Annotated in this window: 51 protein-coding genes, 6 tRNA genes and 1 riboswitch (1 of these 58 running past the window's edge); of the genes, 31 read left to right on the top strand and 26 right to left on the bottom strand. The window is 60.7% G+C overall.

The window, feature by feature from the left end; translation table 11 throughout:
• The 5 genes from AB5Y86_RS20855 to dmeF form a co-directional block, all read right to left on the bottom strand.
• Window positions 1-445: the beginning of a Dyp-type peroxidase gene (locus AB5Y86_RS20855; protein WP_335842160.1), read on the bottom strand. It extends 461 nt beyond the left edge of the window; 445 of the gene's 906 nt are visible here — the first part of the coding sequence; it begins with the start codon at window positions 443-445; its stop codon lies beyond the left edge, outside the window.
• A gap of 103 nt (window positions 446-548) precedes the next feature.
• Window positions 549-1,583 carry an ABC transporter ATP-binding protein gene (locus AB5Y86_RS20850; protein ID WP_368193968.1) on the bottom strand — a complete coding sequence of 345 codons (1,035 nt, stop codon included), beginning with the start codon at window positions 1,581-1,583 and terminating at the stop codon, window positions 549-551.
• A gap of 79 nt (window positions 1,584-1,662) precedes the next feature.
• The gene (locus AB5Y86_RS20845; protein WP_368193967.1) at window positions 1,663-3,288 is read right to left on the bottom strand and encodes an ABC transporter permease; all 1,626 of its coding nucleotides are present in this window, start codon (window positions 3,286-3,288) and stop codon (window positions 1,663-1,665) included.
• A gap of 39 nt (window positions 3,289-3,327) precedes the next feature.
• On the bottom strand, window positions 3,328-4,335 hold the full coding sequence (locus AB5Y86_RS20840; RefSeq protein WP_005357960.1) for a Fe(3+) ABC transporter substrate-binding protein: 1,008 nt from the start codon (window positions 4,333-4,335) through the stop codon (window positions 3,328-3,330).
• Window positions 4,336-4,522: 187 nt separating this feature from the next.
• Entirely contained in the window at window positions 4,523-5,494 is a 972-nt protein-coding gene (gene dmeF, locus AB5Y86_RS20835; RefSeq protein WP_368193966.1) for a CDF family Co(II)/Ni(II) efflux transporter DmeF, read from the bottom strand.
• 71 nt (window positions 5,495-5,565) lie between these two features.
• Here dmeF and AB5Y86_RS20830 point away from each other — a divergent pair, with 71 nt between their 5' ends.
• The 3 genes from AB5Y86_RS20830 to AB5Y86_RS20820 all read left to right on the top strand — a co-directional run bounded on the left by AB5Y86_RS20830 (window position 5,566) and on the right by AB5Y86_RS20820 (window position 8,261).
• A complete protein-coding gene (locus AB5Y86_RS20830) occupies window positions 5,566-5,841 on the top strand; it encodes a metal/formaldehyde-sensitive transcriptional repressor (RefSeq protein WP_005340299.1) in 276 nt (91 codons plus the stop codon).
• Window positions 5,842-5,968: 127 nt separating this feature from the next.
• Window positions 5,969-7,165, top strand: a complete 1,197-nt coding sequence (locus tag AB5Y86_RS20825) for an aromatic amino acid transaminase (RefSeq protein WP_368193965.1) — start codon at window positions 5,969-5,971, stop codon at window positions 7,163-7,165.
• 163 nt (window positions 7,166-7,328) lie between these two features.
• The gene (locus AB5Y86_RS20820) at window positions 7,329-8,261 is read left to right on the top strand and encodes a LysR family transcriptional regulator (protein ID WP_047434445.1); all 933 of its coding nucleotides are present in this window, start codon (window positions 7,329-7,331) and stop codon (window positions 8,259-8,261) included.
• Window positions 8,262-8,324: 63 nt separating this feature from the next.
• Here AB5Y86_RS20820 and AB5Y86_RS20815 read toward each other — a convergent pair whose 3' ends face one another.
• From AB5Y86_RS20815 to AB5Y86_RS20790, 6 genes are all read right to left on the bottom strand, one after another.
• Window positions 8,325-8,648, bottom strand: coding sequence for a DUF1820 family protein (locus tag AB5Y86_RS20815; protein ID WP_005340296.1), 324 nt, complete (start codon window positions 8,646-8,648; stop codon window positions 8,325-8,327).
• A 139-nt stretch (window positions 8,649-8,787) separates the two neighbouring features.
• Window positions 8,788-9,675 carry a YjjW family glycine radical enzyme activase gene (locus tag AB5Y86_RS20810; RefSeq protein ID WP_368193964.1) on the bottom strand — a complete coding sequence of 296 codons (888 nt, stop codon included), beginning with the start codon at window positions 9,673-9,675 and terminating at the stop codon, window positions 8,788-8,790.
• Window positions 9,676-9,686: 11 nt separating this feature from the next.
• The gene (locus AB5Y86_RS20805) at window positions 9,687-11,213 is read right to left on the bottom strand and encodes a YjjI family glycine radical enzyme (protein ID WP_368193963.1); all 1,527 of its coding nucleotides are present in this window, start codon (window positions 11,211-11,213) and stop codon (window positions 9,687-9,689) included.
• A gap of 122 nt (window positions 11,214-11,335) precedes the next feature.
• A complete protein-coding gene (locus AB5Y86_RS20800; protein ID WP_139735258.1) occupies window positions 11,336-11,671 on the bottom strand; it encodes an AzlD domain-containing protein in 336 nt (111 codons plus the stop codon).
• Window position 11,672: 1 nt separating this feature from the next.
• Entirely contained in the window at window positions 11,673-12,380 is a 708-nt protein-coding gene (locus AB5Y86_RS20795) for an AzlC family ABC transporter permease (RefSeq protein WP_021230918.1), read from the bottom strand.
• Window positions 12,381-12,500: 120 nt separating this feature from the next.
• Entirely contained in the window at window positions 12,501-12,980 is a 480-nt protein-coding gene (locus AB5Y86_RS20790; RefSeq protein WP_042084254.1) for a murein L,D-transpeptidase family protein, read from the bottom strand.
• A gap of 279 nt (window positions 12,981-13,259) precedes the next feature.
• Between AB5Y86_RS20790 and AB5Y86_RS20785 the strand changes: the two genes are divergently transcribed.
• Window positions 13,260-16,427, top strand: a complete 3,168-nt coding sequence (locus tag AB5Y86_RS20785) for a S41 family peptidase (RefSeq protein ID WP_368193962.1) — start codon at window positions 13,260-13,262, stop codon at window positions 16,425-16,427.
• Between the two features lie 15 nt (window positions 16,428-16,442).
• On the opposite strand, the gene AB5Y86_RS20780 is transcribed toward AB5Y86_RS20785, so the two are convergent.
• On the bottom strand, window positions 16,443-17,735 hold the full coding sequence (locus tag AB5Y86_RS20780) for a ferric reductase-like transmembrane domain-containing protein (RefSeq protein WP_368193961.1): 1,293 nt from the start codon (window positions 17,733-17,735) through the stop codon (window positions 16,443-16,445).
• A 308-nt stretch (window positions 17,736-18,043) separates the two neighbouring features.
• Here AB5Y86_RS20780 and AB5Y86_RS20775 point away from each other — a divergent pair, with 308 nt between their 5' ends.
• Window positions 18,044-18,280 carry a hypothetical protein gene (locus tag AB5Y86_RS20775; RefSeq protein WP_368193960.1) on the top strand — a complete coding sequence of 79 codons (237 nt, stop codon included), beginning with the start codon at window positions 18,044-18,046 and terminating at the stop codon, window positions 18,278-18,280.
• 80 nt (window positions 18,281-18,360) lie between these two features.
• Here AB5Y86_RS20775 and AB5Y86_RS20770 read toward each other — a convergent pair whose 3' ends face one another.
• Window positions 18,361-20,226, bottom strand: a complete 1,866-nt coding sequence (locus AB5Y86_RS20770; RefSeq protein WP_368193959.1) for a M3 family metallopeptidase — start codon at window positions 20,224-20,226, stop codon at window positions 18,361-18,363.
• Window positions 20,227-20,502: 276 nt separating this feature from the next.
• On the opposite strand from AB5Y86_RS20770, the gene AB5Y86_RS20765 reads away from it, so the two are divergent.
• From AB5Y86_RS20765 to AB5Y86_RS20740, 6 genes are all read left to right on the top strand, one after another.
• Complete coding sequence (locus AB5Y86_RS20765) at window positions 20,503-22,185, top strand: methyl-accepting chemotaxis protein (protein ID WP_368193958.1); 1,683 nt, start codon at window positions 20,503-20,505, stop codon at window positions 22,183-22,185.
• Window positions 22,186-22,449: 264 nt separating this feature from the next.
• Window positions 22,450-22,535, top strand: a riboswitch (cyclic di-GMP riboswitch).
• 65 nt (window positions 22,536-22,600) lie between these two features.
• On the top strand, window positions 22,601-24,022 hold the full coding sequence (gene gbpA / locus AB5Y86_RS20760) for an N-acetylglucosamine-binding protein GbpA (protein WP_368193957.1): 1,422 nt from the start codon (window positions 22,601-22,603) through the stop codon (window positions 24,020-24,022).
• Window positions 24,023-24,305: 283 nt separating this feature from the next.
• A complete protein-coding gene (locus AB5Y86_RS20755) occupies window positions 24,306-25,568 on the top strand; it encodes an MgtC/SapB family protein (protein WP_368193956.1) in 1,263 nt (420 codons plus the stop codon).
• 86 nt (window positions 25,569-25,654) lie between these two features.
• Entirely contained in the window at window positions 25,655-26,245 is a 591-nt protein-coding gene (locus tag AB5Y86_RS20750) for a sugar O-acetyltransferase (RefSeq protein WP_058058571.1), read from the top strand.
• Window positions 26,242-26,580: a DUF1294 domain-containing protein gene (locus AB5Y86_RS20745; protein ID WP_159157701.1), complete on the top strand. Its 339-nt coding sequence runs from the start codon at window positions 26,242-26,244 to the stop codon at window positions 26,578-26,580. Before AB5Y86_RS20750 ends, AB5Y86_RS20745 begins: the two co-directional genes overlap by 4 nt.
• Before the next feature lie 164 nt (window positions 26,581-26,744).
• A complete protein-coding gene (locus AB5Y86_RS20740) occupies window positions 26,745-26,957 on the top strand; it encodes a hypothetical protein (protein WP_005340264.1) in 213 nt (70 codons plus the stop codon).
• Window positions 26,958-27,025: 68 nt separating this feature from the next.
• On the opposite strand, the gene yrfG is transcribed toward AB5Y86_RS20740, so the two are convergent.
• Window positions 27,026-27,706 carry a GMP/IMP nucleotidase gene (yrfG, locus tag AB5Y86_RS20735; RefSeq protein WP_368193955.1) on the bottom strand — a complete coding sequence of 227 codons (681 nt, stop codon included), beginning with the start codon at window positions 27,704-27,706 and terminating at the stop codon, window positions 27,026-27,028.
• Between the two features lie 144 nt (window positions 27,707-27,850).
• Between yrfG and nudE the strand changes: the two genes are divergently transcribed.
• From nudE to AB5Y86_RS20720, 3 genes are all read left to right on the top strand, one after another.
• Window positions 27,851-28,459 (top strand): ADP compounds hydrolase NudE, encoded by a 609-nt coding sequence (gene nudE / locus AB5Y86_RS20730; RefSeq protein ID WP_368193954.1) that lies wholly within the window; start codon window positions 27,851-27,853, stop codon window positions 28,457-28,459.
• A 37-nt stretch (window positions 28,460-28,496) separates the two neighbouring features.
• Window positions 28,497-29,309, top strand: a complete 813-nt coding sequence (gene cysQ / locus AB5Y86_RS20725; RefSeq protein WP_005357849.1) for a 3'(2'),5'-bisphosphate nucleotidase CysQ — start codon at window positions 28,497-28,499, stop codon at window positions 29,307-29,309.
• A gap of 437 nt (window positions 29,310-29,746) precedes the next feature.
• The gene (locus AB5Y86_RS20720) at window positions 29,747-31,018 is read left to right on the top strand and encodes an aromatic amino acid transport family protein (protein ID WP_368193953.1); all 1,272 of its coding nucleotides are present in this window, start codon (window positions 29,747-29,749) and stop codon (window positions 31,016-31,018) included.
• 71 nt (window positions 31,019-31,089) lie between these two features.
• On the opposite strand, the gene AB5Y86_RS20715 is transcribed toward AB5Y86_RS20720, so the two are convergent.
• The 3 genes from AB5Y86_RS20715 to metJ all read right to left on the bottom strand — a co-directional run bounded on the left by AB5Y86_RS20715 (window position 31,090) and on the right by metJ (window position 32,600).
• Window positions 31,090-31,428 carry a tRNA-binding protein gene (locus AB5Y86_RS20715; RefSeq protein WP_033113988.1) on the bottom strand — a complete coding sequence of 113 codons (339 nt, stop codon included), beginning with the start codon at window positions 31,426-31,428 and terminating at the stop codon, window positions 31,090-31,092.
• Between the two features lie 72 nt (window positions 31,429-31,500).
• Complete coding sequence (locus AB5Y86_RS20710; protein ID WP_368193952.1) at window positions 31,501-32,235, bottom strand: helix-turn-helix domain-containing protein; 735 nt, start codon at window positions 32,233-32,235, stop codon at window positions 31,501-31,503.
• 41 nt (window positions 32,236-32,276) lie between these two features.
• The gene (gene metJ / locus AB5Y86_RS20705; RefSeq protein ID WP_005340251.1) at window positions 32,277-32,600 is read right to left on the bottom strand and encodes a met regulon transcriptional regulator MetJ; all 324 of its coding nucleotides are present in this window, start codon (window positions 32,598-32,600) and stop codon (window positions 32,277-32,279) included.
• A gap of 205 nt (window positions 32,601-32,805) precedes the next feature.
• Here metJ and metB point away from each other — a divergent pair, with 205 nt between their 5' ends.
• Together metB and AB5Y86_RS20695 are read left to right on the top strand one after the other, a co-directional pair.
• Window positions 32,806-33,978, top strand: a complete 1,173-nt coding sequence (gene metB, locus AB5Y86_RS20700) for a cystathionine gamma-synthase (protein ID WP_368193951.1) — start codon at window positions 32,806-32,808, stop codon at window positions 33,976-33,978.
• Window positions 33,978-36,434, top strand: a complete 2,457-nt coding sequence (locus tag AB5Y86_RS20695) for a bifunctional aspartate kinase/homoserine dehydrogenase II (protein WP_368193950.1) — start codon at window positions 33,978-33,980, stop codon at window positions 36,432-36,434. Before metB ends, AB5Y86_RS20695 begins: the two co-directional genes overlap by 1 nt.
• Before the next feature lie 89 nt (window positions 36,435-36,523).
• On the opposite strand, the gene AB5Y86_RS20690 is transcribed toward AB5Y86_RS20695, so the two are convergent.
• Window positions 36,524-37,789 carry an inorganic phosphate transporter gene (locus tag AB5Y86_RS20690; RefSeq protein WP_005343043.1) on the bottom strand — a complete coding sequence of 422 codons (1,266 nt, stop codon included), beginning with the start codon at window positions 37,787-37,789 and terminating at the stop codon, window positions 36,524-36,526.
• A 25-nt stretch (window positions 37,790-37,814) separates the two neighbouring features.
• Window positions 37,815-38,495, bottom strand: a complete 681-nt coding sequence (locus tag AB5Y86_RS20685) for a TIGR00153 family protein (protein WP_005340244.1) — start codon at window positions 38,493-38,495, stop codon at window positions 37,815-37,817.
• 169 nt (window positions 38,496-38,664) lie between these two features.
• On the opposite strand from AB5Y86_RS20685, the gene AB5Y86_RS20680 reads away from it, so the two are divergent.
• Window positions 38,665-39,633 (top strand): inorganic triphosphatase, encoded by a 969-nt coding sequence (locus AB5Y86_RS20680; protein WP_368193949.1) that lies wholly within the window; start codon window positions 38,665-38,667, stop codon window positions 39,631-39,633.
• A gap of 80 nt (window positions 39,634-39,713) precedes the next feature.
• Here the strand turns inward: AB5Y86_RS20680 and dapA are convergent, their stop codons facing one another.
• Entirely contained in the window at window positions 39,714-40,586 is an 873-nt protein-coding gene (gene dapA, locus AB5Y86_RS20675; RefSeq protein ID WP_043820620.1) for a 4-hydroxy-tetrahydrodipicolinate synthase, read from the bottom strand.
• 280 nt (window positions 40,587-40,866) lie between these two features.
• Here dapA and rsmC point away from each other — a divergent pair, with 280 nt between their 5' ends.
• From rsmC to AB5Y86_RS20630, 9 genes are all read left to right on the top strand, one after another.
• Window positions 40,867-41,895: a 16S rRNA (guanine(1207)-N(2))-methyltransferase RsmC gene (gene rsmC / locus AB5Y86_RS20670; protein WP_368193948.1), complete on the top strand. Its 1,029-nt coding sequence runs from the start codon at window positions 40,867-40,869 to the stop codon at window positions 41,893-41,895.
• A gap of 151 nt (window positions 41,896-42,046) precedes the next feature.
• The gene (gene glgC, locus AB5Y86_RS20665; RefSeq protein ID WP_005340236.1) at window positions 42,047-43,264 is read left to right on the top strand and encodes a glucose-1-phosphate adenylyltransferase; all 1,218 of its coding nucleotides are present in this window, start codon (window positions 42,047-42,049) and stop codon (window positions 43,262-43,264) included.
• On the top strand, window positions 43,254-44,714 hold the full coding sequence (gene glgA / locus AB5Y86_RS20660) for a glycogen synthase GlgA (protein ID WP_005343039.1): 1,461 nt from the start codon (window positions 43,254-43,256) through the stop codon (window positions 44,712-44,714). The genes glgC and glgA overlap by 11 nt, the downstream gene beginning before the upstream one ends.
• 128 nt (window positions 44,715-44,842) lie before the next feature.
• A tRNA-Leu gene (locus tag AB5Y86_RS20655) sits at window positions 44,843-44,928 on the top strand.
• Between the two features lie 53 nt (window positions 44,929-44,981).
• Window positions 44,982-45,067 (top strand) — tRNA-Leu (locus tag AB5Y86_RS20650).
• A gap of 44 nt (window positions 45,068-45,111) precedes the next feature.
• Window positions 45,112-45,197 (top strand) — tRNA-Leu (locus tag AB5Y86_RS20645).
• Window positions 45,198-45,243: 46 nt separating this feature from the next.
• Window positions 45,244-45,329 (top strand) — tRNA-Leu (locus AB5Y86_RS20640).
• 71 nt (window positions 45,330-45,400) lie between these two features.
• Window positions 45,401-45,486 (top strand) — tRNA-Leu (locus tag AB5Y86_RS20635).
• Window positions 45,487-45,595: 109 nt separating this feature from the next.
• Window positions 45,596-45,868, top strand: coding sequence for a late competence development ComFB family protein (locus AB5Y86_RS20630; protein WP_005343036.1), 273 nt, complete (start codon window positions 45,596-45,598; stop codon window positions 45,866-45,868).
• On the opposite strand, the gene AB5Y86_RS20625 is transcribed toward AB5Y86_RS20630, so the two are convergent.
• Window positions 45,863-46,072: a hypothetical protein gene (locus tag AB5Y86_RS20625; protein WP_005357820.1), complete on the bottom strand. Its 210-nt coding sequence runs from the start codon at window positions 46,070-46,072 to the stop codon at window positions 45,863-45,865. The two genes, AB5Y86_RS20630 and AB5Y86_RS20625, sit on opposite strands and share 6 nt — an antisense overlap.
• A gap of 301 nt (window positions 46,073-46,373) precedes the next feature.
• Between AB5Y86_RS20625 and nhaC the strand changes: the two genes are divergently transcribed.
• Entirely contained in the window at window positions 46,374-47,783 is a 1,410-nt protein-coding gene (gene nhaC, locus AB5Y86_RS20620; RefSeq protein WP_047438574.1) for a Na+/H+ antiporter NhaC, read from the top strand.
• A gap of 139 nt (window positions 47,784-47,922) precedes the next feature.
• Here the strand turns inward: nhaC and erpA are convergent, their stop codons facing one another.
• The 3 genes from erpA to clcA form a co-directional block, all read right to left on the bottom strand.
• On the bottom strand, window positions 47,923-48,273 hold the full coding sequence (erpA, locus tag AB5Y86_RS20615; RefSeq protein WP_005340225.1) for an iron-sulfur cluster insertion protein ErpA: 351 nt from the start codon (window positions 48,271-48,273) through the stop codon (window positions 47,923-47,925).
• 87 nt (window positions 48,274-48,360) lie between these two features.
• Window positions 48,361-49,056, bottom strand: coding sequence for a DUF6776 family protein (locus AB5Y86_RS20610; RefSeq protein ID WP_252657422.1), 696 nt, complete (start codon window positions 49,054-49,056; stop codon window positions 48,361-48,363).
• Window positions 49,057-49,147: 91 nt separating this feature from the next.
• A complete protein-coding gene (gene clcA / locus AB5Y86_RS20605; RefSeq protein ID WP_335828081.1) occupies window positions 49,148-50,536 on the bottom strand; it encodes a H(+)/Cl(-) exchange transporter ClcA in 1,389 nt (462 codons plus the stop codon).
• A gap of 244 nt (window positions 50,537-50,780) precedes the next feature.
• On the opposite strand from clcA, the gene hemL reads away from it, so the two are divergent.
• Both hemL and AB5Y86_RS20595 read left to right on the top strand, forming a co-directional pair.
• Window positions 50,781-52,067, top strand: a complete 1,287-nt coding sequence (hemL, locus tag AB5Y86_RS20600; protein WP_368193947.1) for a glutamate-1-semialdehyde 2,1-aminomutase — start codon at window positions 50,781-50,783, stop codon at window positions 52,065-52,067.
• A gap of 217 nt (window positions 52,068-52,284) precedes the next feature.
• On the top strand, window positions 52,285-53,100 hold the full coding sequence (locus AB5Y86_RS20595) for a hypothetical protein (protein ID WP_368193946.1): 816 nt from the start codon (window positions 52,285-52,287) through the stop codon (window positions 53,098-53,100).
• Here AB5Y86_RS20595 and AB5Y86_RS20590 read toward each other — a convergent pair.
• Both AB5Y86_RS20590 and AB5Y86_RS20585 read right to left on the bottom strand, forming a co-directional pair.
• Window positions 53,015-53,917 (bottom strand): sulfite exporter TauE/SafE family protein, encoded by a 903-nt coding sequence (locus AB5Y86_RS20590; protein ID WP_227341477.1) that lies wholly within the window; start codon window positions 53,915-53,917, stop codon window positions 53,015-53,017. The genes AB5Y86_RS20595 and AB5Y86_RS20590 overlap by 86 nt on opposite strands.
• Window positions 53,918-54,213: 296 nt before the next feature.
• Window positions 54,214-54,963 (bottom strand): DsbA family protein, encoded by a 750-nt coding sequence (locus tag AB5Y86_RS20585; RefSeq protein ID WP_368193945.1) that lies wholly within the window; start codon window positions 54,961-54,963, stop codon window positions 54,214-54,216.
• A 197-nt stretch (window positions 54,964-55,160) separates the two neighbouring features.
• Between AB5Y86_RS20585 and AB5Y86_RS20580 the strand changes: the two genes are divergently transcribed.
• Together AB5Y86_RS20580 and AB5Y86_RS20575 are read left to right on the top strand one after the other, a co-directional pair.
• Window positions 55,161-55,248 (top strand) — tRNA-Ser (locus AB5Y86_RS20580).
• 303 nt (window positions 55,249-55,551) lie between these two features.
• On the top strand, window positions 55,552-55,772 hold a 221-nt coding region (locus AB5Y86_RS20575; RefSeq protein WP_368193944.1), incomplete at its 3' end, for a transposase.

Genomic DNA, 55,772 nt, shown 5'->3' with positions numbered 1-55,772 from the left:
GGTTCTCGGTGCCATCAACGAAACCAGTCAAGTCACGGCAATCCAGATTGCGGAAACCGCGCACCTCTTCGGCCAGCTCGACCAGTCCGGCCAGCAGCGCCATCACACGGTGACCGGCGTGGTGCAGCACATCCACCCGATCGGCGCGCAGCTGAATAAAGAGATCAAACGGGGTGTTGGGGGCTTCCTGACCGTTGGCGGATTGCGCCATAAAGCTGCGGAACTGGGGCGGACGGGCGGCAGGGTAGAGACCATCCCAGGCATCGGCGCCAACGGCAACCAGACCGCTGAAACCGGCATCGGGGAAATCGGCGGCGACCGCATGCCACAGGGCGGGCAGTTTGGCCAGACGGCCGACCAGTTCGGCGGCATCGCCGGTACGATTGAACATCAGATAGAGGGCGTGCAGATTCGGCTCTGCGCAGATCCCGGCTTGGGCTTTCATATATCTCTCCCCTGAGTAGGCGTTAGCGTTACGGGCTATTTGCGTTGCGCGATTATAAACCAGAGTGGATCCAGTTCTTTGATTTCACGACGATATCACGCGTTCAGGGTAAAGGGTCAAACAACACCAGCGTATGAGGCGCCACCCGGATGCGGGCCCGCATCCCCTCAAGAGGCTCGCCAATGCTCGCCTCCAGCTGCAGATCGCCACACTCGAACAGCACCCGGCAGTGATGGCCGAGGAACTGCTGCTCCACCACCTTGAGCTCCCCATCTGCGGCGCTCTCCAGCAGCAGTTGCTGGGGTCTGAGCATCAGCTGCAACTGCTCACCCACCGCCCGGCCATGGGGCTCGCTGCCACAGATAACCCCGAGCGCCGTCTGCACGCAGTGGCTGTCCACCACCTCGGCAGCCAGATAGTTGACCCCGCCGAGAAACTCCGCCACAAAGCGGTTTTGCGGGCGACGATAGAGCTGTTCCGGCTGGCCCACCTGTTCGATATGACCTGCGCGAAACAGCGCCAGTCGGTCGGCGAAGGCGAACGCCTCCTCCTTGCTGTGGCTGACGAAGATGGCGCCGATCCCCTGCTGCTTGAGCAGGGCGCGGATCTCGAGGATCAACTTCATCCGCACCTGGGTATCGATGTTGGAGAAGGGCTCATCCAGCAGCATCAGCCGCGGCTTGCACACCAGCGCCCGGGCGATGGCCACCCGCTGCTGCTGGCCACCGGAGAGCTGGTGCGGATAACGATCCCCCAGCCCCTGCAGATTGACCAGCGCCAGCGCCTCGTCCACCTGCTGCTGGCGGGCACGGCGGTCGAGTTTGGTCAGACCGAAGCCGACGTTGTCAGCCACCGTCAGGTGGGGGAAGAGGGCGTAATCCTGAAAGATCATCCCGATGTTGCGCACCTCGGGCGGCACGCTGGCGCCGGGCCCGTCGAGCAGGGTATCGCCGAGGCGGATCGAGCCCTCTGCCAGCGGCAGCAGGCCGGCGATGGCCTTGAGCAGCGTGGTTTTGCCGCAGCCGCTCGCCCCCAGCAGGCAGACGATCTCGTTGTCTGCCACCGTCAGGGACAATCGTTCCAGCACATTGCGGCCGTTGTAACGGCAGCTGACATTTTCAACCTGCAAACAGGACAAGGCTGACTTCCTCTCGTTTCTGGCGGCGCACTGCCTTTTTCAGCACACCGCATGCAATTTCATTGGTCGACGTGGCGACTCAGTGGCCCGGAGTGTCCAGAGTGCGGTTGACCCAGATCAGCGGCAACAGCCCCACCAGCACGATGACGATGGCCCCCAGCGCGCCGCGCTCCAGCATCTCGTCCGAGACGAACTGGTAGACGTGGGTCGCCAAAGTATCGAAGTTGAACGGCCGCAGCAGCAGGGCGGCGGGCAGCTCCTTCATGGATTCGATAAACACCAGCATGGCACCGGCAAACAGACCGCGGCGCACCAGCGGCAGATGGACCCGCCGCAGCATGGCCCCATCCCCCTGCCCCAGAGAGCGGGCCGCCATATCGAGACTGGGGGAGATCTTGCCCATGCTGCTCTCCACCGAGCCGATGGCGATAGCCACGAAGCGCACCAGATAGCCGAACACGATCGCGGTGATGGTGCCGGTCAGCAGCAGCCCCGGCCCCTGACGCCCGAGCCACTCGGCCAGATCGTTGATGGCAAAGTCGAGGGCGGTGAGCGGTACCAGCACCCCGATGGCGAGCACGGTACCCGGCATGGCGTAACCCATGGCGGCGATGCGCAGGGGCAACAAACTCTTTATCCCGCCATCGAGGCGACGGAAGAAACCGAGCAGCAGGGCAATCCCCATGGCCAGCAGGGCGGTCAGCGCCGAGATGAGCAGACTGTTGCCGGCGAAGCGAACAAACTCCGGCGTCCACGACAACTCGAAGTAGCGCACACCGTAGTCAAGCAGGATGACGAACGGCAGGCCGAAACCGGCCAGCACCAACCCCCAGCACCAGAGACCGGCGAGAGCGCGGCGAATCCCCTTGAGCGGATAGCGCAGCGGCTGCTCATGGCCCATGGACTTCTGGAACACCTGCTGCCGACTGCGCGAGCGGCGCTCCAGCGCGATCAACAGCACCACAGCCAGCAACATCAGGCAGGAGAGTTTCGCCGCGGTGGCCAGACTGCCATAGCCGAGCCAGGTGTCATAGACCGCCGTGGTCAGGGTGTTGATGGCAAAGAAGTGGACGGTGGCGAAATCAGCCAGCGTCTCCATCGCCACCAGCGACACCGCCACCATGATAGCGGGACGCGCCAACGGCAGACTGAGACGACAAAAGCTCTGCCACGGGGTACAGCCGAGCAGGCGGCTGGAGTGGATCAGGCTGACCGACTGCTCGAGAAAGGAGGCTCGAGTCAGCAGATAGACATAGGGGAACAGCACCAGCGCCAGCACCCAGGCGGCGCCGCCAAGGGAGCGAATGGCCGGAAACCAGTAATCGGCCGGACTGTTCCAGCCAAAGAGTGCTCGCAACCCGGCCTGCAGCGGACCCGAGTAGTCGAGCAGGTCGGTATAGACGTAGGCGACAATATAGGAGGGCATGGCCATCGGCAGCATCAAGGCCCACTGCAGAGCACGGCGCCCCGGCACCTGGCACATGGCCACCAGCCAGGCGGTAGGCACCCCGAACAGCAGGCTGAGCAGTACCACACCGACCACCAGCCCCAGGGTATTGCCCAGATAGTCGAACAGCACGGTATCGGCGAGGTGGCGAAACAGCTCCCCCTCAGCCGAGAAGGCAGAGAAAAGCAGGGCTATAACCGGTAAACCCAGCAGCAGGGCGGTGGCCCAGCTGCCGGTCATCCATCCAAAATTTTTCATGAGACCACAGAGGTTGATGGGGCCGTTGGCCCCATCTGATTACAAGTCGAACTTCACTTCATCCAGCAACTGCAAGGCGTCCTTGCGGTGCTTGGCGTAATCGCTGACCGGTAGTGCGTCAGACTTGAAACTGCCCCAGGACTTGACCATGGCGGAAGGCTCGACTCCGGCCTTGACCGGATATTCGGCGTTCACGTCCGCATACATGTGCTGGGCGGTGTCGCCAGCCAGAAACTCCATCAGCTTCTGGGCCTCGGCCTTGTTCTTGGCATACTTGGTCATGGCCACGCCACTCACGTTGACGTGGGCACCGCGGTCAGCCTGGTTCGGGAAGTTGATATAGACCGCATCCGCCCAGGACTTCTGCGCCGGATCTTTCAACATGGCGCCCAGATAGTAGCTGTTGCCGAGTGACACGTCACAGATACCATCCTTGATCGCCTTGACCTGATCCCGGTCGTTGCCCTGCGGCTTACGCGCCAGGTTGGCCTTGACCCCTTCCAGCCAGGTTTTGGTCTCGGCCATGCCGTGATGGGCAATCATGGAGGAGACCAGCGCCACATTGTACTCATGCTTGCCGCTGCGGGTGCAGATTTTCCCTTTGAATTCCGGTTTGGCCAGATCTTCGTAGCTGATGGTGTCGAGCTTGCCGAGGCGCTCCTTGCTGGAGTAGATGGCGCGAACCCGGGTGGTCAGGGCGAACCAGCGATTCTCCGGATCACGATAGATGGCGGGGATGTTCTCCTGCAGGATCTTGCTGTCTACCGGCTGCACCAGCCCCTTGTCCACCAGATCGGTCAGACGGCTGATATCGACGGTCAGCATCAGGTCGGCCGGAGAGAGCTTGCCTTCCCGCTCCAGACGCTCGTTCAATCCCTCTTTGGCGAACACCACGTTCACCTTGATGCCAGATTCCTTCTCGAACTGCTGGATGATGGGCTTGATCAGCTCATCCTGCCGGTTGGAGTAGACATTCACTTCCCCGGCCGCCAATGCCGACTGAGCTGCCAACGCAGAGAAAGCCAGTGCCAACATCTTCATTTTCATCATCCATTCCTTGATTAGCCATACAGAGTGATAACGATTTCTGTTTGCATTCTGCATACATCTTATAAGCGGATCAAGAAAGCTCGCCGTCGCCACATCACATATTTAATCCGAATAGATTCAAAAAAATCTCGCCCAAGCAACAAGGGACTCAAAGAAGGCATTGCCACCTCAGTGGCGTCTCTCGTTACATTCTCCATACCTGTTCGCTGGCGATCTCGATGGTCACATGCACCAACTCTTCATGGATCGCCAACCGTTCGCGGATCTGCTGCGCCGGTAGCGGATTGACCATCAGCAAAGAGAGCACGCAGGCATACTGCTGCTGCCCTACCCGCCAGACATGCAGATCGCGAATATCAGTGCCCGGCAGTTCGGCGATGACCTCGCGGATCTCCGCCACCAGCGGGGTATCCATCTCGGCATCCAGTAGCACCCGACCAGAGTCGCGCAACAGCCCCCAGGCCCACACCGCGACCAGCCCGGCACCCACAATGCCCATCAGCGGATCCAGCCAGTCGGCCCCCCACAACATACCCCCAGTCAGCGCCAGAATCGCCAGCACGGAAGTGGCCGCATCCGCCAGCACGTGGATATAGGCGGCACGCAGGTTGAGATCCTGATGGCCGTGGTGATCGTCATGGTCATGATGATGATCGTGGTCGTGATGCTCATGATGGTGGTCATGGCCGTGGTGATGGTGGCCGTGATCATCCTTGAGCAGCCAGGCACAGGCGAGGTTCACCAGCAGCCCCACCAGCGCGATAGCGATCGCCTGTTGATAGTGGATCGGGCTGGGATCGAGCAGCCGGAACACCGACTCGAACAGCATCAACCCGGCCACTCCCACCAGCAACAGGGCGCTGGTGAAGCCACCCAGCACCTCGATCTTCCAGGTGCCGAAGCTGAATCTGTGGTCACGGGCGAAGTGGCGGGCGGCGCGGTAGGCCAGCACCGAGAGGCCGAGAGCCAGCGCGTGGGAGCTCATGTGCCAGCCATCGGCCAGCAGCGCCATGGAGTTGTAGAACCAGCCGCCGCCGATCTCCGCCACCATCATGATGACGGTCAGCAATACGGCCCAGCGGGTCTTCTGTTCGGCCAGCGGATTGCCCTCGTGGATGACGGGTTGATGGCAGTGTGATTGAGCGAGGGATGACATGGATTTCTCCTGAGAGCGATGATGCAATATACTATACCCCAGTATAGTTTTATTGATCGAGAGGATCCATCATGTCCCACACCATTCACGACAAAAAGAAGTTGCTGGCACGGGTGCGCCGCATCAAGGGACAGGCCGGTGCGCTGGAGAGCGCGCTGGAGCAGGAGAGCGACTGCACCGCCATTTTGCAGCAGATCGCCGCCATCCGCGGCGCCGTCAACGGCTTGATGCTGGAGGTACTGGAGGGACACATGCGCGAGCATCTCGGCGCCCCCGATGCCACCCCGGCCGAGCGATTAGAGGATCTGGATCAGGTGGTCAGCGTCCTGAGATCCTATTTGAAGTAAGCAGGATGGCGGCACCATCCCTTCAGGCTCGACCAGCGTCGGGCTTGAGCCACCGCCAGCTTTGCGCCATGATGTCCAGCCCGGCTGACCGCCGGTTTTACTGGACAGTCAATTTCAAGGATCCCCCATGTTTGAACACGTCGATGCCTACGCTGGCGACCCCATCCTGACGCTAGTCGAGACCTTCCACAAAGACACCCGCGAGCAGAAGGTGAACCTGGGGATCGGCCTCTATTACGACGAGCAGGGGCGCATTCCGCTGCTGCCGTCGGTGCAGCAAGCCGAAGCCCAGCGCGCCGCCGCCCCGGCCCCGCGCCCCTACCAGCCGATGGAAGGCGCCGCCAACTACCGCACCGCAGTGCAACACCTGCTGTTTGGTGCCGACCATGAAGCGGTCAAGGCGGGACGTATCGCCACCATCCAGACCATCGGCGGCTCAGGCGCGCTGAAGATCGGGGCAGATCTGCTCAATCGCTACTTCCCGACCTCCGAGGTGTGGGTCAGCAACCCGACCTGGGACAACCACAAGGCGATGTTCGAGGGAGCCGGCATCAAGGTGCACGACTACCCCTACTACGATGTGGCCACCGGTGGTGTGCAGTTCGATGCCATGATCGACTGCCTGAGCAGCCTGCCAGTCAAGAGCATCGTGCTACTGCACCCCTGCTGCCACAACCCGACCGGGGTGGATCTCTCCCGCGCCCAGTGGGATCGGGTGATCGCACTGGTGGTCGAGAAGAACCTGATCCCCTTTATGGACATCGCCTATCAGGGCTTCGGCGACGGGCTGGAAGAGGATGCCTACGCCATTCGCGCCATGGTGGCCGCCGGTGTCAGCTTCTTCGTCAGCAACTCGTTTTCCAAGAACCTCTCCTTCTACGGCGAGCGCTGCGGCGGCCTGTCGGTCATCTGTCAGGATGCCGAAGAGGCCAGCCGTGTACTGGGCCAGATGAAGGCCACCGTGCGCCGCAACTACTCAAGCCCTCCCACCCACGGTGGCCAGATCACTGCGGCGGTGATGAACCAGCCCGAGCTGCACGCCATGTGGGTCGATGAAGTGACCGAGATGCGCACCCGCATCAAAGCGATGCGCCAGAAGCTGTTCGAGGTGCTGAGCACCAAGGTACCCGGCCGTGATTTCAGCTACTTCATCAACCAGCGCGGCATGTTCAGCTACACCGGCTTCACCCCGGAGCAGGTTGACAGACTGCGCGAAGAGTTCGCCGTCTATCTGGTGCGATCCGGTCGCATGTGCGTGGCGGGCCTCAACAGCCGCAACGTCGACTACGTAGCCGACGCCATGGCGGCGGTGCTCAAGGGCTAATCCGCACCAGCCCCGCTTTGGCGGGGCTTTTTTGTCTGTTGCGTTCGCAGCCACCTCTTGAGGTGTCTGCTCACCCTCCCCCAGCTGTGAGAGAATGCCAGCAGGTCACGCTGAATCTCCCTGATTCCAAGCCTGTTTATCTTCATCAATTTCAGGAGCCACTATGGATCTGATCGCTCTCTCTAGGCTGGGAGGTCGCCATCTGGTCACCCTGCACCTGCTGCTAGACAACCAGAGCGTCACCCGCACCGCCGAGCGGCTCTGCACCACGCCTTCCACCGTCAGCAAAACCCTCAACCAGCTGCGGGATCTGCTGGGGGATCAACTGCTCTACCGCCAGGGCAACCAGCTGCTGCTCACCCCCATGGCCGAGCGACTGGCTCCCACCCTGCATCGACTACTGGGGGAGCTGAACGGCCTCACTCGCCAGAATGCCTTCAACCCGCAGCAGTGGCAGGGCAGCTTGCGGCTAGGATTGCGCGAGAGCGTGATGACCTGGCCGGTGGGCCCCATTCTCGGTCAGCTGATGAAAGAGGTACCGGGCATGGTGCCGGAGATCTGGAACAAGGATGAGCAGGGGCTGGAGGCGCTGGCAGCGGGTAAACTCGACTTCGTGATCCTGCCCCATGACCAGAGCCAGCCGTTGCCGCGACAGCCCGGGCTGGTGTGGGAGACCCTGCGGGAAGAAAAACTGGTCTGCCTGCTGCGCAAAGACCACCCCGCGCTGGCCAAACCCTGGGATCTCGATGCCTACCTGAGCTGGCGCCATATCGCCATCCGGGATCAGGAGCTGGCCAACCCCTTCTTCGAGCAGAGCCTGGCCCAGCAGCAGGTGCGTCGCCAGATTGGCGCCACCCTGCCCGATTTTGCCAGCGCGGCGGCCCTGCTACCCCAGACCGACCTGATCCTCACCGCCATCGGTGGCTGGGCGGCCTGCATGGCCAGTCAGCCGGATCTGGTGATGCGTCCGGCACCGTTCGATTACGGCAAGGTGAGTCACAGTCTGGTCTGGTATGGCCCGGCCGGTGATGGCTCGGCCCGCCACTGGTTCCGCCAGCGGATCCTGCAACTGGGTCGCGAATTGATTGAGCCCTGAGCCGGATGACAGCGAGCAATGATTGATGTTTCACCGCGGCGAAACATCAACGGCAAGTAGGGACTAGGGACGTTTGGTATAGATGGGGCTGGGGAAGGAGGCGACGTTGCTGCCCAGATCCGTGATGCGGGCAGCCCCCTGCTTTTTCACCTGATCGATGCGCAGCACCTGATGCATGGGAATAAGGGTCTGGCGCACATCGGCAAATTCGCTCTTGAGCTTCTCGTGACTGGGATCGACGATAAGCGCCGTATGGTTATCCCAGACAAAATCGGCAATCTCGATAAAACCGAACAGCTGGCCCTGATTGACTTCGCGCACATACACTTCGTAGCGCTCGCTGTGGCAAATAAACTGAACCCGATATAACGCCTTGCTTTCACTCATGATTATCTGTCATTGAGGGGGTAAGAAGATGGCCATTATTCTAGCCGCCGTTCTCGCCCCCTCCAATAGACAGATATCACAGTTGCGGCCTTTCCATGCCGCACCTCACGCCATGACGGTCACCGGATGACGCAACCACTCAGCCCATCAAGGCAGGCAGTGAGACCGGCCCCAATCCCGCTGCACGCAAACGGCTGGCCAGCTGTTCCAGCTCGGTTTGGTGAGCCTCTGGCCATTGCGCCGCCTCTCCCCGTACCCCATGGTGGCGAAAGCCGTTGAGGCGAATGGGCACAGGCCCAAGCTGCTGCAAGAAGGCGGCAAGATCCTCGTCCAGCTCACCACTCGCATCCAGAAAATCGCTCTTGCCCGGCACATGGAGCAGCCGCAGTTCGGTCAGCTTGCCGTGGCGTGCCAGCAGTTGCAGCGATGCCAGCACCCGCTCGCGACCATAGCCGGTCAGAGTGTGATGCACCGAGTCACGCCACCCCTTGAGATCGAGCATGGCGCCGTCGAGCACCGGCAGCAGCCGCTGCCAGCCGGTTTCGGCCAGCGAACCGTTGCTGTCGAGCAGGCAAGTGAGATGGGTCAGATCCGGCGCGCCCTTGATGGCGGCAAACAGCGCAACCACAAAGGGGAGCTGGGTGGTCGCCTCACCACCGGAGACGGTAATCCCGCTCAGCAGTGGGCCGTAGCGGCGCAGCAGGGCCAACACGTCGTCCACCGTCATGGTTGTGGTCTTGGGATTGGCACTGCGCGGGCAGACATCCAGACAGGCGTCGCAATCGGTACAGAGCGCCGCCTGCCATTGTATCTTGCCTTCGCTCAAGGTGAGGGCACCGCTTGGGCAGACCGCAAGGCAGTCACCGCAATCGTCACACAGCCCTATGGTGTGCGGATTGTGGCAGCCGGGGCAACGAAAGTTGCACCCTTGCAGAAACAGCACCAGCCGGTTGCCCGGCCCGTCGACACAAGAGAACGGCAGCACCCTGCTCACCAGGGCGCTGCGTGTTGGCAAGGCGTCAGCCATCAGGTTCGAGCTCAATACTCGCAGATGGTCGATTCGTGGGCGACCACCCGCGGTGCCCGCTGACGAATGGCGGTCACTTCACTCGCCTCGGCACCGAGACAGGTGGTCTGCAAGCGCGAGCCTTCTTCTGCGAAGCGGGCCACGTCGCTCTTGCGGATCATGTAGCCGGTCACCCGCACCAGATCGCTGTCGGCCACGTTGGCGGTGAACTCGCGCATACCGATGGCGAGCGCCCCTTTGCAGAGCTGCAACAGCGCCTGCGGGTTCTGGCGGATGGTGGGATCCAGCGTCAGGATCTCGCTGATCCCCGAATGGTAATAGGTGTGGTGCGGTGCCAGTGCCAGCACATGGCTTGCCGGATCCGGCTCCTGCCCGTAGGGGATGCGCACCCCGGGGGTCACAGCCACATCGATGCTGAGGCCCCCCTGTGAGTGCAGCAGGGCGCGACCACCCCAGGCATGGGTCTGCGGGGTCGTAGTCACATAGGCGGAGAGCTGGGCCGAGATGCGATAGCCAAGCTGGTTCGCCTCCTCGCCATGGCCGTAGCGATCCGGCAGATTCTCTTTATCCATCAGGATATTGACCGCTTCCGCCATGCCGTAGATGCCAAACATGGGGACAAAGCGATCCTCATCCAGCAGCCCCTCTTTCACCAGGAAGCTGTCGAAGAAACCGGACTCATCGTGGAGGAAGGCGGTCCGCGCGTCGATCAGCTGAGAGGCCAAGCGGCAGTAATGGGGCAGCAGGCAACCGAGGAAATCATCGATCCCCTGACACTGCTCGGCGACCCGCTTGAGGGAGATGCGCACCAGGGTATTGGCGCCACCCGCCTGCGGCAGGGCGTTGTAGCAGCTGACGATACCAAAACCACGAGCGTCGAAGGTATCGCGGTGGATCGGGTAGTTGGCGATGTGCGGCTTGCTGCACTCGGCGATGTTCTTCACCGCCTGCAGCAGCAGGCTGTCCGGGGTCTGCTCCGGATCGTGGAAGAAAGTGAGGTTCGGCGCCACCTGCTTAAGCTCGTTGTCGATACGCAGGATCAGGCGGCAGATGCGGTTGTCATCCGGCCCGATGTTGACGTGCATGAAGGCGTCCGGCAGCACCCTGTCCAGATAGACCCAGAACCCCTTCAGCTTGTGATAGAGGGTCTCGTCATCCAGTTCGCCGACGAAGGGCAGCAGCAGGTGGTCGAGCCGCCCCAGCCAGACCGGCATGCCGGTAACGGAGGGGACATGGTGATAGAGGATGCGCAGGGCGTTGAGCGCCTCGTCGAAATCCTGCGGCGCCGCCAGCTCCAGCCAGGCAGAGCCCTGAGTCAGGAATTTTTCATAGTCCGGCAGCACATAACGTGGCTTGTAGGGGGCGTGCCCTTCGAACATGTCGCAGATAAATCCCTGCTCCATCGCCTCGGCGACTGCGGCAGGCAGGTCGAGGTAGGGCAACGCATTCTCGGCGGCCAGCGCCAGCGCGTGGCTCTTCTGGGCGGCGGAGAGATGGGGATCGCGCACGATGCGCTGACAGGTTTCGATCAAAGACATGGGACACTCCTTCACGGATAGAGCCCATATCCTCACCATTTGCAGGCTTTTTTTGAAGTGACATTCATGACATGACGGATGTCGAATAATGACATCCATTACACAAGATCACGGCTCGCGCTTCACAAAGGCAAGAGCTCGGCTATGCCTCCCAGCCAGCGCAGCAGAAAGAAGCCCCCCATTCCACCCACCACCACAACCAGGGTCGGCAGCCGCAACAGGGTCAAGAGCATCACCCACAGGGTGGCAGTCAGGTAGTCAGGATCCCAGTCAAGACCTATCCCCGGCTCGTAGCTAAAGACGATGGGCAACCAGATTGCAGTCAGCACCGACTGGGCCGAGAAGCCGAGAAACGCCCCCATCTCGGCACCCGGCTGATATCGGGTCAACCGAGAAAAGAAGGCGAAGCGGTTGAAAAAGGTGATCAGGGCCAGCAGGCCAATCATCAGCCAGCTCACGCTACCTCCTCATCCGGTGCAGCACATAGCCCACCACCATGCCAGCCAGAGCCGAGACGATGATGTGGATCTCCGCCAGCAGCGGCTTGGTAAGCAACGCTGTGCCGCCGCTCACCAGAGTGGCCGCCACCATGGGCAAGTTTTTCATGGCGGGAATGGTCATGGCGATGAAGGTGGCCGCGATGGCAAAATCCAGCCCCATGCTGTCCAGTCCATCGATGTACTGACCGGCCGCGATGCCGAGCAGGGTCGCCAGATTCCAGAACAGATAGAAGACGAATCCCGCGATGAGCGCGTAGGCCGGATCAAAGTGGCCGCTGCGCTCCCGGTCTTTCAGCGCCACAGCGAACATCTCATCAGTCAGGAAAAAAGCAAGGCTGGCACGCCAGCGCAAGGAGAGCGGCAATACGTCACGGCGGAAGGTGAAGCCGTATAGCAGATGCTGGGAAGTGATCACCATGGTGGAGCTCATGATGGGCAGCAGGGGCGTGCCCGCCCCGAACAGGGTCGTGGCCGAGAGCTGGGCGGCTCCGGCGTAGACCAGCAAAGACATCAGCTGAGCCTGAAGCGGACTCAGCCCTGCCTGCAACGCCAAAGCGCCACACAGGATCCCCCAGGGGATCACCGAAATGGAGAGCGGGAGCATATCCAGTGTGGCACGCCACCAGAGCATCCCCGTTCGCTCGGGCACGCTCGTTACTGACATCATGTGATCTTCCTTGTCACAGCCAAAGCGAGCCGAAAAAACTAGCACGGGACAGCAAGCGCTGTCACGTCATCACTGGCGGGAAATAAAACGCCCGCGGAGTCGCGGGCGTGCACAAGGGGATCAGGGCTCGATGACGATGGGCGTACCCGGATCAATCGCGTCCCACACTTCATCCAGCTCGTGATTGAGCATGGCAATGCAGCCGTTGGTCCAGTTGGAAGGCTGAACCCTGCGGTTGCCAATGCTGTTGCGTTGACCGTGGATCATGATCATGCCACCCGGACGAACACCCAGCTCATTGGCGCGCTTGATGTCATCCAGGTTCGGATAGTTGATATGGATGGCTTTGTAGTAGCCGGAATTGGTCTTCTTGTAATCGAGGGTGTAGCGCCCTTCCGGCGTACGCTGATCCCCTTCCTGCTGCTTGTGCCCCTTGGGCGCCGGGCCCAGAGCAATCCAGTAGCGCTTCAATTCCTTGCCATCCTTCATCAGGGTCAGGCTATAGGTCGACTTCTTGACCACCACCAAATCGGCTTTTTCGGTAAAGGCAAAACTCAATGCGGGCCAAAGCCCCAACAAACACAGTAATACGGCTCTCATTCCATCCCTCGACAAGCCTCTGGTGCGGGCTTTTCTTGTTACCAGATCATCTGAACGATGCCCGCCGAGTGGCGAGCGAGCGCCATGATATTGGATCGCCATCAATACTCAATATGCCCGGCAAAACATATCTTGCCGCAGCCAGGCCATCTTCCTTGAACGCCGTCATTTGGTATTGGTAATTAACAGTTAAAACAACAAGATACAAAAAATTATCGCGCTGGCACCTGGGGCAATGATCGGCGAAGATAACACTCCACTCCCCGACAGGATCATGCCATGCGCTCTTCGTGCCGCCTCGCCACCCTGCTGTTCTCGCCACTTCTGCTCTGGCTGCCCGCCAGTGTCGCCGCCGATGCACTCTGGCTGCGCGAGCCCGCCCTCTCCCCCGATGGCAAGCAGCTTGCCTTCACCTGGCAGGGGCGCATTTTTGTCGCCAGTGCCGAGGGTGGCCCCGCCACGGCGCTCACCGGCAGCGACTACCTGAGCCAGCGGCCAATCTGGTCACCGGATGGCAAACAGCTCGCCTTTGCCGCCAATCTCTACGGCAACGAGGATGTGTTCGTGGTGCCTGCCAGCGGCGGCGAGATGGTGCGCCTCACCCGCGATTCGCGCACCGATCTGCCGCAAGCCTTCAGCGCCGATGGCAAACGGCTGCTGCTGAGCAGCCAGCGCTTGGGGGCGCCCGCTGCCGACCATTTTGTCGCGGAAGGCTACCAATGGGGCGAGCTCTACTGGACCCCGATCAGCGGCGGCACCTTGCAGGCCGATCTGCCGCTGCCTGCGACCCTGGCCCGCCCCCACGGGGAGCGGCTCGCCTATCAGATGCCCGCGGCGGATCAACCCTTTCGCAAGCATCAGCACTCGTTTGCGGTGCCCCGTCTCTGGTTGTTTGATGGCAAGCAGCACAAGCAGCTGACCGAAGATCGGGTGGCGGCCACTGATCCGGTCTGGAGCGACAAGGGAGATACCCTCTTTTACCTGAGCGAGCGCAGCGGCGATTTCAACGTCTGGCGCCGGGATCTCGCCAGCGGCAAGGAGCAACAGCTGACCCACTATCAGGGCCATCCGGTGCGGGGGCTCAGCGCCTCTCGCAATGGCGATCTGGTCTGGTCATGGCTGGGTGAACTCTATCGCCTCGATGCCGGTAGCAGCGAGCCACGCAAGCTGACCCTCACCCCACAAGTGGCGAGCGCGCCGGATGAGGCGAGCGAGGCCCTGACCCTGGCCGACGAAGCGCTGGTCAGCGAAGAGGCGGATGAGCTGATCCTGGTGAGCGAGGGCAACCTGTTTGCCGTCGACCCCGAGCGGGAGCGGGTGCGCCAGCTGACCCGAGATCCGAGCGAGCAGTCCAGCCCCCTCTTCGCCGAGCAGGGCCGCGCCCTCATCTATCTGTCGGAGCAGCAGGGGCACGCCGCCCTCTATCGCCTGCGCAAGGGAGATCCGGATCTGCTGTTCAGCGATCCCGGCACTCTGGCCGAGAGCCTGCTGCTGGCCATTCCCGGCAAGGGGATCAGCCGTCCGGTGCTCTCCCCCGACGGCAAGCAGCTCGCCTTCGTGGTAGATGGCCAGGCCATCCACCTGCTGGATCTGGCGAGCAACAAGCAGCGGGAGCTGGTGCCTGCCAGCTTCAACCCCTCGCGCCACGAGGTGCATCTCGCCTTTGCTTCCGACTCCCGCCATCTGGCGCTCACCTTCCGCCCCGATGCGGCAGAGCAGGAGATCGCGGTGATCGACACGGCCAATCCCAAGGCCAAACCGGTCAATGTCAGCCTCAACGGCTATCAGGATGGGCAACCGGGCTGGAGTCAGGATGGCGCCATCCTCTACTGGCAATCGACCCGATTTGGCGCACTGGGGCCCGATGGCGAGCCCCTTGTCACCAACCTGCTCGGCATTTACAGCAGCCGTGCCGCCAGAGCCGATGCCATTGCCGAGCTGGAGCCGCCGAAAGGGGGATACGGCTTTGAGAGCGATCGTCTCAACCATCGCGAAGCGCTGCTGCTGCAACCCACCGGCACCCTGCTCGCCAGCCGCATCATCGGCGACCAGCTGATCTATCTGGTGGAGGAGATGGGGGTCAACAGCGAGAGCGAGATCAAGGGCTACAGCCAGGATCTGCGCAAAGGCAAAACCAGCGAACTGTTTGGCGAGCAGCCCGGCCCAGCGCTGGCAAGCCTCAACCAGCAGGGCACCCTGGCTACCCTGGTGCGGGATGGGGAGATAACCCGGATCCACCTCGACTCCGGCGAGGCCACCAGCGCCCCCTTCGCCTTGCAACCCACCAGCCGCTGGCAGGAACGCATGACCGCCGCCTTCGATCAGATCGCCCGGCTCACCCGGGACGAGTTCTATCTGGACGATATGAACGGGGTGAGCTGGGATAGCTATGTCGCCGCTTACCGCCGCCTGCTGCCGGGCATCGGCAACCCGCGGGACTTTGGCAACCTGCTGGAAGAGCTGGCTGGCGAGCTCAATGTCTCCCACACCTGGGGCAGCGGCCCCGCCCCCTTCCCGCGCATGGCGGACGAGACCGCCAGCCTGGGCGGCTACTGGCAGGATGGCGAGCAGGGGGTGATGCTCACCGCCCTGCTCTCTGGCGGCCCGCTGGATCAGGAGAGCGATATCGCCCCGGGCGCCCGCCTGCTCGCCATCAACGGCAGCCCGATTGCCAATCTGGCCGAGCTGGATCGAGCCCTCAACCATCAGGCTGGCGCCCGGCTTGCCCTCACCTTCCAGCAGGAGGGCAACAAGCAAACTGACGAGGTGGTGCTCACCGCCATCGACAAGCAGCAGGAGTACCAGCTGCAACAGGATCGCTGGATTGAGAAACGGCGGGAGCTGGTGGCCAGGCTGAGCGGAGGACGGGTCGGCTACGTCTATCTGCCGGCAATGAATAGCGAGGTCTACGATGCTGTGGTGGCGGATGCCCTCGGCAGACAGCGCAATCGCGATGCGCTGATTGTCGATGTCCGCTTCAACAGCGGTGGCTATCTCGCCAATACCCTGGTGGAGTTTCTGACCGGCAGCGGCAGCGCCAAGGGGATGGCCAGCAGCTGGCCCCGTCAGGGCAAGGGGGAAACCGATGCCGCCACTCGCCAGTGGACCAAGCCTTCGGTGGTGCTGGTCAACGCTGGCAGCTACTCGGAAGGCTCCGCCTTCCCCGAGTACTACCGCACCCTCAAGGTCGGCCCCATCGTCGGCGATCCGGTGCCCGGCACCGGCACCATGGTCTACAGCCACGACTCCCGGCTAATCCCGGGACTATCCTACGGCATTCCGACCCTGGGGCTACGCAAACCGGACGGGACCTTCTACGAGAATCAGGAGCTGATCCCGGATCTGCAGGTGCCCCTCACCCCCGCCGACATGGTGGCCGGGCGTGACCCGCAACTGGAGGCGGCGGTACAAGCCGCCCTCAAGCAGTTGCCAGCCAGCGCCAAATAACGGCGCCCATCGAGCTCAACGAAAGCGAAACAGCTCGCGATGCAGATGCCCGTCCGGCAACAGCCGGGTCAGGGCATCTGCCATCCCCTCCGGCCCGCAAAACCATACCTGCTCGGGTGCACCCTGCGCGATGCGGGCCAGATCCAGCCGCCCGGCAGCCTTGTCCAGATGCAGCTGATAACGCACGCCGGTGCGATGACAGAGCTCGGCCAACCGCCGGTGGTAGACGGCGCCTGCCAGATCCGGCGCACACTGGATCAGGGTGATCCCCTCGCCCCGCTCCCCGCGGGCAGCCAGCCCCTCCAGCCAGGCAACAAACGGCGTGATACCTATCCCGGCCCCCAGCCAGAGGGCTCGGCCTCCCCTCTGCGGGGCGACAAAGGCGCCATAGGGCCCGGTCACCACCACCTCATCCCCGGCACGAGCTTCTGCTACCAGCTGGCGGGTATGATCCCCGAGCGCCCGCACCGCGATCACCAGCTGGCGCCGATCCGCCGACACCCGCACCAGGGTAAAGGGGTGCGTCCCCTCCTTGGCATCAAATTCGAAAAAGGCAAACTGACCCGGGCGGTAATGGGCGAGCGGCCTCTCCAGCTGCATGGTCAGCTCGCAGGTGTGATCCGCCAGCGCCCGCACCGCAATGACCCGGCCAGGATGGCGATCCCGCGCCCCCACTTGCCCCAGCAGGGAGTAGAGGGCCCCGATAGCTCCCAGCCCACCGATTAACCAGATCGCTACCCCCACCGGGGTCATGGCCCCAATCTGAGGCAGCAGGCAGAGCCCGTGGCCCCAACCCGCCAGATAGATGAGCGGCGCCAGCCGGTGGATCAGCCGAAAGCGGCCATAACTGACCAGCGCCAGCAAGCTCACCACCACCAGTGCGATCAGCAGATAGAAACTCCACTCACCCAGGGTATTGCCAAGGGCATGGAGGGAGATGCCATTGCCTGTGCCAGCCCCAGCACCGCTGGCCCCACGCCGGGCAGGACGGCTCAGCCAACCCGCCGAGACCGCCCACTTGGGCGCCTCCACCAGCAGCCAGTGGGCGGTCAGCGCCAATGCGCCACCGATGCCCGTCTGACGGTGCAATCGCAACATCCGGTCCAGACCGCCACACCACACCTCCAACTGCGGCAGGCGCAACGCCAGCAACAGCGAAATGGCCATATAGGTCATCCCCAGCAGGCCGGTCAGCAGCAATATCTCATGGCGCCAGGGCCACACCCCGTTGGCATCCCCCACATAACCGAGCCACCAGACTCCGACCGCCAGCAGCGGCAACAGCCACCACATCCATTTGTTCGTCATAACATGCTCCCTGGTTCCATCGCGGCAGGGCCTCATCTCCCTGCTGATGGCACCATTACACACCCGTCCGGTCACAAGACTTTGCCATAGGGGGAAGCTTGTGTGGCAATGTGTGACAAACGGAAACAAAAGAGGGGCCGACTGGCCCCTCATGATCACCCTTGTTGGCTCGCCCCTTTTCACAGAAGATGGCGCACAATTCGCCTCCGCTGTGATTGACGACCCGCCAGCAAAAGGAATCAAATGGGGACGTTATATATCTGCGGCGGAAAACCTGCTGCCCACTCTTCCGGACAAGGAGATCCCCCTTGCTTTCATCCACCGAACAACGCGACTGCCCGAGTTGTCAGCGCGAGACCAACCATGTCGTGGTGCTGGTCGACAAATCCTATGGAAAAGAGGTGAAACCAGAGCAAAAGCGCACTGCATTTATCAAAGACTTCATTACCGGCTGGGCCGCCGGCCCCTTTCTGGCCAACATGGATCGCTTTGAACGCCACACCATCTGTGAAAATTGCGGAAATAAAGTCATTGATGAATCGTGAATAATGAAAAAAAGAATGGCAGGAAGGTCGCCCCTCCTGCCAATTGCCTATTCATATCAAGCCGGCCTTCATCACATCACTTACTGCACGCAGCTCAACTCCTCTCTGACATCTCCCGCAAAGTAGCGCCGGGTAATCCACGCCTCGAAATCTGCCAGCATGCGGGTTTCCGACTCGCTGTTGTCGGCGATGAGCTCGGCGCCGTGTACCACCCGGATATGGGCATCGAGCGGGCTTCCCTCGCCAGCCGCGGGGCGCTGCTGGGCTGCGGCCATGCAGGCTTGCGCCTGTTGCCACGCTTCGGCGGCGCTCAGGTTGCATGCCTCGGCCAGCGGCACCGCGCTGAATCCCTCGCCGGTCAGGCTGCGCAGGGTCTCATCGTGACTCATGCCGTTGCCAGGCCCCCAGTAGTGGGCGGCCAGATCCGGCCCGATGCGCGGGTTGTCGGTGAGGTAGCCATCACGTTTGAGGAAAAAGGCGCGGGTCTGCTCCACCGCCATCAGCGCCAGCAGGTAGCCGTGATAGGCGCAGGCCGACTCCTGATTAAGGAGGTGCGGAATGGCCAGCAGCGGGCGCGGGCTCTCGACCCCGACAATCTTGCGCTCCCACTGGCGGGCCAGCGCCAACACAGCCTCGGGGGTGCGCTCGGCCTCATCCATGGCGTAGAGATCCCGCTCGAAGTAGGCCACCAGCGCGATCTGGCGCTCGTTGAAGGCACGAAACGGCTGACGCGCTTCGATCATCTCCTTGATAAGCGCATCGGGGATCGGCTCTCCCGCCGCATTTCTGGCGTAGCGTTTGAGCCAGTCGGCATCGTCCAGCAGGCTGTCGCAGAACATCGACTGGGTCTCGGCATAGGCCATGGAGGTGGGCGGGAACTCCTGTGAGAAGCAGGGGGCGTTGCCGGTGACATTGGCAAAATGCGCGGCGTGGCCCCCCTCGTGGAACAAGGTATTGAGGCCGTTCCAGCCGCTGCCCACCTGCGCCGGATCGGCCAGGCTGGTGAAGTTGACCACCGCCGGCACCCACTCCCCCTGTTGGAAGAAGCTCGGTACCGGGCCGTGGCAGAAGCCGTTCTCGTATTTCCCCTCCCGGGTCAGCAAATCCAGGGTCAGGGTCGCACCACGATACTGGATGCCGAGCTGGCGGAAGCTCTCAACCCAATCCCGCAGTGCCCGCGAGAAGGGCACGTAAGGATCTAGCTGGCGGGTCACATCACCGCTCACGCTGTAACGCAGGTTGTGGGGCAGCAGGGCCGCCTCCCCCTTGGCAACCTTCAGCTCTTCCAGACTCTGCTGCAACCGGGCGTCGGTGCGGGCAATAAAGTCGTCGAGGATGGCAAACAGCTGCTCCGGGCTCATCTGCTCGTTCTTGCGCACCTTGTAGTCGAAGTAGTCGCGATAGCCCATGGTGCGGGCAAAGCGGTTGCGGATCGCCACCACCTCGAGAAAACCGTTGCCGACCACCCACTGCTCCAGGGTGTGGAACATGGCGAGCGCGCTCTGGCGCACCGCCTCGCTCGGGCTGGCGGCGAGCGAGGTACTGGCGGCGGGCAGGCTGCCTGCGACCTGCTGGCCCTGCTCATCCAGCAGGGTCAGTTTCAACCCCTTGCGGCGGGCGAACAGCGCCGCCTCGGCGGCTACCAGCTCATCCATCAGGGCGGCAGCGGCGGGATCTTCAATCACATTGCACTCGAAGAAGGCGATCCAGCCTTGCAGACCGCGCTTGAGGTCATCCTCGTCGGCCTGCACCAACATCTCCCGCAATTCGGGCAGACGGGCCGGATTGGCACAAAAGGCCTTGTAGGCCTGCTCGGCCGCGGTGAAACCGGCCTGATCATCGCTGGTGCCCATATAGGTGGACCAGAAGAGATCCTCCTTGCGCCTGTGCACCTGCAGGTAGTCGGCGTTGAGCTGGTTGAAGTAATTCCTGGCAATGGAACTCATAAATTCCCTCTTGTTATGGGGTCACCCGCAACGGGGCCCACTCCTTTTTTTGAAGAAATGCCAAACCATTCACACTCTTTGGCAAAAATTGCGCTGGGATGCGCATCAACACGCTACCAAAAAGTGGGGGTTGCTGTCTGCTGACTATACTGATGTTAAAACGCTCATTTGAGAAAGCTCGGCAAGAGACTGAAAGTAAATGAGTTGTTAACTCTTACGAACTGGCTGCCGCGGTACAGAGCCACATAATATCAACAGGGAAATGAGGGTTTAGTCATGTTCAAGCTCGGTGATATTACCGTGAGCCGCAAATTGATTCTGCTGCTCGCACTGGCGTTTGTCGGTTTTGTCTCGCTGCTGCTTATCTCGGCCAACGCGCTCCAGCGCAATCTGATGAGCGAGCGAGAGGCGCGGCTCAATGCGGTACTGGAACAGGCCATGAGCCAGATCCAGTTTCTGGCCAGCACCCTGCCAGCAGAGCAGGCCCAGCAGGAAGCGCGCAAGCTGCTGACCAACACCCGCTTTGATGGCAACAACTACCTGTTCGTCATCGACGAGAACCGCACCATGGTGGTTCACCCCATCCGTCCCGAACTGGTCGGCCAGAAGATGGGTGAAGGAGGTGCCGCCACCGCCGGGCAGTTCTGGTATCAGATGGTGGATATCGCCAAAGGGGGCAAACAGGGCACTCTGCAATATGTCTGGGTCGGCCCGTCGGGTGAAACCGCCGACAAGCTCTCCATGGTCTCCGGCTATCAGCCCTGGGGCTGGATCCTCGGTTCCGGCATGCTGCTGCAAGATATTCAGCAGACCATCTGGGCCCAGTACATGAAGATGGGGACCGCCACCGCCATCGTGATCCTGCTGATGGGGCTGCTGGGCTGGCGCATCACCCACTCCATCGTCTCCCCCCTCAGCCAGATCAACAACGCCATGCAACGGGTTGCCAAGGGGGATCTGGTGGTGAGCATCCCGGTACAGGGCAAGGATGAGCTGGGAGTGGTCGCCCGCTGCACCAACCAGAGTCTCGATGCCATCCGTCACGCCCTGCTGGAGGCCAGCCAGGGGGCCCGCAACGTGGCAGATGCCGCCCTGCGCATCGCCGCCTCTGCCGAGCAGACCAATCAGGCAGTCACCAGCCAGCGGGATCAGCTGGCCCAACTCGCTACCGCCATGAACGAGATGAGCGCCACCATCTCCGATGTGGCCGGACACGCCGAAAATACCGCGCGGGATACCCAGGAAGCGACTGGAGAAGCTGGCCTCGGCAACCGTGACGTTCACGCCAGCGTGCACGGCATCAAGGCGCTGGCCACCGAGGTGGAGCAGGCCACCCAGCAGGTCAACCAACTCAAAGAGGGGGTAATGCAGATCAGCGAAGTGACCGCCGTCATCAGCGCCATTTCGGAGCAGACCAACCTGCTGGCCCTCAACGCTGCCATCGAAGCAGCCCGTGCCGGCGAGCAGGGCCGCGGTTTTGCCGTGGTAGCCGACGAGGTGCGCCAGCTGGCCAGCCGCACTCGCCAGTCTACCGAAGAGATCCAGAGTACCATTGCCCAGCTGCAGCAACGGGCCGTCACCGCCGCCAACGCCATGGATACCAGCCGCAAACTGGCAGAGAGCAGCGTCAACCAGTCCCAGCAGGCGGGGCAGGATCTCACCCTGATCGTCAACCACATCCAGCATGTAAGCGACATGGCGACCCAGATCGCGACCGCCGCCGAGCAGCAGAGCATGGTGGCCGAGGATATGAACCGCAACGTCAGCGGCATCAACGACTCGGCGCTGGAGATGTCCCAGTCCGCCTCGCAACTGGCGCAGGAGAGCGAGTTGCTGGCCGGTCTCTCCCGCAGCCTGGATGAGCGACTTGCGGTGTTCAAACTGGGCAAGGAGTCCTCCACTGCGCCAATGATGGCTCCCGTATCTCCCCCCTCCGGAGAACAGCGCGCCCGTCATTGATGGCGTCAATCCTTGTCGCCTTGTCACCCGACCTGCCAGCCAAGCTGGCAGGTTTTTTTACGCCAACAACACGCAATCAGCATGCATCTTATCGGCATATTCAACGTTAATCGGTACCATTCACAGACAGGAGAACAATTTAAAAACAGCCAGTTAGAATGATTTGCGCGCCATGGGATGATGCGTTTAAACATTCAACTTCAAATAACGAATCAATGCAGTGCACAATGTTGATGGCCGAACATTTGGCCCATCACTAATCATCTAGTCATTTGGCAAACTGACCGAAAGGTCGGGACGCAAAGCCTCCGGTCTACAGACGTTTTGTCCAGGATAGCGGGGTTGCCACACGCAAGTGTGTATCGGGGAATCCCCAGGCCAACTGACTGCCCACATCTGTCGAACAGAGGAATGTATGGCAGCAAAAATCCAACTTAATCACATCGCAGCGGTGCTGGCTCTGCTGGCCAGCGGCAGCGCTCTGGCGCATGGCTACATCAGCCAGCCAGAGAGCCGCAACTATCTGTGCAAAACCGGCGGCAACAGCCAGTGTGGCGGCGTGCAGTGGGAACCCCAGAGCGTGGAGGGCCCTTCCGGCTTCCCTCAGAGCGGCCCGCAGGATGGTCAAATCGCCTCAGCGGGCAGCCCGCGCTGGAGCGAGCTGAACATCCAGACCAGCGACCGCTGGACCAAACGTGAAGTACAGCCCGGTCCCTTCGCTATCAGCTGGACATTCACCGCAAACCACGTCACCCGCAACTGGCGCTACTACCTCACCAAGCAGGACTGGAACCCCAACCAGCCGCTCACTCGCGCCTCGTTCGACCTTAATCCGTTCTGCGTCATCGACGGTAACATGGTGCAGCCGCCCAAGCAGGTGACCCACAACTGTATCCTGCCGGAGCGCACCGGTTATCAAGTGATCCTCGGCGTGTGGGAAGTGGGCGACACCAGCAACAGCTTCTACAACATCATCGACGCCAAGTTCAAAGATGGCAGCCAGCCGCCGCTGGAGTGGAGTCAGGCAGGCACCATCTACCCCTCCATCGACCTCGCGGCAGGCGACAAGGCGATGACCCGGGTATTCGATGCCAACGGCGAGCGCCCCGATCTGCAAACCGTGCTGACCATCACCACTGCCGAGCAGGGCCAGAAGAACAACTGGGCCCATGCCCTCGCAGGCAAGATCAACGCCGAACAGAGCCTGATCCGCGCCGGTCAGCAAGGAGCCGATGGCCAGTTCAATCCGATCTACGGCATGAACCCCGTCTATCTGCATCGAGACAGCAAACTGGATCGAGTCGAGATTGACCTGCAACAGCAGCAACCGCCGGTGGTGGACAGCATCAGCGTCAGCGGTCTGGCCAGCGACTATGTGCTGGACAACGGCAAGGCAACCCTCGATTTCACCGTCACCGCACAAGGCGATCTGGCCGTCACCAATACCCTCTATGACCACGGTGGCGTCGCCAAGGGTGAAAGCAGTGCAGATATCAAAGACAGCAGCCACTCCTTTACCATGGCGCTGGAAGGGCTCAAGGCAGGTCACCACCAGCTGGTGATCAAGGCCACCCCGAAAGCGGGCGGCGAGACCATCCAGCAGACCATGGACCTGATGTTCAAGGAGCAGAGCAGCGGCGAATACGACTTCGTCTTCCCGAACTCGCTCAAATCCTATGCCGCCGGCACCAAGGTGCAGCAGCCGAAAAATGGCAAGGTCTATCAGTGCAAGCCCTTCCCCTACAGCGGCTACTGCGTGCAGTGGGCCACCACCGCCACCCAGTTCGAGCCGGGTGTCGGATCCCACTGGCAAGAAGCCTGGATTGAGCTGAAGTGATCCGCTGCGGGTCATGACGCCATCAATAAAACGGGGAGCCATTGGCTCCCCTTCTTGTCTTCTATCCCCGTTCAAATCTGGACGTCGATGACGGGCTAGCAGCCCATGACTCCGCTCCAACAGCCTGCACGACTCTTGTGCAGTGCTCGCGATCCATCTCTATTGTTCATATCAGCCACTCGCATTGGGAGCCGGACGCAGACTCTGTGAGCCATGCCCCTCTGCCACCTTGAACCCTGTGCCATCATGGGATCAGGCAGCAACGACGCGAAAGGAAGCCGCCATGTGGATCAATGCCGAACCCGTCAACGGAGCCCTGGTCTCGCTGGCCATCGGCCTTATCATTGGACTGGAGCGGGGCTGGCAGGTGCGCCAACTGGGGGATAACCAGCGCATCGCCGGGATGCGTACCTACGGCCTTATCGGCCTGCTCGGCGGGGTGTGCGGTTTGCTGCTGCCCACCCTGGGCCCTTGGCTGCCGCTGCTCGGCCTTCTAGCGGTGGTAATCGGCTGCGGCCTCTCGGTCTGGCTGGCCCAGCGCTGGCAGGGGGAGTTCGGCCTCACCAGTTCGGTCGCCATGCTGCTCACCTACCTGCTTGGCCTGATGTCTGTGCTGCTGAGCCCGAGCGAGGCGGTGGCCTGCGCCGTGCTGGCCGCCCTGTTGATGGGGCTCAAGGGCAAGATCCAGCAGGGGATGCTGTTTCTCAGCGAAACCGAGTTCCACGCTACCTTGCGTTTTCTGCTTATCTCGCTGGTGCTGCTGCCGGTGCTCCCCAACGAGGAGATGGGCCCCCTCGATGCCTTCAACCCCTTCAAGATCTGGCTGATGGTGGTGGTTATCGCCGGCATCTCGTTTTGTGGCCACTTCGCGGTGCGGCTGCTCGGCACCCGCGCCGGACTGGTGCTCACCAGCATACTGGCGGGATTGGCCTCCTCCACCGCTCTCACCCTGCAGTTTGCCCGTCTCAACAAGGAGCAGGGGGGGCTGGAGCGGCTGCTGGCCACCGGCATCCTGCTGGCGGGGGCCACCATGTGGCTGCGGCTGCTGGTACTGGTACTGCTCATTCACAGCGAACTGGCGATGCGCCTCATCGCCCCCCTGTTGCTGCTGGCCACCACAGTCTACGGCTTTGCCTTCTGGTTCTGGCGTCAGCGCGAGGAGCTGACTGACGGCCCGGTACAGCCGGAAACCAGCAACCCGCTCGATCTTGCCACCGCCATCAAGTTCGGCCTGCTGCTGGCGCTGATCGGCTTTATGGCAACTCTGCTGCAAGACAAGATAGGCAACTCAGGGGTCTATCTGCTGTCGCTGGTGTCGGGGATCACCGATGTGGACGCCATCACCTTGTCGCTCTCCCAGCTCTCCCACAAGGAGCTGGCGCTGGAGGTGGCTGCCCGCGGCATCCTGCTGGCCGGGCTGGTCAACTCGCTGGTGAAGGGGCTGCTGGCCCTCGGTATCGGCGGTCGCAGTCTCGGGCTGCGGGTGCTGCTCCCCTACTTCGTCTCGGCCCTGCTGATCCTGCCCCTCATCTGGCCCGCAGGTTGACCGGGATCACCTGCAACAAGTGACAGACTGACGGCGCCCCTGACAGTCACGTATACTGCCTGCTCTTGCAGCATGGGGAGGTAGCAATGGCGAGCGACTGGGACAAGGTACTGGCAGGCGGGGCACTGGATAGCCAGAGCGAGGAGATAGCCAACGACCGGATCCGCGGTCAGGCGCTGCTGGCCCGGCTCAATGGTTCATCGGCGGGCGATGGCCCTCTGCGCCAGCAGATCTGCCGCGAGCTCTTTGGCCACTGCCCCGACTCCTGCTGGATCAGCACGCCGTTTACCTGCGAATTCGGCCGCAACATTCATATCGGCGAGAAGACCTTCTTCAACTTCAACGTCACCATTCTCGACGTGGGTGAAGTGCACATCGGCAGCCATGTGCTGCTGGCCCCCAACGTGCAGATCTACACCGCCACCCACACCATGAACTATCTGGAACGCCGCAACTGGACCGCCTACAACAAGCCGGTGCGGATCGGTGACGACTGCTGGATTGGCGGCGGCGCCATCATCTGCCCCGGCGTCACCATAGGGCCGCGATCCATCATTGGCGCGGGTGCAGTGGTGACCCGCGACATCCCGGCCGACTCGGTGGCAGTGGGCAATCCGGCCAAGGTGATCCGCACCCTAAAGCAGGACGAGGAGCGCTGCTGGGAGCTGGCCCAATGATGGCGCTGGCGCTGCTGCCACTGGGCGCCGCCCTCTGGCTCGGCCTCGGCGAACAGCAGTGGTGGCCGCTGGCCGTGTTGCTCTCCATGAGCCTGCTCACGGTAGCCGCCTACGCCTGGGACAAGCGGCAGGCGGTACGGGGTGAGTGGCGCATTCCCGAATCGAGGCTCCATCTGCTGGAGCTGTGCGGCGGCTGGCCGGGGGCGCTGGTTGCCCGCCAGTGGCTGCGCCACAAGACCCAGAAGCGCAGCTACCGGCTGGTCTTCTGGTTTATCGTGCTGCTGCACCTCACCCTGTGGGCGCTCTGGCTTGGCCGCCCTCTCTGGCAGCAATAGCCACCCGGGTAACAAAATTGTGGCTTGGCCGCCCGCTCTGGCAGCAATAGCCAACTGCATCACAAAGGCGAAAAGGGCCCCATTGCGGCCAATTGGCGGCTGTGAGAAAACAGAACGGATCCCATCAGCGTTTTTGCCGTTTATAGACGACAAGGAGTCGTGACATGACCATGTGGACAGGCATAGTCCTGATCGTATTTATCAGCGTATTGTTCGGATATCTCGGCAAGCGGGCCCGCTATCAGATGGGGGATGCCCGCATCACCGACCGACTCGGCAAGCAGGATATGATCATCAGAGAATTGCAGGAGCGAATCGCCAATCTGGAGGCGATCGTCATCGAAGAGGAGAAACGGCGCCCGTTTCGGGAGCTGTGATTTTTTCACCGCCAGGTTTCAGATACTGAGAGGGCTGCACGATGCAGCCCTCTCTCGTTTCAGCAGACTCAGATTGCCAGCGGCAGCAACTCGGCATAGTCGCGGATCGCCGGAAAAGCGGTGATGCTCTGCTCCGGCTTGCAGCTGTCCGGATTCTGGATCGCCAGCTGATAGCCGATGCCATAGTCGGCTGCAGCCCGCAGGATCCGCTCGCTGTCATCCACAAACAGGGTACGGGCCGGATCGAACGCCAGCCGCTCGGCCAGTGCCTGCCAGCAGTGCTGGCTCTCCTTCGACCAACCCAGTTCGTGGGTACTCACCATCAGATCCAGATGCTCGGCAAGACCGAGCTGCGCATCTTTCACCGACAGACTGGCGGGGTGGGCATTGGTGAAAAGCACCAGCTGCTTGCCCGCGGCACGCAACTCGGCCAGAAAAGGGATGGCATGGGGACGCCACTGGATCTTCACCAGCAGCTCCTGCTTGAGGGCGCGAATATCGAGTCCCAGGGTCTCGCTCCAGTAATCCACGCAGTACCAGTTGAGGGTGCCGTTGACGGCGTGATAGTGGACATCGATCTGCGCTTTGGCTTCATCCAGCGGCAGACCGAGCCGCTCGGCGTAACGCTCCGGCACCAGTTGCTGCCAGAGGTGGTTGTCAAAATGCAGATCGATCAGGGTGCCATCCATATCGAGCAAGACGGTATCTATCTGGTGCCAGGGCAAGGTGGTGGAGCAGGAGTGTGGCATCGGGCCTCTTGATCGCGGATCTCGGAAAACGGGGCGGCAGTATAACGGATTTTTCCTCCCCCTTTGCCATCCCTGGCCCGTGGTGTTCGGTGTGAGAGTCGTTTACTCTTGAAGCACGATTTTTTAACGAGCAGCCAGCGTCCGATGAGCGACCCCCACAAGAGCAAACCCGAGCACATCTCAGTCGACCAACTGGATCACCCCAAGAGCAAGCCGGAGATCCTCAAGGCCGATATCGTGGCCGAGAGCAGACTGTTCAAGGTGGAGTCCCTCCACCTCAAATTCTCCAACGGCGAAGAGCGGGTCTACGAGCGGATGCGCGGCGGCAACCGGGGCGCCGTCATGGTGGTGCCGCTGTTCGATGCCCACACCCTGCTGCTGGTGCGCGAGTATGCCGCGGGCACCCACTCCTACGAGCTGGGCTTTCCCAAGGGGCTGATCGACCCGGGCGAAGATGCCTTCGAGGCGGGCAACCGGGAGCTGATGGAGGAGGCGGGGTTTGGCGCCAACAGCCTGACCCTGCTCAAACAGGTGTCGCTGGCCCCCGGTTACTTCTCCAGCCGGATGGACATTTTACTGGCGCGGGATCTCTTCCCCGAACAGCGGATCGGCGATGAACCCGAACCGCTGGAGGTGATCCCCTGGCCCCTCAACCGGATCGACGAATTGCTGGCGCGACCCGACTTCACCGAGTCGCGCAGCATCAGTGCCCTGCTCTTGGCCCAGAAGTGGCTGGCGGAGCAGGCAGAGTAGCCCGCAGACGGGCAGTTAACAGACAGAGGATAACGAGATGCAGGAGTTGTTGGCCTGGGTGCCGGGGGTCAAGGAGATTGCCCGCGAAGCCGGAAGGATCCTTCACGACATCTATCATGGCGGTCAGTTCGAGCGTCAGCTGAAAGAGGATGCCACTCCGGTCACCAGTGCCGATCTTGCTGCCGATGCCTACCTCAAACAGGCGCTGTCGGCGCTTACCCCCCATGTGCCGGTGCTGACCGAAGAGGCAGCCGACATCCCCTTCAGCCAGCGATCCAACTGGCGGCAGTACTGGCTGGTGGATCCCCTCGACGGCACAGGTGAGTTCATCGCCGGTAGCGGCGACTTCGCCACCCTGATCGCTCTGGTGCGGGACAATGTGCCGGTGCTCGGGGTCATCTATGCCCCCGAGTCCAACGTGCTCTACTGGGCGGTGCGCGGCTACGGCGCCTTCAAGGAGGTGAATGGCGAGGTACTGCCCATCAGCGCCATGCACCACGAGCATGACCAGCCCGACTCACTGGTGGTGGCCATCAGCCGCCGCCAGAAGCTGGAGAACCTCACCCGCCGCCTCAACCCGGCCATCAACTACGAGCTGATCCCGCTTGGTTCCAGCTCCCTCAAATCCTGTCTGGTGGCGGAAGGGGCAGCCGATTGCTACGTGCGGCTCGGCCCCACCGGCGAGTGGGACACCGCCGCTGCCCAGTGCATCGTCGAGGCGGCTGGTGGTCGCATCCTCAGCCTGGCGTTGCAGCCACTCAGCTACAACGAGACCGAGTCGCTGGAGAACCCGGACTTTATCGTGATGGGGGATCCGGATCTCGCCTGGGGCAACATTCTGGCCCACTAGACGAGTAGCAATATCATCACACCAGACAAGCAGGCGGCCCGATGGCCGCCTGCTTTTTCAGAGTCGTTGTCCGGGGTGATGGCCGGTGTGATCCGCTGGTCAAGGCGCGCTTGCACAGCGTGATACGCTGGCAAAGCGGCAAAATGATAGTGAAACATCACAATCGGTCGGCGAGAAATGGTACAATTTTTCACGTAATTCTAAAAACCCCTAATTAGCCAAAATAAAAAAATGAGAGCAGATCAAATTTTGGTTTTATATTTCACAAAAATCACAAATATCAGTTTTGTTTCATTCTGCGATCCAGATTCCATTCCCAATCTCGCTGGCTAAACCCCGCAATGGCAGTGATATGTTTCAGGCTCACTTTTTGAGAATTAAATCCCGATAAACCACAATAAACTCAGATTAAAACACTAACAAAAAGTGAATTAGTAATGAGTTTATCTGTAGAGGCTACCAAGGGGCTATCCGATTCCTGCTCCACCACGTCCAGCATCACCCGCTGGCGCCGTCACGACACCCACTGGGTCATCAGCCTGTTTGGTACCGCCGTTGGCGCCGGCATCCTGTTCCTGCCCATCAATCTGGGTCTGGGCGGCATCTGGCCCCTCGTCATCGTCGCGGTACTGGCAGGCCCCATGACCTTCCTCGCCCACCGCGGGCTGGCTCGCTTCGTGCTCTCCTCGTCACGCCCCCACGCCGACTTCACCGAAGTGGCGGAGGAGCACTTCGGCAAGATGGCCGGTCGCCTCATCTCTGCGCTCTATTTCCTCTCCATCTTCCCGATCCTGCTCATCTACGGGGTCGGACTGACCAACACGGTGGAGAGCTTTATGGTCAACCAGCTCGGCATGGCGACCCCGGATCGGGTGATGCTCTCCGGTGTGCTGGTGTTTGCCATGATCGCAGTGATGCTGGCGGGTGAGAAAGCGATGCTGCGCGCCTTCGCCTTTATGGTCTATCCGCTGGCGGCCATTCTGGCGGCCCTCTCCTGCTACCTGATCCCTCAGTGGCAATGGCCGGAAGTGACCGCGTTTGAAGGAGTCAGCTTCCTCAACACCGTCTGGCTGGCGCTGCCGGTCACCGTGTTCGCCTTCAGCCACGCAGCCGCCATCTCCGGCTTTGCCAACGTGCAGCGCCGTGAATATGGCGAGCAGGCGGAAGCCAAGAGCGGCCTGATCCTGCGCAACACCACAGTAATGCTGGTGGGCTTCGTGCTGTTCTTCGTCTTCTCCTGCGTGCTGAGCCTCTCGCCAGCCCAGCTGGCCGAAGCCAAGGCCCAGAACGTCTCTGTGCTTTCCTATCTCGCCAACATCACCGACAACCCGGTGATTGTGACTCTGGGGCCGCTTATTGCCTTTATCGCCATCAGCTCCTCCTTCCTCGGCCACTTCCTCGGCGCCCGCGAAAGCCTGAAAAGCCTGATCGCCAAGCCCACCGGCCTGCCTCTGGCCAAGGCGGACAAGCTGGGCATCGCCCTGATGTTCTTCGCCATCTGGGGTGCCGCAGTCATCAACCCGGGCATTCTGGGGCTGATGGAGACCCTCTCCGGCCCGGTCATCGCCATGATCCTGTTCATCATGCCGGTGATTGCCATCTACAAGGTGGAGGCGCTGGCCCGCTTCCGTCACGGCTGGACCAACGGCTTCATCCTGCTGACCGGGTCGCTGGCGGTATCAGCGCTGATCTTCAGCCTGTTGAAGTAACGACTCGCAGCAGATAACAAAAAGAGAGGCGACCCCGGGGTCGCCTCTCTTGTCTCTGTTCGGGTATGAACTCAGCCCAGCTTGGCGCCGTTCTCCACCGCCTGCTCGGGGATAGCCATCACTACGGCGCCATCCGGCCGATAGAAACCGGTCAGCAGAAATTCAGACTGAAACGGGCCGATCTGCTTGGTCGGGAAGTTGACTACGGCGATGATCTGGCGGCCCACCAGCTGCTCTGGCTGGTAGAGGGCGGTGATCTGGGCGCTGCTCTTGCGAATCCCCAGTTCAGGGCCAAAATCCGCCCACACCTTGTAGGCCGGTTTGCGCGCCTCGGGGAACGGCTCGACCCGCACCAGAGTGCCCACCCGGAGCTCCACCATCTCGAAATCCTGCCAGCTAATCGTCTCCATTTCTGCTCCTGTTTATCGTGCACCTTGCATGACCCGCAGCATGGCCCAAAGAGAGCATCTCGTCTTCGGCGATCAGCCGTTTCGTTGCGGCAGGTGGCCGTTTTGCTGGCGCCAGAGGGACGGAGTGAGCCCGGTCTCGGCCAGGAAGCGCTCGCTGAACGCCCCCTGATTCTGGTAACCGCAGCGGCTGGCAATCTCGCCAACGGGCAGTTGCGTACCGGCAAGCAGGGTACGCGCCAGCGCCATGCGTCGACTGCGAATGTAGTGGGAGACGCTCACCCCCAACTGCTGGCGAAAGGCGAGCTTGAACTGACTCTGGCCAAGACAGGCGATGGCGGCGAGTTGCTGATTGGTCAGCGGGGCAGCGAGGTTGGCCTCGATATGGCGTTGCACCTTGAGGATGCGGGTGGCAAGGCGTGGAATGGCTGCGCTCTGCATCCCCTGCCCTTCCGCCAGCAGGGAGAGCCACACCTGCTCCATGCCCGCCACCTGCCGCCCTTCGGCCACCATGCGGTGCAGAAAAGCGAGGTAGTGGCGCTGGGGCTCATCCAGCTCGATAAAGGGGCAAGCCGCCAGATCGCCGGGTAGCCAGTCGCTCTCCTGCACCAGAAACGAAAGCGCGGGATCGGCAGCGTAGTCGTGCCGCTCGCCGGGGGCGATGACGCAGGCAGAACCGGGGGCAAGCCTGCGCCCCCGGCCCTGCACCTCGATCTCGAGGGGGCCATCGAGGGGGATCACCAGTTGGGCAAAGTCGTGGCTATGACTGCAGACGTGGTGGTGATAGTGGCGCAGGCTGAAGCGGGACATGGCAGATAGCAATGACGCGGCCAGGGCCGCGTCATTGGGGGTTATTCCTTGTCGAAATCTTCGATCTCTTTGCCCAGCGCTTCCATGATGGCGCGCGCTTCGGCCGGGACACTGTCCGGTTGATCCTTGCGCAAGTCTTCGTCGCAAGGGAGCGGCTGGCCGGTGAAAGCGTGCAGGAAGGCTTCACAGAGCAGCTCGCTGTTGGTCGCATGACGCAGGTTGTTCACCTGACGGCGGGTGCGCTCATCGGTCAACACTTTCAACACCTTGAGCGGGATCGAGACGGTAATCTTCTTGACCTGTTCGCTCTTCTTACCGTGTTCCGCGTAGGGGCTGACGTAGTCGCCGTTCCACTCTGTTCCCATGACTCACCTGTTCTCATTTAGCCGTGAGCGCGGATTTTAACCCTTAAGGAAATTAATGGCAATCCAACAGCAAAGCCATTTAGACGTCTGGAAGTGTTGACGGCTTTTTTAAGCTGGCGTAGTGTGGTTGTCCATGAGCCCGCAATGGCGGGATGGCGCGTGGCAGCAAGATGCCGACGTGTGAAGAGACATCAAGGAGAGTGATATGACCCACAAGGCCACCCTGGCGGTTCGCACCGGGATTGAGACAGACCAGCAACACGGTGCCGTGGTGCCCCCCATCTACCTCTCCAGCAACTACACCTTTGCCGACTTTGGCGAGCCCCGTCAATACGATTATGCCCGCTCCGGCAATCCGACCCGCACCAATCTGGCGGACGCGCTGGCGGCGCTGGAAGGGGGCGCTGGCGCCGTGGTCACCGGCACCGGCATGGGGGCCGTCCATCTGGTCACCACAGCACTGCTCAAGGCGGGGGATCTGCTGCTCGCCCCCCACGACTGCTACGGCGGCACCTGGCGCCTGTTCGAGTATCTGGCGGCCAAGGGCCACTACCGGGTGCAGTTTGTCGATCAGGGGGATGAGGCCGCACTGGCCGCCGCGCTGGCCCTGAAGCCTGCGCTGGTATGGGTCGAGACCCCCTCCAACCCGCTGCTGCGGGTGGTGGATATCAACGCCATCGCCAGCGCCGCCCACGAGGTGGGTGCGCAGGTGGTGGTGGACAACACCTTCCTCTCCCCCCTGCTGCAACAGCCGCTTGCACTTGGTGCCGACGTGGTGGTGCACTCCACCACCAAGTACATCAACGGTCACTCCGACGTGGTGGGCGGAGTGGCGATTGCCAAGGAGGCAGCACTGGCCGAGTCGCTGGTGTGGTGGGCCAACTGTCTGGGGCTCACCTCCGGGGCGTTCGACTCCTACCTCACCCTGCGCGGCCTGCGCACTCTGGCCCCCAGATTGCGCACCCATCAGGAGAATACCGACCGCATCCTCGCCTTCCTGCAACAGCAGCCGCTGGTAAAACGCATCTATCACCCCAGCCTGCCGAGCCATCCGGGCCATGATATTGCGCGCCGTCAACAGTCAGGCTTCGGCGCCATGCTAAGTTTTGAACTCGATTGCAGCGAGGCGGGCATTCGCGCCTTCCTCGCGGCCCTCACCCTCTTCTCGGTGGCCGAGTCCCTCGGCGGGGTGGAGAGTCTGGTGGCCCATCCGGCCAGCATGACTCACAGGGCAATGACCCCGGCGGCGCAGCAGGCAGCAGGCATCAGCGCCCAGCTGCTGCGGTTGTCGGTCGGTATTGAACACGGTGAAGACCTGGTGGCCGATCTGGCTCAGGCTTTTGCACAGGCGCAGCAGGCAGAACAGGTAGCGAAGTAATGGAACAGCAGCAACAAGGAGAGATCGCGGTGGCAGCAGAAGCAGGATTGAAGCGACGTCACGTCCACAAATTTGGTGGCAGCAGTCTGGCGGATCCGGTCTGTTATCGCCGGGTCGCCAGCATCGTTGAACAACAGGTGGGCGGGGATGAACTGATCGTGGTCTCCGCCGCCGGCAAGACCACCAACCGGCTGATCCAGCTGGTGGAGCTGGCCGAAGCGGGGGACGAAGCCGCCGGTGAAGCCATCTCTGCCCTGCAGGCCTATCAGCAGAGCCTGATCGACGGCCTGCTGGAGGGTGAACTGCAGCTCGATCTGAGCAAGCAGTTGGCCGACGACATGCAACTGATCGCCAAAACGCTTGAGGGGCAGTTTGATCGCTTCGCCCGCAACGGCCTGCTCGCTTTTGGCGAAGTGTGGTCGGCGCGCCTGCTGGCTGCCCTGCTCACCAGCCGCGGCGACAAGGCCATCTGGCTCGATGCCCGCAGCTTCCTGCGTGCCGAGGATGGAGCTCTGGTCAAGGTAGATACCGCCCTCTCCAGCGAGCTGCTCAAGGCGCGACTGGCGGAGCATGCCGGTCGCATCGTGGTAACCGGCTTTATCGCTGCCGACATGGAGGGGCGATCCCTGCTGCTCGGTCGCAATGGATCCGACTACAGCGCCAGCCTGTTGGCGCTGCTGGCGGACGGCGAATCCACCACCATCTGGAGCGATGTGGCCGGGGTCTATAGCGCCGACCCGCGCCGGGTGAAAGAAGCGCGTCTGCTGGAGCGGCTGAGCCTCGCGGAAGCCAACGAGCTGGCCCGTCTTGGCTCTTCGGTATTGCACTCGCGCACCCTGCAACCGGTGGCAGACAGCCGCCAGCGCCTCACTTTGCGCTGCAGCTACAACCCGGATGAGGGCTGCACCCATATCCTGCGCCGCGCCCCCCGCTCCGGCGGCGCCCGCATCGTCTCCTCGGTGGATCAGATCGCCCTCATCGAGCTGAAGGTGCTGCCGCAGACCAACTATGAGCAGACGGTCGCCACCATCGAGGCCCATCTGGCCCGTCACCGCCTCAACCCGCTCACCCTGCAGCGCCAGCCGGATCGCCGGATCCTGCGTCTCGCCTACACCCTTGAGGTAGCACAGGGCGCCTTCGAGCTGCTACGCGACTTTCAACTGCAAGGGAGCTTCACTGGCCTCATCCAGAAAGAGGGGTTCAGTCTGGTGGCGCTGGTCGGCGCCGGTGTCACCGACAACGCGGAGCAGTGTCACCGCTTCTATCAGCTACTGGCAGATCAACCGCTGGAGTTCGTACAGGTGGCCCGAGATGGCCTGAGTCTGGTGGCCGTGCTGCGCCAAGTGGTGCTGGAGCCGCTGCTCATCGCCCTGCACAGCGCCCTCTTCAGCCGCCCGACCCGGGTCGGACTGGTGGTGTTCGGCAAGGGCAATATCGGCGGCCACTGGCTGAGCCTCTATGCCCGCGAAAAGGCACGGCTGGAACATGAACTCAATCTGGCGCTCACCCTCTACGGGGTGTTCAGCTCGGAAGGGGGCCTGCTGGATGAAGAGGGACTCAACCCCCTCAAGGTACAGGACAACTTCAATCCCAAACCGCTGATCTGGCCGGAGTTGCTCTCCCAGCTTGAGCAGCACGGCTTCGACGCGCTGATTGCGCTGGACATGACCGCCAGCGAAACGGTGAGCCGCTACTATCCGGATTTTGCCCAGCTCGGCATTCACATCATCGCCGCCAACAAGTTTGCCGGCGCCGCCGACAGCGAGTTCTACCAGCGCATCAAACAGACCTGCCGTGACCATCAGGTACAGTGGCGCTACAACGCCACCGTGGGTGCCGGGCTGCCGATCCAGTCCAGCATCCAGATGCTGCGCCAGAGCGGCGACCGCATTCAGGGGGTCTCCGGCATCTTCTCCGGCACCCTCTCCTGGCTGTTCCAGCAGTATGACGGCACTCGCCCCTTCTCCGAGCTGGTGGACGAGGCGTGGCAGCACGGCCTGACCGAACCGGATCCCCGCGAGGATCTCTCCGGTCAAGATGTGCGTCGCAAGCTGCTTATTCTGGCACGGGAAGCGGGCTTCGAGCTCGACTCCGCCGATATCGAGCTGGAGAATCTGGTGCCCGTTACGCTGCGCAAGGTGACCACCGATCAGTTTATGGACAGACTGAAAGAGCTGGATGGCCCGATCCAGACCGCCTTCGAAGGGGCCAAGCGCCTCGGCAAGGTGCTGCGCTACGTGGCCCGCTTCGAGCATGACGGCAAAGCACGGGTCGGGCTGGAGGCGCTGGAGCCCCACCACCCGTTTGCCAACCTCTTGCCGTGCGACAACATCTTCGCCATCGAGAGCGACAGCTACCGCACCAACCCGCTGGTGATCCAGGGGCCGGGGGCGGGTCGGGAAGTGACCGCCGCCGCTATCCAGTACGATCTGTGGCAGATCTGCGCCAGCCTCTAAGGTGATATGCAAAGGGAGCAGCACTCAGCTCCCGCACAATAAAAAAGCCCGAGTCGATGACTCGGGCTTTTTGCTGAATGCCGCTTCGATTAGGAGAAGCAGGCCTGCAGCACGTAGAAGATGGCGATAGCCAGAATGGCACCGGCAGGCAGGGTGATGATCCAGGAAACCACGATGTTGCGCAGTACCCCAAGATTCAGCGCCGCAATACCGCGCGCCAGACCGACCCCCATCACAGCACCGACCAGGGTCTGGGTGGTGGAGATGGGCAGACCGGTACCGGAGGCAATCACTACGGTCGCGGCAGTGGCCAGCTGGGCAGCAAAACCACGGCTCGGGGTCAGGTGAGTGATGCCGGTACCGACCGTCGCCATCACCTTCTCGCCCATAGTCGCCAGACCGATCACGATACCGATACCGCCGAGGGGCAGGATCCACCAGGCAATGGCAGCCTGACTGGAAATCTCGCCACCGGAAGCCACGATAGAGGCCACCGCAGAGAGCGGGCCAATGGCGTTGGCCACATCGTTGGAGCCGTGGGCAAAGGCCATGGCACAGGCAGTGATCACCATCAGGATGCCGAACACCTTCTCCACGTTGGCGAAGTGCATCTTGCTGTCATCCTGCGGGTTGTACTTCTGGCCGCGAATGTAGATCCAGCCGGCAAACGCCACTGCGATGGAGATGGCGATGGAGAGCAGAATGCCCTCGCCATCGCTCAGGTGCAGACCGACGTGGGTCAGCCCCTTCTTGATGGTCACCAGACAGATCACCAGCGCAGTCAGGAACATGTAGAACGGCACATAGCGCTTGGCGTTGTTCAGGGGGTCATCGGTGTTGAAGATAAGCTTCTGCACGCTGATGAACATGAAGTAGGCGATGACACCGGAGATGGCCGGGGTGATGACCCAGGAGCCGACGATGCCGCCGAACTTGCTCCACTGCACCGCTTCCGGACCAATGCTCACCACAGCGAAACCGACGATGGCGCCGATGATGGAGTGAGTGGTGGAAACAGGCCAGCCGAAGTAGGAGGCGAGGATCAACCAGGCGCCTGCCGCCAGCAGGGAGGCGATCATGCCGAGCACCAGCAGGTCCGGGCTATCGACAAACGCATTGCTGTCGATGATGCCGTTACGGATGGTGGCCGTCACTTCGCCACCGGCCAGATAGGCACCGGCAAATTCGAAGATCATGGCAATGATGATCGCCTGACGAATGGTCAGGGATTTGGTGCCGACCGATGTTCCCATGGCGTTGGCCACGTCATTCGCGCCAATGCCCCAAGCCATCAAAAAGCCGAACAAGGCCGCCACGAGCACCAGAGTGGTGCCGTAATTCGCGATAATGTCCATTAATAGTGTTTACCCAGTCAGTCGATTACGAACGAGCCAGCATCAGTTCCAGACGGGCGCCTACGCGCTCGGCCTGATCTGCCAGGTCACCTACCCATTCGAGGATCTTGTAAAGGAACATCACATCGATCGGATTGTAATTGTGCTCAACCGCTTGCAGCTGTTGGCGCAGTCCGATCTGCATGGTGTCTGTATCGTCCTCGATCAGATCCAGCTGATGGATCATCTCGGCAACCATTTCCACTTCCCGTCCTTTGAAGCCGGTCTCGAGCAGCTCGTCGAGCTCCCCGATCGCTTTCTCGGCCTGAGCGGTCGCATCAATACAACGTTTGAGGTAAGCCATGAAATCCGTCCGCATTTCGGCGGGGAACTCCATGCGACGGCCAAGCATGCGGCCGGAGATATCCTTGGCACGGTTGGCAATCTTGTCTTGCTGGGTCAACAGCTCCAGCAGGTCGGTACGTGCAACCGGCAGGAACAGGCCGCGAGGCAGTTTCAGACGGATTTCACGCTTGAGGGTATCTGCCTCTTTTTCCAGCTGGGCGATCTGCTGCCGGATCTTCTCGGCATCTTCCCAACGGTCTTCGGCAACGGCGTCAAAGAAGGGAACCAACTGCTGGGAGCATTGGTGAACCTTGACGATATGCTTCTGCAGCGGCTTGATGGGGGACTTGGCAAAAAGCCCCAAAATAGTATTTACTGGCATGGCCAAACCTGTGTCGGTGAAAAAACACTCGATACGATTTTATGAGGCGCGCATGGTAACCGAACTGCGCCCTCAATTAAACCGCGAATTAATCTAGTCGTCTCGCGGGCATTATATCCCCGCGACCCGAATCCTGCCCCCCAAAGTTGCCTGCCAGCCCGGAATGACTATGCAAACTGAGATCGAGATAAAGTTTTTTGTCGCCCGCGACATTCAACCCGAGTTATCCAACCTGCTGAATTCTATTGAGATTAAAGAATCGTCACAACAGCAGCTCGGCAACGTCTATTTCGATACGCCGACCTTGGCTCTGCGCCAACTGGATATGGGGCTGCGTATTCGCCGCTGCGACGCCTTCGCCGAACAAACCATCAAATGCCGCGGCCAGGTGGTGGGCGGCCTGCACGCCAGACCCGAGTACAACGCTCCCGTGAGCGGCGATCTGCCGACCCTCTCGGCCTTTCCCGATGAGATTTGGCCGACCCTGAGCGAGCGCGACCACATTCAGCAACAGCTGGTCGCCCAGTTTCGTACCGACTTCCTGCGCCGCCACTGGCTGATCGCCTTCGAGAACGCCGAGATTGAGCTGGCCTGGGATCAGGGAGAGATAGTCGGCAGTCAGGGCAGCACCACCATCAACGAACTGGAACTGGAGCTCAAATCCGGTGCCACCACAGCCCTGTTTGCACTGGCCCAACGCCTCGCCAAGCTCGGCGGGTTGCGCCTCGGCGCCCAATCCAAGGCACAACGTGGCTATCGACTGGCTGGTCTTGGCAAACCGCTGGCCCTGCAGGCGCTGGTCGAACATGAAGGTATGGATGGCATAACGGGGGTAAGCGAGGGGCTGCGTCACTGGCAGCATCACGAGCAGCTCTGGCTGGAGCATCCTCAGGATAAAGGCATTCAACAGCAGGCACTCGCGGCCCTGTGCCAGGGGATCGATCTGGTCGCCCGCAGTGTGGCCGCGCTGCCACAACCAGCGCCCTGGCTGCCCGCCCTGACCAACCTGCAAGCCCATCTGCAAGCCCAATCGGACGAGCATGACGAGTGGCCTGCCGAGCTGGCCGATCTCTTCCTCTATCCGGCGTATGTCGAGTTGCAGCTGGCCATCGCCGCCTGGCTGCATCACGCAACCTGAGTAGGGCTATGTCGTAAATACAAAGGCCAGAAACAAAAGCCGAAAACAAAACGGGTGAGCCTTGGCTCACCCGTTTTGCATTACAGCAGATTGAGCTGCTGCATGGCGCTGCGAATGCGCTCGCGAGTCGCCTCCGACAGCGGCATCACTGGCAGGCGGCACTCCTCGCTGCAGAAACCGAGCAGGGAAGCGGCATATTTGGCACCAGCCGGGCTCGGCTCGGCAAACATCGCCTGATGGAGCGGAATCAGCTTGTCTTGCAGCTCACGCGCTTCTTGCCACTTGCCCGCCAGCGTGAGGTTCTGCACCTCGGCTACCAGCTTGGGCGCCACGTTGGCGGTCACAGAGATACAGCCCTGACCACCACCGATGTTGTAGGCCACGGCAGTAGCATCTTCACCGGAGAGCCAGGCGAAGGGCTTTTTGATCAGCTGGCGCTCGGTCCAGGGGCGGGCCAAGTCGCCGGTGGCATCTTTCACCCCGGCAATGCGCGGCAGCTCGGCCAGACGGGCCAGGGTCGCCGGTTGCACGTCAACGATGGCGCGCGGCGGGATGTTGTAGACAATGATCGGCTTGGCAGTGGCGTCGTGGACAGCCTTGAAGTGGTGGTAGAGCCCCTCCTGATTGGGACGGTTGTAGTAACCGGCCACATGCAGAGTGGCATCAGCCCCCACCCGCTCAGCATGGAGGGTGTACTCGATGGCTTCGACCGGATTGTTGGAACCCGCCCCGGCAATCACCGGAATACGGCCAGCGACCTGTTTGACCACCAGCTCCACCACCCGGCAGTGCTCGTCATGGGTCAGGGTCGGACTTTCCCCCGTGGTACCTACCGGCACAATGCCGTGAGTGCCCTGTTCGATATGCCACTCCACCAGACGCAGCAGCGCCTCTTCATCCAGCTTTCCCTGTCGAAACGGGGTGATCAACGCAACGATTGAACCTTGAAACATGGGATCTCCTTCTCCTAAATGACGCGCATATGGCAATAAAAAACCCCGGTACGATGTGCGCAACCGGGGTTTGAAGCTTCTCAGGGATGAGAGGTTACGCGCGAACGTCGGCAGGCCCGAATTTCAGGCTTTTTTTGTGCTTTCGTTTCAACCCGTTGAACCGCATTTCGTCATCTCTGGTCAAAAAATGGTGTCTGGGCATATTTCGGGAACACGGCATAAATGTCAAGGCGAAAGGGGCTATGTATAATGGCCGCCCAAAATTGCGTGGAGAGACCCGATGAGCAGCCCTATCAGTGCCGTCAGCCAGATGCTGGAACGAAACCAAGCCCTCTTTGTCGGCAAGCGGCTACTTGTCTGCGGCGCGCTGGAGGATGACTACCCCCGCCAGCTGGCGAGCCTGGCCCAGACCCTGACCGTCTTTACCACCGATTACTGCTACTACCGCAGCCAGCAGGCCGCCCTCGGCGAGGCTATCCTGTTCGACCACCAGCTCGGTGGAGCCCCGCACTTCGATGCCCTGTTGCTGCTGATGCCCAAGGCCAAGGCCGAAGCACAATATCTGCTGGCCATGATGACCCCCTTGCTGGAAGCGGGTGCCGATCTGTTCCTCGCCGGTGAAAACCGCGGCGGCATCAATGGCGCCGACAAGCTGCTGGCCCCCTATGGCGAAAAGCCGATCAAGCGCGATTCGGCGCGCCGCTGCTCCCTCTATCACGGTGAGCTGAGCAAGCCGGTTGAACCTTTCAATCTGGATAGCTGGTTTGGCCGCTACCAGTGCAAGGCCGGTGATACCGAGCTGACCGTGCTGGCACTGCCCGGCGTCTTCAGCGCCGCCGAGCTGGATCTCGGCACCCAGATGCTGCTGGCCGCCGTGCCGCCGATGACGGGCGAATTGCTCGATTTCGGTTGTGGCGCCGGGGTAATTGGGTCCGTGCTGGCCAAGCGCAATCCGGATCTGCAGGTGAACATGGTGGATATCAGCGCGCTGGCGCTCGAATCGAGCCGCCGCACCCTGGCGATCAACGGTCTGCAGGGCAAGGTCACCGCTTCCGATGTCTATTCGGATGTCTCCACCCGTTTCCAGCACATCGTCTCCAACCCGCCATTCCATGCGGGTCTCAAAACCTTCTATGCGGCAACCGAGCAGTTCCTGGCCAAGGCGCCGGAATTTTTGCTGCCAAATGGTTCGCTGACCATTGTTGCCAACGCCTTCTTGCGCTACCAGCCTATACTGGAGACACACTTCAAACGGACTGAAGTGATCAGCAGTGATGCCAAATTCAAGGTCTATCTGAGCAAAATGTAAATAAGTGTAAGCAGCACAATAAAACAGCTAGAGAGCGCCATCCGGCATCTGATAAGGTATTAAGCGCACGATAAAAACCACCCCTTTAGGGGTGTTTTTATACCGAACATTGAAAACCTTTTCATGTTGTTAATTCAGGGAGAGAAATACGATGGCAGGCATATTGACCATGATCCTGGCTGGTGGCGAAGGTACTCGCCTGCAGCCTCTGACCACTACCCGCAGCAAGCCTTCCGTCCCCTTTGGTGGCAGCTACCGGCTGATCGACTTTGTCCTCAACAACTTCGTCAACGCCGACTTTCTGCGCATCTATGTACTGACCCAATTCAAATCACAGTCCCTCTACCTGCACATGAAGAAGGGCTGGAATATCGTCGGCATCACCGACCGCTTTATCGATCCCATCCCGGCCCAGATGCGGATGGGCAAACGCTGGTATGACGGCACCGCCGACGCCATTTACCAGAACCTCGGCTTTATCGAGCGGGCCGAACCGGATCACGTCTGCATCTTCGGTTCCGACCACATCTACAAGATGGATGTGAGCCAGATGGTCACCTTCCACAAGCAGAAGAACGCCGCCATGACTGTCGCGGCCCTGCGCATGCCCATCGAAGAGGCGAGCGCCTTCGGGGTGATCGAGGTGGATACCGAAGGGCGGATGATCGGCTTTCAGGAAAAGCCGAAGCAGCCCAAGCACATTCCCGGCGATCCGACCCAGGCGCTGGTCTCCATGGGCAACTACATCTTCGAGACCGATGCCCTCTGCCGCGAGTTGAAGCGGGATGCCGCCGAGGAGAACTCCAGCCACGACTTTGGCAAGGATGTGATCCCGAGCCTCTACCCACGTGCCCCCGTCTATGTCTATGACTACAGCACCAACGTCATCCCCGGCGAGAAACCGCACGTCTACTGGCGGGATGTGGGCACCCTCGACTCTTATTGGCAAGCGCACATGGACCTGGTGGCCGACAATCCCCCCTTCTCCCTCTATAACCGCAAGTGGCCCCTGCACACCCACTATCCGGCGCTGCCACCGGCCACCTTCATCGACAGCGACGAGTGCAAGGTGAAGATCGCCAACTCGCTGATCTCCGCCGGTTGCTTCATTCAGGGCAGCCAGATCCAGCGATCCATCCTTGGTTTCCGCTGCAATATCGGCGCGTGCAGCCATATCAGTGAATCCGTTCTGCTGGGGGATGTGAAGATTGGTGAAGGGTGCTCCATCCGGCGCGCCATCATTGATAAAAACGTTGAAATTGCGCCAGGCACCGTTATCGGTGAAAATCTGGACCACGATAGAGAGCGATTTACCGTATCCGAAGGCGGTATCGTGGTGGTACCTAAGGGAGCAAGAGTTGGCTATTAACCCACTGAAAATCCTGTTTGTTGCCTCGGAAGTTGAGGGGCTGGTCAAAACCGGGGGCCTGGCCGATGTCGCCAGAGCCCTGCCGATGTACCTGGCCCAGAAGGGACATGATGTCAGGATCATGTTGCCCTTCTACAAGACGATAAAGCGACGGGATGAGGCCAGACTGGTGGCGTCACGCTGGTTGCCAACCCACCCCGGGCTGCCTGATATCGGTTATCGCATCTACCAGATGGAGCTGGATGGCGTCTGCGTCTATCTGCTCGACTGCCCGCAATATTTCGATCGTCCCCAGCTCTACGCCGAGAACAATCAGGCCTATCCGGATAATGGAGAGCGCTTTGCCTTCTTCTCGGCCGCGGCCCTCCATGCCTGCGAGCAGCTCGGCTTTGCCCCGGATATCGCCCACTGCAATGACTGGCACACCGGCCTGCTGCCACTGCTGCTGAAAACCCGTCACGCCCACAACCCCTTCTTCCAGCAGACCCGCAGCGTGATCAGCATTCACAACGCGGCGTTTCAGGGGGTGTTTGGCCGCGAGCAGTTCTGGGCCATGCCCGAGATCGCCGACTACGAACGCCGCATCAACTACGACTACGGTCATGTCAATCTGCTCAAATGCGGGGTGCTCTACGCCGACAAGATCAATGCGGTCAGCCCCAACTATGCCCAGGAGCTGCTGACTCACCTTGGCGCCCACGGCATGGCGCATATCTTCCAGCAACGGGCGGCGGATCTCTGTGGCATCCTCAACGGCTGCGATTACAAGGACTGGGATCCTGAGTTCGACGAATTCCTGCCTGCGACCTACAGCATCGACAACATGGCTGGCAAACAGATCTGCAAAGAGAGCCTGCAACAGGAAGCGGGGCTGGCCGTGGCGGACTTGCCCATCTACGGCATGGTTTGCCGCCTGACCGAGCAAAAGGGCGTTCCCCTGCTGCTCCCTGCGCTGGAGAAATTCCTCCACCATCAGGTACAAGTGGTGATCGTCGGCTCTGGCGATCCTGCGCTCGCCACGCAACTGCAAACCATGGCCCGGGATTATCCGGGCAAGCTCGCCTTCATCAACACCTATGACGATCGACTGGCTCATCTGGTCGAAGCCGGTGCCGACTTCTTCCTGATGCCCTCTCTGTTCGAGCCTTGCGGCCTCAACCAGATGTACAGTCTCGCCTATGGTACCCTGCCACTGGTGCGCGCCGTGGGTGGTCTGAAAGATACCGTGGTGGATTGGGATGCCGATCCCGAGCATGCCACCGGCTTCTGCTTTAACGATCCGACTGCCGCCATCCTGCTCGATACCATGCGCCGCAGCCTGCTCTATTTCCTGCAGGACAAGGAGCGTTTTGCCAAGGTGCAGCGCAATGCCATGAGCACCCGCTTCAACTGGCCTGACTCGGTCACCCAGTACGAACGGATGTATCAGAGCGCATTGGGCCGTTACTGAACGCCAAACGTCGGCTAATTGCTGAAGTTTTGTACCCTTGGCGCCACTTTGGGCGTCAACAGCGAAAAAAGTCCCCTTTGGCTGTTGACGCTCCCCCAAAACTCTATAGAATCCCCCTCCGCAGTGATGCGAAGGTGGCGGAATTGGTAGACGCGCTAGCTTCAGGTGTTAGTGTCCCACGGATGTGAGGGTTCGAGTCCCTCTCTTCGCACCAATACTGCCATGCTGATTCAGCAGCATGTAAATCCAACTAGAAAACCCGAATGTGCGAAGGTGGCGGAATTGGTAGACGCGCTAGCTTCAGGTGTTAGTGCCCCCCGGGTGTGAGGGTTCGAGTCCCTCTCTTCGCACCATGCTTCTCCAGACAGCATGTAAATCAAAACTGGTAACACAATGTGCGAAGGTGGCGGAATTGGTAGACGCGCTAGCTTCAGGTGTTAGTGTCCCACGGATGTGAGGGTTCGAGTCCCTCTCTTCGCACCATGCTTTATCCAGACAGCATGTAAATCCAGACTGGAAACCCGAATGTGCGAAGGTGGCGGAATTGGTAGACGCGCTAGCTTCAGGTGTTAGTGCCCCCCGGGTGTGAGGGTTCGAGTCCCTCTCTTCGCACCATGATTCTGACATGTAAACACAGAGCAATGCGCTCCAACCGCATTTAAAAACCAGCTGGAGAAAATCAGTGTGCGAAGGTGGCGGAATTGGTAGACGCGCTAGCTTCAGGTGTTAGTGTCCCACGGATGTGAGGGTTCGAGTCCCTCTCTTCGCACCATTCATTACGCAAAAGGCCCATCACGAAAGTGATGGGCCTTTTGTTTTTACTCCTTGTTATGGCTATGCTTTTGACGACTCCCCGCTCATCGTCATGCCAAGGAACGCATATGATACTGGATACCGACATTCACAACTTTTACGAACATCTGGTGCTCAAGGAGATTGAGAAACAGGGGCTGCAGCAAAAGCTCAACAGCGATCAGATGGCCGACCTCTGCTGCCTCACCCTCAACCAGCTTCCGGCCCACTATATTCGCCACAATGTCGACATGATCTACTTCCTTACCGACGCCAAGCGTACCGAAATGGAGAAACTGGTGGTCGAATCGCTCAAGGTGGCACAGCAGAAGATCAAGCAGGCTCCCGTCAAAAGCTCATAACCAGGGCTGCTGCCAGAGCAGGGTGACGATACCGGTCAACCCGGCCACTGGCAGCAAGATCAAGGCGGGCCGCAATCCGGGCTCCAGCATCACCCAGGCAGCCAACAGAAAACCGGCACTCCAGGTGCCGTACTCTTTATCCTGACCCCATGCGAGTACGGCCACCGCCACCAGCAACATCATCCCCCGCAATATCCAGCGCATTGTTTTCTCCCCCATCAACAATTGATAATAATTATCATATGCATCTATTGGGGATGCAAGTGGCGTCACAAGCAAGCTTCGTACGTGACCCACTGTGTCAACAGGCCGCTCAAAAACGGGTTATGAGATCAACTAATTTGTGATTTTTTCAATCAAATGTGCATTTTTGCCAATTTGATGGGGCTTTAACCCGCCGGGTTTGTGGTAGATTGCGGCCTCTTTTTGGGTTGCCTCCTCGGGATCGATGTATCCACAGGACGAGAGGGAGTGACCTTGGCGAGCAAGAGTTTAGGAAGTATCTATGCAAAACCAACAAAACCACATCAGACTACCGGGCATGGCACAGGTGTTTGCCTGTCTGGCCATTTTCCTGGCCCTGGCATTCTCGTTTACCAGCGTGCTCGATCTGCCGATCCAGCTGGCGCTGTTCATCGCCTGGTTCGTCATCATGGGGCTTGGCATCAAACTCGGCCACGATTACAAATCCCTGGAGCAGGCTGCCGTTGACGGCGTTGCCAAGGGGATGGGGGCCATCCTTATCCTGGTCTCCGTCGGTGCTCTGGTCGGCACCTGGATTGCTGGCGGCATAGTCCCCAGCATCATCTACTTCGGCCTCAAGGTGATCCACCCGTCCATCTTCCTGCTGGCAACCCTGATCATCTGCTCCCTGACCTCGCTGGCCACCGGCACCTCCTGGGGCTCTGCCGCCACCGCCGGTATCGCCATGATGGGGATCGGCCACAGCCTCGGCGTGCCTGCGCCGCTGGTAGCCGGTGCCGTGCTCTCCGGCGTCTATTTTGGTGACAAGCTCTCTCCGCTCTCCGACTCAGTAGTGCTGGCTTCGACCATGTCCAACGTCGACGTGGTGGAGCATATCAAGGGGATGCTGCCCATCAGCCTGCTCTCCTATGTCATCACCGCCGTACTGTTCACCGTGGTGGGTATGCAGTATTCGGGCAACGTCAGCCTGGAGCAGGTCAATCTGGTGATGGAGGCTCTCGACAACCAGTTCAACATTACCCCACTGGCCATAGTGCCGGTGGTGCTGGTACTGGGCCTGTTGGCCAATCGCAAGCCCGCCTTCCCGGTGATCAGCTTCGGCGCCCTGCTGGGCCTGATCTGGGCAATCGCCTTCCAGGGCATGGATCCGGTCAAGGCAATGCACTCGGCTTATAGTCCGTTTGCCATCACCTCCGGCATCGACTTTATCGACAACATTCTCGGTCGCGGCGGCATGGAGTCCATGCTGGGCTCGGTCGCGGTCATCATCTTCGGTCTCGGGTTTGGCGGCCTGCTGGAGAAGGTCGGTATTCTGGAAGTGATCGCCAGCGCCTTCGAGAAGCGCATCAACAGCGTCGGCAGCCTGACCAGCCACACCATCGGTACCGCGTTTCTAGCCAACGTGTTTGGCTCAGCCATGTATGTGTCGCTGATCCTGACTCCCAAGATCATGGCCAAGAACTACGACCGACTGGGACTGGCGCGCAAGAACCTCTCTCGCAACGCCGAGTTTGGCGGCACCCTCACCTGCGGCATGGTGCCCTGGAGCGACAACGGCATCTTCATGGCCGGGGTACTGGGGGTGGCAACCCTCGACTACCTGCCTTACATGTGGCTGAGCTTCACCTGCATCATTGTGACCATCACCCTCGCCTACATGGGCAAGGCAGTGAATCGGGTCCCGCTGGTCGCGGCGGCAAGCTCCCGCTAAGCCATCCTGCAAACAACAAAGGCGCCATCGAGGCGCCTTTGTTGTTTCAGAGAAATGCTGTTTGATGGCGCGCACTGAGCACCACAAACAAAAACAGCCCTCGTTGCCGAGAGCCGTTTCATCAGACCGATAATGCCGATCAGATGGAGAAGCTGGAGCCACAGCCACAGGTCGTGGTGGCGTTGGGGTTGGTCACGGTGAAGCGTGAGCCTTCCAGACCCTCGGTGTAATCCACACTGCCGCCTACCAGATATTGCAGACTCATGGGATCGATCACCATGGTGACGCCATTCTTCTCGACTACGGTGTCCCCGTCGTTGATCTTCTCATCAAAGGTAAAGCCATACTGGAAACCGGAGCAGCCCCCACCCGTGATGTATACCCGCAGCTTCAGCTCGGGATTCTCTTCCTCGGTGATCAGGTTCTTCACCTTGTTGGCCGCCGCATCCGTCATCTGGATGGGCAGCGGGGCTTCTGCTACTGCACTCATTACTGACCTCACAACCATTAGATCCACAAACATGGAAACCGCGAAATTATCCAATACCCGACCATTCAGTTCAAGTATTCACCACGTTTAACCGGCAGTGGGAACCGGAGCAGGCGGTGCGGCGACCAGTGGCTTGATCACCTCGCCCCACTCAACCAGCAGCTCTTGCGCCGGTTGCCTGCCATCCTTGTTGATGGTGACACGGATCCGATCCGGCACAAAGCCTTCCGGCAACTGCCAATTCCCTTCTAGCAGCTGGAAATAACGCAGGGCATAACGCCACTCGCTCACCTTCATCCCGAGATCGCGGCCGGTCAGCGTCTTCGGCTTGTCGGCCAGGCTCCCCTCGACCCGGATCTGCACCTGACCACGGAACAGCTCCCGCTTCTTGGCAGGCTGGGTCAGGGCTAGACGGTAGTGGTAGCGACCGGGAATGCTGGTCTCCTGCAGGGTCAGGTTGTCGATCACCACCCCCACCTGTTCGCCGGTGGGGCGCATGATCCGCTCGAAAAAGGCCAGCTGGCGCTTGAGCTCCTGCACCTGCGCCTCCTGACTCTTCAGGGTGGTCTGCAACTGCTCGAAGGCCGCTTTCTGGGTCGCCAGCTGGGTATCTTTCACCCCCAATTCGGTCTTGAGCTGGCCGATAGCCTTGCCCTGACGATCCAGCGTCTCCTGCTGTACCACCAACAGACTGCTCTGGGCCAGCTCCTGACGGTTACCGACAAAGTAACCGATGAGCCCGCCAACGGCTAACACGACCAATAACTTCAATAGATTGGACATAGCCCCTCATCCCGTTATCACGCCATTTACGGCAGCGCCTCTCCCTTCACTATACCGCCCTGACCGGGGCCACAGGCGATAAAGGGAAAAATTAACTGGCCGTGGCGCTGCCATCACCCCGCTTTTGACGCGCGGCGAGCCGTAAAGTTCGCTCCAGGATCTGGGAATAGATGGGTCGGCCACCCAGCCACTGGGCAACCAGAGTCGCACCGACCGTAGTGATCATCATCGGCAAAATCAGCTGATAGTTGTCGGTCATCTCGGTGACCAGCACGATACCGGTGATGGGGGCACGCACGGTGGCAGCAAACAGCGCCCCCATTCCGGCGATGGCAAAGGCGCCGGGCTCGATGCCAAGCTCCGGAAACGCCGCATGAAACAGATGGCCAAACACCACGCCAAACAAGGTGCCCAACGCCAGGGTCGGCGCAAACACCCCGCCCGGGGCACCGGAGCAGAAGCAGATGAGGGTCGCAACCAGCCGCACCGAAAAGATAAGGAACAGGGTCGCCATCGCATACTCATCCCCCATCAGATGGGGAATAAGCTCGGTGCCTCCCCCCGTCACCGCGGGGGCAAACAGCGACAGCACACCAAACGTTCCGGCGACCAGCATGCCGATGGCCACGAAACGGTGGCGCTTGTTCTGATGCAGCGCCAGATAGCCATCCTGACAGGCCAGCACCAGCTTGTTGAAGACAAAACCGAGCACCCCGAAGGTGGCCCCCATAAAGAGGAACAGCCAGAGCGCCTTGAGGGCTGGCGCATCGTAGTGGGGCAAGGTGATCACCGCCCCCTGCCCTTTCATGTTCTGCAGCATCAGGGTCGCCATGATGGCGGAGATCCCCACCGCCTTGATGGCCAGAAAGGAGTAACGAAACTGCGGCCGCATCTCCTCCATCACGAACAGGATGCCTGCCAGCGGCGCATTGAAGGCTGCTGCCAGACCTCCCGCCGCACCGGCTGCCAGCAGGGCATGGCCATGCTCCTTGGGCAACCGGAAGATATCCGCCACCATCTTGCCGAGGTTGCCGCCGATCTGTACCGAAGGCCCCTCCCGCCCCAGCACCATGCCGGAACTCAGGGTGCAGATGCCGCCGAAGAACTTGACCGGCAACACTCGCCACCACCGCACCGGGCGCAGATCGTCCATCGCCCCCTCGATCTCGGGAATGCCGGAGCCGCCCGCTTCCGGGGCAAAGGTATGAGTGAGGAAGTAACCGACAAATCCCAGCAAGGCGCTGAAGCCAAAGCCAAGCAGACCGAGCTGCCACCAGGGACGGTCTGCCAGCAAGGCGATGCGTTGTTCTGCCAGCCAGTGGACACCCGATTCGAACAGGCCGCACACCAGTCCGGCCAGGGTGCCGACCAGCGCCGCCAGCAGCAGCACCAGCAAGGGCATCTTGTCTTGCCGGATAATGCGGGAAAGCGGCCCCCGCAAAGAGGTATCGGCTTCAGAGGAGAGAGCTTGTTGCGCCATCTTGTTACACCAACTTGGAAAAACCATATCGTCAGCTAGCTGAGATCAGGATCACCCGGCGCGTTGCTCGGCTGCCCAGGGCTGGGGCTTTCTGCTATAGTCGGCCCGTTAAATTTTTGTCACGGGAGCAGACCGAGAGTCCGGGTGGCGAGAGCGCAAAGCATACTCCTGATGCTCCGGCCTGCCGAGTCTCAATCGGCTGCAATCCCTTGTGTGACGACCAAAATCCCATTAAGGATGATCCATGTCAAAATCAGATCAGCTGTTTGAACAGGCCCGCCAGACCATTCCGGGTGGCGTCAACTCACCGGTCCGCGCCTTCAATGGGGTCGGCGGCACGCCCCGCTTCATCGATCACGCCGATGGCGCCTATCTCTATGATGTGGATGGTCAGGCCTACGTGGATTACATCGGCTCCTGGGGCCCCATGCTGCTGGGTCACAACCACCCGACCATCAAAGCCGCCGTCATCAAGGCCGTTGAGAAGGGGCTGAGCTACGGTGCGCCGACCGAGATCGAAGTGCTGATGGCCGAGAAAGTGCGCCAGATCGTCCCCTCCATGGAGCAGGTGCGGATGGTCAACTCCGGCACCGAAGCCACCATGAGCGCCATTCGTCTGGCCCGTGGCTACACCGGCCGCGACAAGATCATCAAATTCGAGGGCTGCTACCACGGCCACGCCGACTCCCTGCTGGTCAAGGCCGGTTCCGGCGCCCTGACCCTGGGTCAGCCCAACAGCCCGGGCGTACCGGCCGACTTCGCCAAACACACCCTGACCTGCGTTTTCAACGATCTGGATTCGGTGCGTGAAGCCTTCACCCAGTACGGCAGCGAGATCGCCTGTATCATCGTCGAGCCGGTCGCTGGCAACATGAACTGCATCCCGCCGGTCCCCGGCTTCCTGGAAGGGCTGCGCGCCATCTGTGACGAGTTCGGTGCCCTGCTGATCCTGGACGAAGTGATGACCGGCTTCCGCGTCTCCTTGCGCGGTGCCCAGGGCCACTACAACATCGACCCGGATCTCACCACCCTTGGCAAGATCATCGGTGCCGGCATGCCTGTAGGCGCCTTCGGCGGCAAGAAGAAGGTGATGCAGCACATAGCACCGACCGGCCCTGTCTATCAGGCGGGTACTCTCTCCGGCAACCCGGTGGCCATGGCGGCCGGTCTGACTATGCTGGATCTGCTGCTGGAGCAGGGTCTCTATGAGCAGCTGAGCGCCAAGACTGCGCGGGTTGCAGAAGGGCTGAAAGCGGCCGCTGCCAAACACGGCATCCCGCTCGCCATCAACTATGTGGGCGGCATGTTCGGCTTCTTCTTCACCGACGAGCCCGAAATCACCCGCTACGAGCAGGTCACTCGCTGCGACATGGAACGCTTCAAGCGCTTCTACCATCTCATGCTAGAAGAGGGTGTCTATCTGGCGCCGAGCGCCTACGAGGCGGGCTTCCTGTCACTGGCTCACGGCGACAAGGAGATCGAACATACCTTGGCTGCCGCCGAGCGCAGCTTCGCCAAGCTGGCTGGCTAAATCGCCGCAGGTTGTCGCAAAGGGCCCGTCATGGGCCCTTTTCTATTGCAGTGCCTTCATCATCACACAGCTCTTCGATACGCCCATTTCTGGTGCATCCCCTCTTCGTCACTCACCAATTTGTCATCCTCTGGTGCAACTTGCCCCGCCATCCCTGTCATAAAGCAGGCCCACTATTTGCACATTCACCGCAAGAGCCCACGTCACCGAGGTCCATATGGCAGAAATGAGCCCCATCGATGTGCTGCGGCGCTATCAGGAGTATCAGGAGGAGCTGACCCCGCTACTGCAGGGGCTGCTCAGTGCCCCCCTTGCCTCGCTCAAGGGGTATCCCTTCGTGGTCAGCATTGACCACTATCAGGGGCCGATGTGCATCCAGCCTGCGGCACCGACGGCCCATAACCGGCTGCATCTTATTGTGCAGGGGCAAGGACGGGAGATCACCGTCTGTCTGAATCAGTTGATTGGCTGGTTGATGGGGGACAGGGAGCGCCGCCGCGCCATGCCCTGGTTCAAGGCGGTCTATGTGGTGCTCAGCATGGCGCTGTTTCTCATCGTCGCGACGCTCATCTGGCACGGGCTGGAGCAGCTCTACCAGCTATTGTGCGGCGAGCAGCAGAACCAGCTCGGCGCCTTTAGCGCCATCATCTTCCTGACGCTGGCACTGGCGGTGTTCGATCTGGGCAAGACCATTCTGGAAGAGGAGGTACTGCTGCATAAGGATATCTTCCGCCACAGCGCCATTCGCCGCACCATCACCCGCTTTATCGCCGCCATCCTGATCGCGGTCTCCATAGAGGGACTGTTGCTGCTGTTCAAAGGCTCGCTCGGCCAGAGCGAGCTGCTCTGGCCAGCGGTCGGAGTGATGGGGTGTGCGGTGGGTTTGCTGCTGGCGCTTGGCCTCTATGTTTTTCTGGGGGCCAAGGCCGAAGCGGCACTGGTACAGGCTAGCCTGCGCTCTCCACCGCCAGTTGCACAGGGGAGCGACGCGCCGCCCGCCAGGAGGCGTACATGGTCCAGGAGGTATAGATGACGATAAAGGCAACCAGCCACTTCAGCATCTCCATATCCATGGATTTGACCAGCATGGCGGCCAGCACCACACCGATGGGGCCGAAGATGGCCACTGCCAGCACTGCCTTGGCATCGAACGCCCCTTTGCGGATAAAAGTGCCTGCGGAGAAAACGCTGAGCACGGCGGTGGAGCCCATCATGATGGGAAACGCCGCCAGCGGATTCATCCCCAGCAGATAAACCAACGTCATGCAGGGGGCAAACAGGCCGATACCGACATTCATCAGCACCCCGAAGATGAAATTGCCGAGCAGGGCAATCGCCAACTTGTAGCCGCTGAGCCCCATCGCATCGCCGCCTACAGGGAAAAGACCCAGCAGACCGGCAAAGATAAGCCCTGCGACGACCAGCAAGGAGATGGCCATCACCAACCGGATGGTCTGCCGATCAAACGAGGCCACATGGCGAGCCCCCCAGGCAGCGCCCGCTGCAGCGGCCATCATCATGCTGATCAGCGTCAGCGGCTCCACTGCGACTGCACCGACGAAGATCAGCGACTGAGTCACGGTCGGCAGCACGCACTGCCCATTGAGGGTACCCGGCAGTACCCGATCATCGATCAGCTTGAACTGCTTGTAGCAGGCGGTCTTTACCGCAAAGCTGCCCACCCCCAGGGTATCGAGGAAGTTGGCAACCCCACCGATCAACGCCACCGGCCAGAAGGGGGTCGCCTCAAAGGATCCACTCTGCTTCTTCCGCCAGCAGGCTTGCACCAGCATGAAGACAAATACGAGGCCTCCGGCTATAAAAACCAGCCGTAAAATATCAACTAACATAGGGGTTTCTCCTGCAACGGGCGGCGATTCTAAGGCAAGCAGCAGAAAAAATCTTGACCGGAATTAAGCAATGCTCACGACACACCTCTGCAAGGCGAAATATTTATCATTAGACTCCGAACGGCTCTGCTAATACTTGTTACTGAGGCCAACAGGCCGGGTCCTGAGCACGTTGTTATGGTCCTTTCGCGACGACCACCTGTGCCAAAGGACATAATAAAAAAGAGGGCCGGTAGTGATACCGACCCTCTTTCTGTATCTGGCCGGGGCGCTGGGCCCTCGACCATGACAACTGCTTATTGAATGCTCTTGCCGGCACGCACGTCCTTGATAAACCCCTTCAGGCTGGCTAGATCACGGGGGGCACCGCGCAGGATCTGATCACCGATGATGAAGGCCGGGGTACCGGAGATACCGAGCGCTTCAGCCAGCGCACGGTTGGTACCGAGGTTCTGGTCAATGCTGCCATCCTTGATCTTGGCCTCCACCTTGCTCCAGTCCACACCGGCCGCCACAGCCAACTGCTTGACCTGTGCTTCATCAGCGAGCGGGCCCTGATGGGTATAGAGCTTCTCGTGGAACGCCTGGTACTTGTCAGGCTGATCCAGCTGGACCGCCAGCGCAGCACGGGCGGCGAAGTAGGAGGACTCGCTCAGAATGGGGAACTGCTTGTAGATGTACCGGATGTCTTTGTCTTCCGCCATCAGCTGCTTGACCAGCGGATGGGCCCGCTTGCAGTAACCGCAGTTGTAATCGAAAAACTCCACAATGGTCAGCGACGCCTTCGGATTCCCCATCTCGGGATCCTGATTGGCATAAAGCTGCTTGGAGTGAGCCTTGATCAGCGCCTTATCACTCTCGGCTTGCTGGCTCTCCTGCTTGGCACGCAGGGCATTGGACATCTCGACCAGGATCTCGGGATTCTTGACCAGATAGTCGCGAACGATTTGCTCGACATCGCTTTTGGTCAGCTCGCTTGCATGTACCGGCGTCGCCAGCAGGGTCACGCCAGCCAGCGCGCAAAACAGGGCATTTTTAATAGTCATAACGTTATCTTGCAGAGGATATGATAGAGGCCACTATAGTGGTTGAGTCTGTTTTCAAGTCAAGTTATCTGGCCAAAAAAGCGCTTGATGCGCCCTGCTTGCCACTTTTTCATGTCGTTTCGCACAATTAACCAGCAATCGAATAGGACGGGGATTTACAAGCCGGAGCAGCATGGTAATATTCGCCGCACTGCTGCGGAGGGGTGGCAGAGCGGCTGAATGCACCGGTCTTGAAAACCGGCGATGGGCGACCATCCGTGGGTTCAAATCCCACCTCCTCCGCCATTCATTCCGGGCCCATGCAACCATGTTGCATGGGCTTTTTATTTGTCTGCGATTTGCCACTCCTCATAGATCTCAACACATTAGTCTTCTTCAACTCCTTTCTTGATCTTCTCACCTGCGGGCTCAACAGCTGCCACAAGATCACCTATCAACATCGAACCTCTGCGTTCCTGCGAACATCCCTTCCCATTTCCTTATTGCCCCAAACAACAACGACCCAACGCAGCGACCACAGTGTAGTGGTCTAATCATCCCGGACACCATTTTAGGTGGTACAGTCGCCACCATGACCTGAGGTGTTCAATGACAAGATTACGTCGCTCATTTACTGCCGAATTCAAACTCGAAGCCGCATCTCTGGTACTCGACCAGGGATATTCTGTCCCTGAAGCCAGCCGTTCACTGGATGTCGGTGAAACCGTACTGCGCCGCTGGGTTCAGCAACTGCAATCCGAACGCTGTGGTACAACCCCAATCAGCAAAGCACTGACTCCGGAGCAGCAAAAAATTCAGGAGCTGGAAGC

Origin of the sequence: Aeromonas sp. s8 (genome assembly GCF_040907785.1) — a bacterium.
In the GTDB taxonomy this organism is placed as follows: domain Bacteria; phylum Pseudomonadota; class Gammaproteobacteria; order Enterobacterales; family Aeromonadaceae; genus Aeromonas; species Aeromonas veronii.
This window is presented reverse-complemented; position numbering and strand designations above follow the sequence as displayed.

Bases quoted from the DNA above. Each gene is read 5' to 3' on its own strand.
- AB5Y86_RS20740 (WP_005340264.1), top strand. From the start codon at position 26,745: ATGACCATGTGGACAGGCATAGTCCTGATCGTATTTATCAGCGTATTG.
- rsmC (WP_368193948.1), top strand. From the start codon at position 40,867: ATGAGCAGCCCTATCAGTGCCGTCAGCCAGATGCTGGAACGAAACCAA.
- AB5Y86_RS20690 (WP_005343043.1), bottom strand. From the start codon at position 37,789: ATGGACATTATCGCGAATTACGGCACCACTCTGGTGCTCGTGGCGGCC.
- AB5Y86_RS20780 (WP_368193961.1), bottom strand. From the start codon at position 17,735: ATGACGAACAAATGGATGTGGTGGCTGTTGCCGCTGCTGGCGGTCGGA.
- nhaC (WP_047438574.1), top strand. From the start codon at position 46,374: ATGCAAAACCAACAAAACCACATCAGACTACCGGGCATGGCACAGGTG.
- AB5Y86_RS20715 (WP_033113988.1), bottom strand. From the start codon at position 31,428: ATGGAGACGATTAGCTGGCAGGATTTCGAGATGGTGGAGCTCCGGGTG.
- AB5Y86_RS20710 (WP_368193952.1), bottom strand. From the start codon at position 32,235: ATGTCCCGCTTCAGCCTGCGCCACTATCACCACCACGTCTGCAGTCAT.
- AB5Y86_RS20820 (WP_047434445.1), top strand. From the start codon at position 7,329: ATGGATCTGATCGCTCTCTCTAGGCTGGGAGGTCGCCATCTGGTCACC.
- AB5Y86_RS20840 (WP_005357960.1), bottom strand. From the start codon at position 4,335: ATGAAAATGAAGATGTTGGCACTGGCTTTCTCTGCGTTGGCAGCTCAG.
- nudE (WP_368193954.1), top strand. From the start codon at position 27,851: ATGAGCGACCCCCACAAGAGCAAACCCGAGCACATCTCAGTCGACCAA.
- AB5Y86_RS20590 (WP_227341477.1), bottom strand. From the start codon at position 53,917: ATGTTAGTTGATATTTTACGGCTGGTTTTTATAGCCGGAGGCCTCGTA.
- hemL (WP_368193947.1), top strand. From the start codon at position 50,781: ATGTCAAAATCAGATCAGCTGTTTGAACAGGCCCGCCAGACCATTCCG.
- AB5Y86_RS20685 (WP_005340244.1), bottom strand. From the start codon at position 38,495: ATGCCAGTAAATACTATTTTGGGGCTTTTTGCCAAGTCCCCCATCAAG.
- AB5Y86_RS20815 (WP_005340296.1), bottom strand. From the start codon at position 8,648: ATGAGTGAAAGCAAGGCGTTATATCGGGTTCAGTTTATTTGCCACAGC.
- cysQ (WP_005357849.1), top strand. From the start codon at position 28,497: ATGCAGGAGTTGTTGGCCTGGGTGCCGGGGGTCAAGGAGATTGCCCGC.
- AB5Y86_RS20610 (WP_252657422.1), bottom strand. From the start codon at position 49,056: ATGTCCAATCTATTGAAGTTATTGGTCGTGTTAGCCGTTGGCGGGCTC.
- yrfG (WP_368193955.1), bottom strand. From the start codon at position 27,706: ATGCCACACTCCTGCTCCACCACCTTGCCCTGGCACCAGATAGATACC.
- AB5Y86_RS20630 (WP_005343036.1), top strand. From the start codon at position 45,596: ATGATACTGGATACCGACATTCACAACTTTTACGAACATCTGGTGCTC.
- AB5Y86_RS20745 (WP_159157701.1), top strand. From the start codon at position 26,242: ATGATGGCGCTGGCGCTGCTGCCACTGGGCGCCGCCCTCTGGCTCGGC.
- metJ (WP_005340251.1), bottom strand. From the start codon at position 32,600: ATGGGAACAGAGTGGAACGGCGACTACGTCAGCCCCTACGCGGAACAC.
- clcA (WP_335828081.1), bottom strand. From the start codon at position 50,536: ATGGCGCAACAAGCTCTCTCCTCTGAAGCCGATACCTCTTTGCGGGGG.
- AB5Y86_RS20785 (WP_368193962.1), top strand. From the start codon at position 13,260: ATGCGCTCTTCGTGCCGCCTCGCCACCCTGCTGTTCTCGCCACTTCTG.
- AB5Y86_RS20720 (WP_368193953.1), top strand. From the start codon at position 29,747: ATGAGTTTATCTGTAGAGGCTACCAAGGGGCTATCCGATTCCTGCTCC.
- AB5Y86_RS20830 (WP_005340299.1), top strand. From the start codon at position 5,566: ATGTCCCACACCATTCACGACAAAAAGAAGTTGCTGGCACGGGTGCGC.
- gbpA (WP_368193957.1), top strand. From the start codon at position 22,601: ATGGCAGCAAAAATCCAACTTAATCACATCGCAGCGGTGCTGGCTCTG.
- AB5Y86_RS20750 (WP_058058571.1), top strand. From the start codon at position 25,655: ATGGCGAGCGACTGGGACAAGGTACTGGCAGGCGGGGCACTGGATAGC.
- glgC (WP_005340236.1), top strand. From the start codon at position 42,047: ATGGCAGGCATATTGACCATGATCCTGGCTGGTGGCGAAGGTACTCGC.
- AB5Y86_RS20765 (WP_368193958.1), top strand. From the start codon at position 20,503: ATGTTCAAGCTCGGTGATATTACCGTGAGCCGCAAATTGATTCTGCTG.
- AB5Y86_RS20825 (WP_368193965.1), top strand. From the start codon at position 5,969: ATGTTTGAACACGTCGATGCCTACGCTGGCGACCCCATCCTGACGCTA.
- metB (WP_368193951.1), top strand. From the start codon at position 32,806: ATGACCCACAAGGCCACCCTGGCGGTTCGCACCGGGATTGAGACAGAC.
- AB5Y86_RS20585 (WP_368193945.1), bottom strand. From the start codon at position 54,963: ATGACTATTAAAAATGCCCTGTTTTGCGCGCTGGCTGGCGTGACCCTG.
- AB5Y86_RS20680 (WP_368193949.1), top strand. From the start codon at position 38,665: ATGCAAACTGAGATCGAGATAAAGTTTTTTGTCGCCCGCGACATTCAA.
- AB5Y86_RS20755 (WP_368193956.1), top strand. From the start codon at position 24,306: ATGTGGATCAATGCCGAACCCGTCAACGGAGCCCTGGTCTCGCTGGCC.
- AB5Y86_RS20790 (WP_042084254.1), bottom strand. From the start codon at position 12,980: ATGAGAGCCGTATTACTGTGTTTGTTGGGGCTTTGGCCCGCATTGAGT.
- dmeF (WP_368193966.1), bottom strand. From the start codon at position 5,494: ATGTCATCCCTCGCTCAATCACACTGCCATCAACCCGTCATCCACGAG.
- AB5Y86_RS20625 (WP_005357820.1), bottom strand. From the start codon at position 46,072: ATGCGCTGGATATTGCGGGGGATGATGTTGCTGGTGGCGGTGGCCGTA.
- AB5Y86_RS20595 (WP_368193946.1), top strand. From the start codon at position 52,285: ATGGCAGAAATGAGCCCCATCGATGTGCTGCGGCGCTATCAGGAGTAT.
- AB5Y86_RS20695 (WP_368193950.1), top strand. From the start codon at position 33,978: ATGGAACAGCAGCAACAAGGAGAGATCGCGGTGGCAGCAGAAGCAGGA.
- dapA (WP_043820620.1), bottom strand. From the start codon at position 40,586: ATGTTTCAAGGTTCAATCGTTGCGTTGATCACCCCGTTTCGACAGGGA.
- AB5Y86_RS20805 (WP_368193963.1), bottom strand. From the start codon at position 11,213: ATGTCTTTGATCGAAACCTGTCAGCGCATCGTGCGCGATCCCCATCTC.
- AB5Y86_RS20810 (WP_368193964.1), bottom strand. From the start codon at position 9,675: ATGGCTGACGCCTTGCCAACACGCAGCGCCCTGGTGAGCAGGGTGCTG.
- erpA (WP_005340225.1), bottom strand. From the start codon at position 48,273: ATGAGTGCAGTAGCAGAAGCCCCGCTGCCCATCCAGATGACGGATGCG.
- AB5Y86_RS20795 (WP_021230918.1), bottom strand. From the start codon at position 12,380: ATGATGTCAGTAACGAGCGTGCCCGAGCGAACGGGGATGCTCTGGTGG.
- AB5Y86_RS20770 (WP_368193959.1), bottom strand. From the start codon at position 20,226: ATGAGTTCCATTGCCAGGAATTACTTCAACCAGCTCAACGCCGACTAC.
- AB5Y86_RS20845 (WP_368193967.1), bottom strand. From the start codon at position 3,288: ATGAAAAATTTTGGATGGATGACCGGCAGCTGGGCCACCGCCCTGCTG.